Raw genomic sequence first — 55710 nt, forward strand, 5'->3', positions numbered from 1 at the left:
ACCGACAAGGACAACATCGAGCGTTACAGCACCGAGGTGGTGCTGCAGGGCTTCAACTCGACGCTGACCATGCTCGACGGCCGCAGCGGCGCCGGCGGCGGGGGCGGCAATTTCGGTCCCGATGAGTCCGGCGGCGATTTCGGCTCCGGCGGTCCCTCCAGCGGTCCCTCCGGCGCGGCACCGCGCCGCGTGGCGGCAGGCGCCGGCGCCCGCAACAGCGACATGGATGACGACATTCCGTTCTGATCGCGTCATCGTTCGAGACACAGGCAGCGTTCAGTCATGGCCGGGCTCCAGCAGTCCGGCCATGATGCGTTTCGCTCGGTCCCGAATAAACTTGACAGTGGAAAGATAAATGTAAATACTCATTACATCGGTCTTCGCACCACGTCTCGCAGGGTTTTGGATGTCGCTCGCTCCGTTGCTCGCTGCCGCTCCCGAAATCCAGGTTCACGCCGTCGCGGCGTTGGCGGCTTTCGCGCTCGGCGCGGTGCAGCTGGCGGCGCCCAAGGGCACGCTGCCGCACCGAACCCTGGGATGGGTCTGGGTGGTGCTGATGGGGGTGATCAGCGCTTCCTCGTTCCTGATCCACGGCATCCGGCTGTGGGGCCCGTGGAGCCCGATCCACCTGCTGTCGGTGTTCACGCCCATCATGCTGGTGGTGGGGGTGGTGGCGGCCCGCAGGCACCGCGTGCGCGCCCACAAGATCACGATGATGTCGATCTATGCCGGCGCCTTGATCCTGGCGGGGCTGTTCACGCTGCTGCCGGGCCGGCTCATGCACGACGTCCTGTTCGGGCCCTGAAGGCCGCAAAAAGAGCGGTCTGGGAGGTGATCTTTCGCCCAGTTCGGGCGGCTGGATTCGCTGGCTTGCCGGGCTGCATCAACCCGCCCTTAAGTCCATGAAAAAACGAAGGGAAAAACCGCTGGCGCTGACCAGTTAGGGGTGGTTAGAACGGCCTCGATACGCTATATGATTCTGAGCCAAAACTGACCGGATTTCCCCTTTGTCTGAACCTGAAGATGAGAAGCCCGGCGAACCGCCGGCGCCCTCCGATATTCGCCCCGTATCCATCCTCGACGAGATGAAGCGCAGCTACCTCGATTACGCCATGAGCGTGATCGTGGCGCGGGCGCTGCCGGATGCGCGCGACGGCTTGAAGCCGGTGCATCGCCGGATTCTGTTCGCGATGTCCGAGAACGGGTTCGAATACAACAAGCCGTACCGCAAGTCGGCGCGCACCGTCGGCGACGTGATCGGTAAATACCATCCGCATGGCGACCAGTCGGTCTACGACGCGATGGTCCGCATGGCGCAGGAATTCTCCATGCGCGTGCCGCTGATCGACGGCCAGGGCAATTTCGGCTCGGTCGACGGCGATACGGCCGCCGCGATGCGGTACACCGAATCGCGCATGACCAAGATCGCGCAACTGCTGCTCGACGATCTCGACAAGGACACCGTCGATTACCAGGACAACTACGACGGCGCGTTCCGCGAACCGCGGGTGCTGCCCGCCAAATTTCCCAATCTCCTGGTCAACGGCTCCGGCGGCATTGCCGTCGGCATGGCCACCAACATTCCGCCGCACAATCTCGGCGAGGTGATCGACGCCTGCGTTGCGCTGATCGACGACCCCGCGCTGTCGATCGACGATCTCAACGCTATCATTCCGGGACCGGATTTTCCGACCGGCGGCATCATCCTCGGCCGCCAGGGCATCCGTTCGGCTTATCATCTCGGCCGCGGCTCGGTCGTGATGCGCGGCAAGGTGAAGATCGAGAACTGGGGTAAGGACCGCGAAGCCATCATCATCTCGGAAATTCCCTACCAGGTGAACAAGGCTTCCATGGTCGCGCGTATCGACGAATTGAATCGCGACAAGAAGATCGAGGGCATTTCCGCGCTGCGCGACGAATCCGATCGCGACGGTTTTCGCGTCGTGGTCGAGCTGAAGCGCGACGCGGTGCCGGAAGTGGTGCTGAACCAGCTCTACCGGTTCACGCCGCTGCAGACCAATTTCGGCTGCAATATGGTGGCGCTCGACGCCGGCCGCCCGCAAGTGATGAACCTGAAGGACCTGCTGACCATCTTCGTCGCATTCCGCGAACAGGTGGTGACGCGGCGCACCAAGTTCCTGCTCAACAAGGCGCGCGACCGCGCTCACGTGCTGGTCGGTCTCGCGATTGCGGTAGCCAATATCGACGAGATTATCCACGTCATCCGCACCTCGCCCAATCCCGCAGCCGCGCGCGATACCCTGATGGAGCGCAACTGGGCGGCCAAGGATGTCGCGGCGATGATCACGCTGATCGACGATCCCCGACATCGGCTCGCCGAAGACGGCACCGCGCGGCTGTCGTTCGAGCAGGCACAGGCCATTCTCGATCTGCGTCTGGCGCGTTTGACCGCGCTCGGCCGCGAGGAGATCGGCGAGGAACTCGACAAGCTGGCGGTGGAAATCGCCGATTACCTGGAAATCCTGCGCTCGCGGGCCCGCGTCCAGTCCATCATCAAGGACGAACTCACCGCGGTGAAGGCGGAATTCGCCACGCCACGCAAGACCGAAATCATCGAGCATGAGGATGAGGTCGAGGACGAGGACCTGATCCAGCGCGAGGACATGGTGGTCACGGTCTCGCATGCCGGCTACGTCAAGCGCGTGCCGCTGTCGGCCTATCGGGCGCAGCGCCGCGGCGGCAAGGGCCGTTCCGGCATGCAGACCCGCGACGAGGACTTTGTCAGCCGTCTGTTCGTCGCGTCAACGCACACGCCGGTGCTGTTCTTCTCATCGCGCGGCCAGGTCTACAAGGAGAAGGTCTGGCGCCTGCCGGTGGCGGCGCCGAACGGCCGCGGCAAGGCGCTGATCAACATCCTGCCGCTGGAGCAGGGCGAGCGCATCACCACCATCATGCCGTTGCCCGAGGACGAATCCTCCTGGGCCAATCTCGACGTGATGTTCGCCACCACGGGCGGCAACGTCCGCCGCAACAAGCTGTCGGATTTCGTCGACGTCAGGCGTTCCGGCATCATCGCCATGAAGCTCGACGAGGACGAGGCGATCGTCGACGTTCAAATCTGCACCGAGCACGACGACGTGCTGCTGACCGCCGCCGGCGGCCAGTGCATCCGCTTCCCCGTCACCGACGTCAGGGTATTTTCGGGCCGCACCTCGATGGGCGTGCGCGGCATCGCATTGCCCGAGGGCGACAGACTGATCTCGCTGTCGATCCTGCGGCATGTCGAGGCGACATCGGACGAGCGGTCGGCCTATCTGAAGATGCGCCGCGCCGTCGCGGGCGAAGCCGCAGCCGAAGAGGGCGCGGAAACCGAGGGCGAAGAGACCTCCGGCGCCATTCAGCTCAGTTCCGAGCGCTACATCGAGATGTCGGCGCAGGAGCAGGTCGTGCTCACGGTGTCGGTCAACGGCTACGGCAAGCGCACCTCGTCGTTCGAATACCGTACCACCGGCCGCGGCGGCAAAGGCATCGTCGCGATGTCAGTCAACAACCGCAACGGCAAGCTGGTGGCCTCGTTCCCGGTCGAGGATAGCGACCAGATCATGCTGGTGACCGACAAGGGTCAGTTGATCCGCTGTCCGGTCGAAGGCATCCGGGTCGCCGGCCGCTCCACCCAGGGCGTCATCGTGTTCGACACCGCCGAGGACGAGCATGTGGTCTCGGTCGAGCATATCGGCGACGACGGCGAGAATGGCGAGAACGGCAACGGCGAGTAGCGAATGGAGTTTCGACTTGCCATTCGTTACTCGGATTTCGATCGCCGCTCCGGACGCCACAACCTGCCTGGTCGCCACGTGCCGCTATTTCTTCGTTGCGGCATCCGCCGGAGCCGCGCGGAACGGCGCGCGGCTTAATTCGTTGCCGGCAGCGATGGCCTTGCGTAAAAGTCGCATGAACGTCGCGGCCTCGTCTCTGGTCAGGCCGCACAGCATGATCCGCTGCGCCGCCTCGACCGCCGGTTCGATCCCCTCGAGGGTCCTGCGTCCCTCGTCGGTGATTTGCAGCGCGTGGGCGCGTCGGTCCTTGGCTGCCTGCCGCACCACCAAACCCTTCTGCACCAGCCGGTCGACGACGCCGGTGATGGTCGTCCGGTCGTAGGCGATCAATCCGGCAAGCGTCGCTTGATCGATGCCCGGCTGCATCCCGACGGTGGTGAGGGCCGCGTACTGTACGGGCGTGAGGTCATAGCCTGCATCTTCGACCGCGGCATGGAAGACTGCCACCGCGATCTGCTGGAATCGGCGCGCCAGGTGCCCAGGCTTGTCGTTGTTATCGGTCACCAAACCCTCCATGTCGGCCGTTGACACGTATACTGATAGTAAGCATACTGATCAAATTCAGCAACGGCTTTTTGAGCGCCGCGGATCAGCAGCTCCCGGCCCGGAAGGCGCGTCAGCCCAGGGGAGGGTTTCGTGCAATTCCATCTGAACGGATTCGAGCCCGGTGATCCCGAGATTTCAGACCCGTCGCAGCGGCATCCTGCGCCAGGAGCTTCCGGCTCCGTTCCGGCGGAGGTCGACGTCCTCATCGTCGGCTGCGGTCCGGCCGGGTTGACCCTGGCGGCGCAACTATCAGCCTTTCCCGACATCAAGACCTGCATTATCGAACAGAAGCCGGGCCCGTTGCTGCGCGGTCAGGCTGACGGCGTCGCCTGCCGCACGATGGAGATGTTCGAAGCCTTTGGTTTCAGCGAGCGGGTGCTCAAGGAAGCCTGCTGGATCAATGAGACGACGTTCTGGAAGCCCGACCCCGCGCAGACCGCCAATATCATTCGCAGCGGATGGGTACAGGACACCGAAGACGGGCTGTCGGAATTTCCGCATGTCGTTCTGAACCAGGCGCGGGTGCACGATTTCTATCTCGACGTCATGCGCAAATCGCCGTCGCGTCTCGAGCCGTATTACGCGCGGCAACTGCTCGATCTTCAGTTCGCTCCAGCCGGCGACAACGACGATCCCTATCCGGTGACCGTCAGGCTCGAGCGCCTCGATTCCGCGCAGCAGGGGCAGACCGAGACGATCAGGGCGCGCTATGTGGTGGGCTGCGACGGCGCGCGCAGCACCGTGCGCAGGAGTATCGGGCGCACGCTGCACGGCGACTCCGCCAACCACGCCTGGGGGGTCATGGACGTGCTGGCCGTCACCGACTTTCCGGATGTCCGCTTCAAGTCATTGATACAGTCCGCCAACGACGGCAGCATCATCATCATCCCGCGGGAAGGCGGCTATCTTTTCAGGCTGTACATCGAACTCGACAAGCTCGACGCCGGCGAAAGGGTTTCCGATCGCAATATCACGCCCGACGATCTGATCGCGGCGGCCCAGCGTGTTTTCAAGCCCTATTCGCTCGACGTGAAACAGGTTCCGTGGTGGTCGGTCTATGAGATCGGCCAGCGTCTGTGCGACAAGTTCGATGATGTGCCCGACGAGGATGTCGCAAAGCGTTTGCCGCGTGTGTTCATCGCCGGCGATGCCTGCCACACCCACAGCCCGAAAGCGGGCCAGGGCATGAACGTATCGATGCAGGACGGCTTCAATCTGGGATGGAAGCTGGCATCCGTACTGCGCAAGGGGAGCGCACCGCACCTCCTTCATACCTATTCGGCGGAACGCCAGGCCATCGCCAAGGAGTTGATCGACTTCGACCGCGAATGGGCCAGCCTGCTGGCATCGAGCCATGAGTTCGATCCGGCCGAGACGCAGCGTTATTTCATCAGGCACGGGCGCTACACGGCGGGGACCGCGGCCCGTTACAGTCCCGCGATCCTCACGGGCGAAGCAACCCATCAGCATCTGGCCGGGGGACTGACGATCGGTATGCGCTTTCATTCCGCGCCGGTGATTCGCCTCGCCGACGCCAGGCCTGTTCACCTCGGGCACACCGTCAAGGCGGACGGCCGCTGGCGCATCTTCGCCTTTGCCGGTGCGGAGGATCCCGCTGCGCCGAAACAGGGTATCCGGGCCCTGTGCGATTTTCTGGCCGGGGCGCAAGATTCGCCGTTGCGGAAATACACCCCTGATGGCGGCGACATCGACTCGGTGATCGACGTCCGCGCGGTGTTCCAGCAGGATCATCATTCGCTCGCCGTCGAGGCCATGCCGTCCCTGCTGCTGCCGCGGAAGGGGCGCTATGGACTTCGCGACTACGAAAAAATCTTCTGCGCCGACCTGAAAAGCGGCAATGACATCTTCACGATGCGCGGCATCGATCGTGCAGCGGGGTGCATGGTGGTGGTGCGGCCGGACCAGTACGTGGCGCAGGTTCTTCCGCTCGACGGCTACGGGGCGCTGGCAACGTTCTTCGACGGCTTCATGACGCGGCCGAACTGAGCGGGATTTCGTTACGCCAACTTAGAGCGAATCTAACTCTCGCGGCGCGTACGGTCGTGCCGCGGAGCTGATCGCCCTGTGCCTCGAATTCCTGGTTTGCTACGCTGCCTGCGCGGCCGATCCGCTCGCGCAGGGAATCAAGAGTGCCAAATCAAACCGTCTCACCCGTGATCACCGTGATGGGTGAAGAAGACCCGATCGAAATCGATTTTGCGACGGTGGCTGCCTATCACGGGCAGGGCGCGCTGGCGATGTTGGCCGTCACGTTTCGCGCGCTCGAGGTTGCGCTGAAGGCGCTGTCGCCGGATCAGGCGCCGAAGCGCAGCGACATCACCATCGTCAGCGGCCATCCGGGTCCCGGTGTCAGGGACTCCTTCGAGTTCGTCACCCGCGCCGTCACGCGTGGTGTCTACACGGTGGACCGCTCACTGCCGGATTCGAGACTGGCGCCTTCCGCCGACCTTTCTTACAGCTTCCGCGTCTCGCTTGGCGGCAAGACGGCCGAGATCGCCGTGCTGCCGACCGCTCTGCCGGAGCGGTTCTTCGCACTGACCTTCAACCCGTCGCGCACCGCGGCGGAGGAGATCGAGGCCCGGCGCTTGCGCAAGTCGATCGCTGTCGATGTGCTCGCGGCGTCGCCCGACAAGCTGTTCCAGCTGCGCGTTGTCTGATCGATGAAGCCGGCACTCGCATTGTCCTGCGGCTTTCCTGACGGGGCCATGGCTAACCTGACGTCGCATCCCGATGCCGTCGGCCGGATCACGGCTCGCGATACCTATGATCTGCCGGCGCTCGACCTCAACGCGTTCGGTTCGCTTCTGGTCAGCATGCACATCGACCAGAGGTTTCTGGCGAGCCGCGCCGAACAGATCGCAGGCTTCCTGCACGACGGCGGCACGGTCATCGCCAACGGCCATCTGGCGTATCCGTTTCTTCCCGGCATCACCGGCTTCCATCCGCTCGAGAACTACGGTCTTGGGGATCTCGCCGTGCTGCGGCTGATCGATCATCCGATCTGGGCCGGCGTATCGGAGAACGAGCTGACGTTCCGGCGCGGCGTCGCCGGTTTTTACGGGCGCGCCTGGCACGAGCCGCCGCAGGGCGCGACCATCGTTCATGCACTGGGCAATCCCGATCGGCCGCTCGATTTCATCTATCGCATCGGCAAGGGAAGGGTGTTGTTCCACGGCGGTAACGATCTGTGGCAGTACGGCGGCGCCGATTCCGCCGGCCGCATCCTGCCGCAACTTTTGAACTGGATGTTTTCCGGGGAGAGCGCTTCGTGAGTCTGGCAGTCCTCGACGGTGGCACTTACTTTCACCATGCGGCGATCTACGGCGCGCGCTATCGCGATCTGTTCGACCGCGCGATCTATGCGCCGGAGTTTGCGCCGGAACACCTCAAAGGCGTCAAGCTGCTGATCGTCCCGGATCGCATCAATCCCGATCTGTTGCGTGCCCGCCGCCAGATATTGATCGATTTTGCCGAACGTGGCGGCACGCTCGTGGTGCTGGGGGAAAATCAGGCGGACACCTGGTTACCGGGCGTGAAATGGACTTTCCGTCCGACCAATTTCTGGTGGTGGCTGGAGAAGGATGCAAGGCCCGAGCAGCGTCTGGTTGCCCCGAATCATGAACTGTTTCGGGCGGTCCCGTTCGCCGACACCATCTGGCATTTCCACGGCGTCCTGAAACCGCCGCCGCACGCGCAAACGCTGATCGATGTGCCGCCGGACCGGGAAGGGCGGGATGCCGGCGGAGCGCTGCTTTACGACGACCGCGTCACCACCGCGGGACGCCTGATCGTCTCCACGCTCGATCCGTTCTACCACCACGGCAGCAACTTCATGCCGGCGACGACGAAATTTCTCGACGGATTCCTGCCGTGGGCGCGCCGGCTGGCAACGGCTTAACCGTTGGCCGGCGAAGCCGAACCGCTGCGGCCGAGACCGTGCAGCGGCACGATCGCGGCGACCGTCTCATCGCCGGAGTGAATCTCGACCCGGCGCACCGGCACGCCGTACATGCGGGCGAGATTTTCTTCCGTGAGCACCGATCCTGCCGGGCCGTATAAATGCACGGCGTCGTGCAGCATCAGCAGCGTCTTGTCTGCGATCCCGAGCGCATGATCGGGATGATGGGTGGTCAACAGCACCGCGAGCTCGCGGCTACGCGCAAGGTGCTGGATCAACCGGAGCACGATCCCCTGATTGGCCAGATCGAGCGCCGAGGCGGGCTCGTCGAGCACCAGGATGCGGCAGTCGCTGGCGAGCGCACGCGCCAGCAGGACGAGCTGGCCCCCGCTCAACCGGTCGTAACGCTGGTCGGCGATGGCGGAGAGCCCGACCTCGTGCAGGCATTCGCGCGCGCGAACCTTGTCCTTGCGCCCTGGTGAATTGAAGCGTCCGAGATAACGGCTGCGCCCCAGCAGCACCATGTCGATCGCGCTGTAGGCATGGTCCGCATGCAACGCCTGCGGTACGTAGCCGATCTGGGCCGCGGCGCTCACGGCGCCTTCCCGGAGCGCCAGCGTGCCGCACACCGCGCGCAGCAGCGTCGTCTTGCCGGCGCCGTTGGGCCCCAGAATGGCGGTGACTTCCGACGGCACAAGCGCGAACGAAAGGTCGCGGAACAGCCAATGGTTCGGCCGAAACCAGTGACCGGCGTTGTCGATCCGGATCATGGCGTCTTGCTCGTGGCGTTGCGCCGCAGCAGATAGGCAAACACCGGCGTGCCGACGATGGCGGTAACGATGCCGACGGGAATTTCAGCCGCCGTCAGATCCCGCGCCAGCGTGTCGGCCACCACCAGGAAGACCGCGCCCATCAGCGTCGATACCGGCAGCAGGCGGCGATGGTCGGCGCCCACGATCATCCGCGCGAGATTGGGAACGACCAGCCCGACCCATCCGATGGTGCCGCTGACGCCGACCTGCGCGGATATCGCAAGGCAGGTGGCCGTCAGCAGGATCACCCGGTCGCGCGCCGGATGCACCCCGAGGGTGCGGGCGTCTTCGTCGCCGAGCGACAGCACGTTGATGCGCCAGCGCATGCCGATGAGAACGGCGCCCGCGATCGCCGTGCAGACCGACAGCAGCAACAGCTTCGACCAGCTTGCGGACGCAAAGCTGCCGAGCAGCCAGAACACGATATCCGGCAACTTCGTCTCGGGATCCGCGATATAGGTCGCCATTCCCACCAGGGCGCTGCAGAAGGCGCTGACGACGACGCCGGCCAGCACCAGGGTCAGGATCGGCGACATGCTGTCGCTGCGGTGGATTGCCAACACGGCCAGCAGCGACGCTGCGGCACCGAGAAACGCGCCGACCTGGACGAAAGCGCCGAAGCCGAAAAAAAGAATCGCCGTCACGCCGCCCAGCGCCGCACCCGAGGAGACGCCGATGGTTTGCGGGCCGACCAGGGGATTGCGGAACAGGCCCTGCAACACCGCGCCGCACAGCGACAGCCCGGCGCCGGCGATCGCCGCGGTCAACACCCGAGGCAACCGCACGACTTCGACCACGATGCGCTCGGTCGGCGTCCATGTCGGCGTCACATCCGTGAGGTGCGCCGCAAGTATCGCGATGACGTGGGCGAACGGAACCTGATAACGCCCCGAAACCATCGACCATAGCAGCGCTGCGATCAAGGCCAGACAAAGCCCCGCATAGAGTGTTATCGGCATCCATGCGCCCGGCGCGCGGCGCGCCGGTTCGAATGCCTGCGGCTGGACGATATCCTGCGTCATCGGGTGAGATAACGCTCGTAGCCGGCGGACTGACGGTTCTGCGCGGCGAACAGCACGCCATCGATTTCATCGTCGGTCAGGTCATGCCTGTAGAGAAAGCTGAACCAGTCGCGCATGGCGGCGCGCAGGTTGCTGGACTCGCGTTCGGGGTGGAGCAGGCCGGCGAGCCAGATCCAGCCCAGTGCCGACTCCTGGCTCGGCGGATCCCAGCGGTAGCCGCCGAGCGGAAATTTATAGACGCGGCGCGCCTTCACCGCATCGAGGCCCTGCCAGCGCGGATCGCCATAGATATCGGACGGCATCGCGGTATCGAAGGTCCCCAGCAGGATCACTTGCGGATTCCAGCTCAGGACCTGTTCGATGGTCACTGTGATCTGGGTCGCGTTCTCGTCAACGGCGTTCTGCCCGCCGGCCATCCGGATATAGAATTCGTTGTGCGCTTTACTTCCGCTGACCCGCAGGGTCTGCGCGGCGCGGTTGAAATAGAGCACGCGCGGACGCTGCGACTCCGCGACGCCGCTCATGGCGGCTTCGATCCTGCGCTTTTCTTCTTCCTGCCGCGCCAGCACGGCGGCGGCGCGCGGCTCATTGCCCGCAACCTGGCCCAGCATCGTGATGAAGCCGGCGATTTCGGCTTGTGATCCCACGCGCATGCCGAGAACGGGAAGGCCGGTGCGTTCGAGAACGTCGATCGCCGATGTCGCCCACTGAAAAACCGCGTCCGGCCGTAGCGCCAGAATGCTTTCGACGTTGGGATTGAAGTTGGAGGGGTCGGCTGCGCCGGTGACGACGTTGGTCGGTATTTTCGCAAAGCCCGGAAACATCTTGCCGAGCAGTTCCTCACGCATCGCGCTGGCGGAGTAGCCGTTCATGCCGGCAATCTTGCGCTCGCTGCCGTCGATCGCGATGAAGGTCGCAGGTCCCGGAATCGGAAGGAACACGATTCGCTGCGGCGGTTTGTCGAACGCAATGCTGTGCCCGCGCTGGTCGGTGATATCGACGGCACGAGCGGGCTGGCTCATCGCGACCACGAGGAGCGCTAGAGTAATGCCGGTGCGCCGGATCATCGGCCGACACCAGCGCCGGAACGCTTGCATCGGCAGAGCGAATTTCGAGCCGCAACGAAGACCGTCCTTGTCTTCATTTCGTGTGTTCATTCCGGTCCAGTGAGGTGAGCGTTTCGCAACATACGATCGACTTGCCCATATCGAGAAAGTCAAAGCAAGGTCCGCTCCGATGAGAAGCCGCCCGATTAGTTCGATTCTAAATTGCCGATGAAATCGTCGCCGTTGCACAAGTTCGATGCAGCATTTTTGACGCGATCATTAGATGCGTTCTAATCATCGGTCTGAAAAATTGCTTTTGCGTTTTTGAAATCCGATTGCGCGCACGTCGATGGCAGGCTGTAGAGATTCTAATCCTGAATCGTAGGTGTTGCGTAACGGCTGGTCTATGACCCCAAACAGTTGCGGATTTATCCGGTGATGCGAGTGCGCGCTCGCACTCGATCGGAAGTTGCTCTTGGGGGACTACAGTGGCGATTGTTTCGGTTGATATGGCACGGCGACTTCTCGGCGTCGCGGTAGCGAACGCTTTTGTTTTTGGATCGGCCGGTCTCGAGAGTTCGAGCTTGCGAGCGCAAACGGGCGCCAACGCGCTGCCAGCCGTCACGGTCGACGCACCTCAGGCGCAACCACAGCGCCGCGCCACAGCTCCCAGCCAACGGTCGCGCGCGCTCGACCACGGCGGCCGGCAACAGGCGGTCGCCTGCGGCGCCTGGTGCCGAGCAATCGGCGACAGCGGCGGGGCAGGACGTCCGGCAAAAGGGCGGCAGCGACTCGTTGAACCCGCTCGGCGGGCAGTTGACCGAGCCGAAGACGACACGGCAGATCACGCAAAGCGTTTCCGTCGTCGAGCGCGGGCAGATCGAACAGACCTCGCCGGCCGGCCTGCTCGACATTCTCTCCAGCGTCCCCGGTGTTTCGGTCGCGCGTTCCGGCGGCATCGGCGGCCAGATCTATCTGCGCGGATTCAGCTCCAACAGTTTCCGCTCGCCGCTGTTTGTCGACGGCGATCGCTTTCGCGGCCGTAACACGCTCCAGCTCAACTATTTCTCGCCCGAGGAGATCGAGCGGGTCGAGGTCATTCGCGGGCCGGCGTCGGTGGTGTTCGGCAGCGAGGCGCTGACGGGCCTCGTCAACGTCATCACCCGAAGCCCGACCGGAAATCCGAACGGACCGTTTCGCTTTACCGGAGGTGGATTTTCCGTGGGCGTCGGTAGCGCCGCGAAATCGGCCAGCACCTATGAATGGGCGCAGGGCGCCGGCGGCGGATTCGATTTTATCGGAGGCTTTGCCGGCCGATGGGGCGGCAATTATCAATCGTCGCTGGGCGAAGTTCCCAACAGCGATTACAACAGCCTCGGCGGCAGCCTGAAGATCGGCTACACGCCCGACATCGGTCAGCGCTTCGAGCTGACGCTGCGCAAATATTCCGAAACCGATGGTCGCGCCGGCGGCGTCGGCGGCGCGCCCGGCGCGCCCTACGTCATCCAGCGCAACGATCCCAACAACGTCATGAGCGCGCGGCTGGCTACGTCGGCGAACTCGACGGCCTGGTCAAGCATGTCGAGAGCTCGGTCTATGCCAACTATTTCGATACCACGCTGACAACGGTCACCAACACGATCAACGCCAACAATGTTGCGACCCGAACCGTGACGGCAAACAGCCACGTGATCGGTCCGCTGGTGGTCGGCGGTCGCGTGCTCGGCGCGATCCCTTGGTCGGGCGGATTCGGCGAGGCCAAGACGACGTTTGGCGCGGACACGTTCAGGGAAGAACGCCCGGGCAGCTGGAGCTTTTCGCAGACCGTCAACCGCAACGGCACCACCGGCGCCGTCACCAGCATCACCAACGCGCCGCTGGCAAAGTCCGGCCCTGACACCACGCAGACCAATGCCGGCGCCTTCGTTCTGCACGAATGGACGCCGGTCCAGCCGCTGACGCTTTCGGCGGGCGGGCGCTTCGACTGGTTCAACACCACGACGGACCTTTCTCCGATCGCGCCGGCCGTACTGCCGGCCTTCATCGGCAAGAACGATGTCGACCGCACCGCGCCGACCGGCAGCGTCGGCGCCGTTTACCGCATCCTTCCAACACTGGATCTTCTGGGCAGCGTCGCCACCTCGTTCCGGCAACCGACCAATTCGGAAATGTTCAGCTCGAGCACCACCAGCATTCCAAATCCCAACCTGGTGCCGGAAACCGGCCTGACCTTCGAAGGCGGCTTCCGGGTTCACGTCGCCGACGCGACGCTGAAGGTGACGGCGTTCAACAGCAGGTACGAGAATTTTCTGCAGACGGTGGCCGTCACATTCCCCGGCTGCAGTCCGTGCACCCAGTCGCAGAATATCGGCAAGGCCGAGGTCAATGGCATCGAGCTGGAAGAGCGCTGGCAGGTTACGCCGACCGTCAACCTGTTCGGCAACGCGACCTATCTTCACGGCACCAACACCACCACCGGCAGGCCGTTGCCGTTCCTGGCGCCGTTCAGAGGGCGGGTGGGGGTGCAGTATGCGTCGCTCGACGCCAGCTATTCGATCCTGGCCGTGGTCGACTGGGCGACCAGCAAGAACCGGATCGACACCACGGCGGAGTTCCAGACCTCCGGCTATGCCATTCCGAAACTTTACGCGACGCTGCAGCTGGGCCAGCTGGTCGATCGGCGGCTCGGGGACACCAAGCTCATTCTCGGGGTGGAGAACATCTTCGATACCGCCTATCGGGACGCCGCGACCTTCGTCAATCGCTCGAACGTCAACTACCGGGAGAGCTTGACCAACCCGCTGGTTGAAGTCGGGCGGAACTTTACCGCGAAGCTGCAGCACACGTTCTGACGCGGCTTTGCGCAGCGCCGGAATCAAAGAGGCCCCCGGGGGGCATCCCGGGGACCTCGAACCAGAGCAACCTGGCAGATGAATTCGCTGGGTCGGCGCCGTTATGGCGTGCGGTCGGCGGTGACCAGACGGGCTTCCCGGATCATGGTCTTCTTGCCGGCGATGCGCAGGCAGGCGGCTTCGAAGTTCGGCCAGGCCTGCTGCGAGCAGTTGGGGCCGATCTGTTTGATATCCAGACGGTCGCCCTTGGCGAGGGCTACCGGCACGCTGGCTTCGACCTGGGGGGCAAAGCCGGGCAGAACGGTGAGGGCGCCTGCAATCAGCGCGGCAATCGCGATGGCTGAAAAAGTCTTGATCATGACGGTCCCCTGTCATTGGGCCTTTTTGGCCCGCCGTTTCGTTGGTTAATGGATAGCCAGAGCCGGTTTCCGGACGTCTTCGCGCTGCCGTGAAATGGTTTCGTCCCGCGGGAGTTTTGTTTCGTCGCCGCCACGGCGATGAAACATTGCCTGCCCAGATGACGCCGAGACCCCCGAACTGGTTCAGGGATGGGCGGAATATAAAAACAGGGCTTTTGGGGCCGGAGGCTGGAACCAACAGGGATTGCGGGGTTGGCCGGGGCGGGGTAGAGGGTTTTATGCCCCGTATCGCGCTGTATCCCGGCTCATTCGACCCCGTCACCAATGGACATCTGGATGTGGTCCGGCACGCCGTCGGGCTGTGTGACCGGCTGATCGTCGCCATCGGGGTCCATCCCGGCAAAAAACCGCTGTTTTCGACCGAGGAACGGCTGGAAATGGTCGAACGGGTGTTTGCCCCGGTCGCCGCCGCGGCCCATTGCGCGTTCGACTGCACCACTTACGACAATCTGACCGTGACGGCGGCCCAGAAAGCCGGGGCCACGATCATGATTCGGGGGCTGCGGGACGGCACCGACCTCGATTACGAGATGCAGATTTCGGGCATGAACGAGACCATGGCGCCCGGCGTGCACACCGTGTTCCTGCCGGCGTCGGTGGCGGTCCGCCCGATCACCGCCACACTGGTGCGCCAGATCGCTGCCATGGGCGGCGATGTCTCGGCGTTCGTGCCGCCGGCGGTTGCCGCCGCCCTCAAGACCAAATTCGCCACCTGAGCCCTCATCTCTGATCCGGAGTTATCATGATCCGAATTCTTGGCCTGCTCGCCGCGCTGATCTGCGCGGCCCCCGCGATCGCGCAACCGCTGCCCGCGGGTCTCGACAAGGCGAATGCGATCGTCATCGACACCACCAAGGGCCGCGTCGTGTTCAAGCTGCGCACCGACATCGCGCCCCAGCATGCCGAGCGGATCAAGCTGCTGGCGCGCGAGGGCTACTACAACAACGTGCCGTTCCACCGCGTCATCGAGGGTTTCATGGCGCAGACCGGCGACGGCAAGAATTTCAACGGCACCGGAGGCTCGAAACATCCCAATCTGGCTGCCGAATTCTCCAACGTGCCGTTCAAGCGCGGCATCGTCGGCATGGCGCGCGCCGGCGATCCGAACTCGGCGAATTCGCAGTTCTTCATCATGTTTACCGACGGCTCGTCGCTGAACGGCAAGTACACAGTAGTGGGCGAGGTGGTCTCGGGCATGGAAGTGGTCGACAAGATCAAGCGCGGCGAACCGGTCGTCGACCCCGACAAGATGGTGAAGGTGCAAGTCGCATCCGACATCAGGTAAGCGATGATGGCGCCGCGTCGCAAACCGCTTCGCTGGTTTGCCGCGGCGCTGCTGTTGCCCTTGTGGACCGGATCGGCGCAGGCCCAGCCGGCGCGGCTCGACACCCTCAGGGACGTCTTCGCCAAACTGCATTCCTGCTGGACGCCGCCGCCGCGTTCGCGCGCCAATCCGATCGACATCACCCTGGTCGTCAGTTTCAACCGCGAGGGCGCCATAGCAGGACGTCCGAAGATCACCCATGAATCGGAACACGCCAGCGACAATGACCGTTTGATGCACCGCGTGGCCGTGATGGAGGCGTTGCAACGCTGCACGCCATTGCCATTTACCGAGGCACTGGGCGGCGCCATCGCCGGCCGGCCGCTCGCAATCCCCTTCAGAACCCGCAAGAAACTTCCACCCAAACCCAGAGAGCACCGAGCATGGCTGACACCGAAAATACTTTGATCCTCGAAACCACCCAGGGCCCCGTCAAGATCGAGATGCGTCCCGACCTCGCACCCGGCCACGTCGCCCGGATCCAGGAACTGGTGCGCGAAGGTTTCTACGACGGCATCGTGTTCCATCGCGTGATCGAGGGCTTCATGGCGCAGACCGGATGCCCGCAGGGAACCGGAACCGGCGGTTCCGGCAAGAAGCTGAAGGCGGAATTCAACAAGGAGCCGCATGTGCGCGGCACCACCTCGATGGCCCGCGCCGCCAGCCCGGATTCCGGCGACAGCCAGTTCTTCATTTGCTTCGACGACGCCTCGTTCCTCAACAACCAGTACACGGTGTGGGGCAAGGTGAGCGAGGGCATGGAGAACGTCGACAAGATCAAGCGCGGTGAGCCGGTGCAGAATCCGGACAAGATCGTCAAGGCCCGCATGGCGCTGGACGAAGCGTAGAAGCCAGACGCCGAAATTCTTCACCCTCCCCTGGAGGGGGAGGGTCGGCTCGCATCGCAAGATGCGAGACGGGGTGGGGTGACGGTCCCTCAACCCGGGCACCGTTCGCGGCGAGAGACTGTCACCCCACCCCGCCGCTCATTTCATTCGCGTCGACCCTCCCCCTTCAGGGGAGGGTAAGGGCCGTGCTGCCATGCGCACCGATCTGTTCGATTTCGAACTGCCCGCCGGGAACATCGCGCTGCGGCCGGCGAGTCCGCGCGACTCGGCGCGCATGCTGGTGGTGCGGCCCGGCGCTGATTTGCTCGACCGCGTCGTCGCGGAGCTGCCGCAATGGCTCGAGCCCGGCGACCAGCTCGTCGTCAACGACACCAAGGTGATCTCCGCCCAGCTCAAAGGCCGCCGCATCGGCCGCGACACCGAGCCGAAGATCGACGCGACATTGATAAAACGCCTCGACGGCTCGCGCTGGCAGGCGCTGGTGAAGCCCGCGAAAAAGCTATCGCCCGGCGACGTGGTCCGCTTCGGCAATGAGGGCAGGGTATGCCTGCTCGGCCATCTGGATGCAGAGGTCGAGCACAAGGGCGAGGACGGCGAGGTCACGCTGTCGTTTTCCTTCCACGGGCCGGCGCTCGACCAGGCGATATCGGATCTCGGCAGCCCGCCGCTGCCGCCCTACATCGCCTCCAAACGATCGCCTGACGAGCAAGACGCCGCCGACTACCAGACCATGTTCGCGGCCAATGAAGGCGCGGTCGCGGCGCCCACGGCGGGGCTGCATTTTACCGCCGCGCTGGAAGCGGCGCTGCGCGAGCGCGGTGTCGGGATGCACCGGATCACGCTGCATGTCGGGGCAGGGACCTTCCTGCCGGTCAAGGTCGACGATACGTCAGGCCACAGGATGCATGCCGAATGGGGCAGCATTTCCCGGGAGACCGCCGACGCGCTGAACGCGGCGCGGGCCAAGGGCGGCCGCATCGTCGCGGTCGGCACCACCTCGCTGCGGCTGTTGGAAAGCGCGGCGACGGAGGATGGGTCAATCCAGCCGTTCAGCGCCGACACAGCGATCTTCATCACGCCGGGCTATCGTTTCCGCGCGGTCGATATTCTGCTGACCAATTTTCATCTGCCGCGTTCGACGCTGTTCATGCTGGTGTCGGCGTTTTGCGGGCTCGAGACCATGAAGCGGGCCTATGCGCATGCGATCAAGAGCGGCTACCGGTTTTATTCGTATGGCGATGCCTGTCTGCTGTTTCGAAGCAACGCATAAAACGTAGGGTGGGCAAAGGCGTTTGCGCCGTGCCCACCATCTATCATCCTCGTGATGTCGCATGGTGGGCACGGCGCGAAGAGCGCGCCTTTGCCCACCCTACGATTCCGTTCACGCTTTCACGTCATCTCGCCTATTTCACCTCGATCTTGCCCTTCATCTGCGGATGCAGGCCGCAGATATATTCGTAAGTACCGGGTTCGGCGACGCTGAGTTGGGCGGTCTGTCCCTTGAGGATGACGGAGCTGCGCTGCACCTTGGCGCCGCGGATGGTCACCTGATGCGGCGAGCCGTCGGTGTTGTGCCAGGTGATCGGCGCGTTGGCCGCGACCGTCACGCTTTCCGGGCCGAACAGGAAATTCGCGATGCTGACGACGCCCGGGCCCGGCGGCGGCGCGGCGGCCATTTGTCCTGCTGCCGTGCCCTTGAGGCCGGCGAGCGAAATGACAAAATCCTGCGCCTCATGCGGCTTGTGACACCCGAAGCACGCGGCGAGATTGGCCTTGTCGTTGACCTTCTTGTCGGCGGTGAACGCCTGATACTCCCATTCGCCGTTGCGAAGATCGGCGGGATATTCCGTGCCCCAGCCGGCGCGCTTTTCCATCACGGTATAGGCGATGAGATCACCCTTGATGAAGCGGCCCTTGTCGTCCTTCGCAGGATTACCGGCGGCGTCGAGCTGCGCCTTGTATTGCACCAGCGTGAGCACCGTGCCGCTTGGAATCGGCTCGCCCTTGCGCGCGGCCTCGACCGCTGATGGCGTCGACCACAATTCGCGATATTGCTTCACGTCGTAGCGGTCGACGGTGTTGTAAAGAACGCCCTTGTCCCAGTTGTCCGGAAACACCACCTTGTCGCCGCCGGCGAATGCAGCCAGGCCGCCGAGCGTCAGCCCGGACGCCAGACCTAGCGCTGCAGCTGTCATCGCAAGTCTGGAATTTGTCATCGTGCCCTCCCAACGCTATGGATTCATGTGGCCTTTGCATGCGGGCGCTCAGCCAAAGCGCGGCACGGCCACAACGGAGCCGTGCCGACGCCTGTACGCTTGTACGTTGAACGCAGGAAATAGTTTCAGCTCGCCCCGAGGCCGGCCTTGGAGCATTGCTCGTCCTGGTCGCCGGTGACGCCGCTGACGCCCACGCCGCCGGTGACTTTGCCATCGACCATGGTCGGCAATCCGCCGGGCGAGGCGAAGACACCGGGCAGGGTGGCCGTCGCTGCCCCGCCCTTGTTGATCACATCCGCAAACACGCGCGTCGGACGCCGGTAGGTCGCGGCGGCCTTGGCCTTGCCGACCGCGATCTCCACGCTGGCCGTTTGCGTGTTGTCCATGCGTTCGAAGTACACCAGGAAGCCGTGATTATCGACCACGGCGACCGCGACGTTCCATCCGTTCTTCTGGCATTCGGCGACGACGCCGGCTGCGATCTTCTTGGCGCCTACGACATTGACCGCCGTGCCGTATTCGGGGCGCTTGTCCTGCGCGGATGCACCGATGGTGAGCGCCACGAGCGCGACGCCGGCCAGAATGGTCCTCATCTTCAGTTCCTCCCCTGGGTTTTATAGTGCAGGGGACTATACCGAAACGGATCATGAGTTCACGCCCTAAAAAGGGCGTTTCAACTCACGCCAAGCAACTCAAGCCATGACGCGCTGCGGCAGCAATTCCGCGATCTGGATCGCATTCAGCGCGGCGCCCTTCAGCAGTTGGTCCGCCGCTGCGAATATCGAGATCGAATGTCCGGTGGGATCGCTGAGATCGCGGCGGATGCGGCCGACCAGCACGTCATCCTGGCCCGATGCATCGATCGGCATCGGGAAGTAGTTCTTCACCCGGTCGTCCACGATCTTTATGCCCGGCGCGCCCGACAGGAGCTCGCGTACTTCGTGCTCGGTAATCGGGTTTTCGCATTCGAAGGTGATGGCCTCGCAATGCGCGCGCAGCACCGGCACCCGCACGCAGGTCACGCCGACCGCGATCCGCTGGTCCTCGAAAATCTTCCGGGTCTCCTGGATGACCTTGGTCTCCTCGTCGTTGTAGCCGGTCGCGGGATCGATCGCCGTGTTGTGGTTGAACAGGTTGAAGGCGTAGGGGTGCGGCAGTACCTTTTGCTGATAGGCTTCGCCGTTGAGGCTGGCGCGGGTCGATTCCACCAGCTCTTCCATGGCGGCAGCACCGGCGCCGCTGGCCGCCTGATAGGTCGAGATGATCACGCGCTTGATCCGGTTGGCCTTGTGGATCGGCCACAGCGGCACCAGCGCGGTAATCGCGGCGCAGTTCGGATTGGCGATGATGCCCTTGTGCTCCCGGATCCTGCCAGCGTTGATCTCGGGGATCACCAGGGGCACGTCGGGGTCCATCCGGAAGGCCGAGGAATTGTCGACCACCACGGCGCCGGCCTTCACGGCGATGGGCGCGAACCGCCTGGAAATGCCGCCGCCGGCTGAAAACAGCGCGATGTCGACGCCGGCAAAAGAGTGCTCGGTGAGCTCCTCGATCACGATCCGCTGGCCGCGGAAGTCGATGGTGTTGCCGGCCGAGCGGGCGCTGGCCAGCGCCTTCAGCTTGCCCACGCGAAAGCCGCGCCGGTCCATGGTGGCGATGAATTCGGCGCCGACGGCGCCGGTCACGCCGGCAATGGCAACAACGGGATCGTTCGTCACTTTGGTCTCCATTCGTTTGAGCCGGATCGTCCGCAGGCAATAAAAAAGCCCCGGACCTTTTCAGGCGGGGCTTCGGTTCAGATGATGCGGGTCGTCCAACTACGCGCGCAAATCTCCCGAAGCCCGGCAGGGCTTGGTGGTTTTCGCGGTGCGTTTGGTCACGGTGTTCATGGCGCGGGCTTATGCGGGAGAATTTTGCCGGCGTCAACGGGTTCGGGACCGAATATATTGTGATGCAAGGCCGTTGAACCGGATGGCCTTGTCGCGCGATAAGCCGACCCATGAGCCTTCCCAATCACTTCGACCTGATCGCCACCGACGGCGCCGCCCGCACCGGACGGCTAACGACGCCCCATGGCGTGGTGCGCACGCCGGCCTTTATGCCGGTCGGCACCGCGGGCGCGATGAAGGGCATGCACTGGCGCGAGGTGCGCGATGCCGGCGCTGATATCGTGCTCGGCAATACCTATCATTTGATGCTGCGGCCGGGCGCCGAGCGCATCGCCGCCCTTGGCGGCTTGCAACGCTTCACCGGTTGGAACGGCCCCATGCTGACCGACTCCGGCGGCTTCCAGGTGATGTCGCTGTCGGAGCTGCGCAAGGTCACGGAAAACGCGGTGACCTTTCGCTCCCATATTGACGGCACCAAAATCGAGCTGTCGCCCGAGCGATCGATCGAGGTGCAGCGCCTGCTGGGTTCGGATATCGCCATGCAGATGGACGAATGCATCCGCCTTCCGGCGGAGCGCGCCGACATCGAACGCGCCATGCAGCTGTCGCTGCGCTGGGGCGAACGCAGCAAGCGGGCCTTCGAGAGCGCGCCTGACGGCTACATGCTGTTCGGCATCGCGCAGGGCGGCGACGTGCCCGAACTTCGGCACGCCAGCGCGCGCGGCATGGTCGAGACCGGCTTTCACGGCTATGCGATCGGCGGGCTCGCAGTCGGCGAACCGCAGGCGGTGATGCTGGCCATGATCGAGGAAGTGGCGCCGATCCTGCCGACGGACCGCCCGCGATACCTGATGGGCGTCGGCACGCCCGAGGACATGCTGGAGGCGGTGGCGCGGGGCATCGACATGTTCGATTGCGTGATGCCGACCCGCAACGGGCGCCACGGCATGGCGTTCACGCGGTTCGGCCAGATCAATCTGAAAAACGCGCGCCACGCCGACGATCCGAGGCCGCTGGACGAGGCCAGCGATTGGCCATCGACGCGCGATTGTGCGCGCGCCTATCTGCATCATCTGGTCAAGTCGGGCGAGACGCTCGGCGCGATGCTGCTGTCGGAAATCAACATCGCCTATTACCAGCGTCTGATGCATGACATCAGGGACGCGGTCTCAACCGGGACGTTCGAGGAGTTTCGCGCGCACACCCGCGCCGATTGGGCGCGCGGCGACATCGCGCCGCGCTAAAAACCTCATCAGCGATCAGTTACAAACGAACCGCTTGCTGACCGCGTGCTTGGTTACGAACCCATAGCCGCAGGTATCGCAGGTCCAGAGGTAACTGATAACGTTTTCCGACAGGTAGGCGGAGCCTTCCGCAGCGACCATGGAGTCGGCGCAAACGGGGCAGGTCGGCAGATCACACCCGCGGGGACTGGGGTTGGACGCGACGGTCGACATGACTTCAGCGACTGCTGGCATCGTGACCTCCTTGCGCTCTGGACTTAGACTTTAGCATACACTGATTTGTTTGACGTTGTCGCAACACAAATGCGTTCGGTTGCGATTTTTTTGCAAGGACAACGGTTTGCCATCACGTTTTGCACGTCTCCGAGGGTCGTTTCCCGAAACTCCAAAGCCTTGAAATCGTTCAAACAAAGCAAAGCGGCGGGCTTTGCGACAAGTGCAATGTTTCAATGGCTTCCCGGTCGCACTGCAAACAACATAAAGCTGCTACTTTTGTGTTTTTTGACACGCATTCAAGTCGCGATGATGGAGTCTTCACGGTGCACTGCAAACAAACCGAAAGTGCTACCTTGTGATTTGTCCCCAGATCCAAATTGCGAGAAGTGACTTGGTGCTACCGCTTCTGCGTTGCAGTGCGACGAAAATCCGCCAAGTGCGTCGCAAAATTCAGAATGCATTTTAGCAATCTTTCTCACCCGGCGGCCAAGGGAAAAGCGGCCCTACAATTAGGAGAGCAAAGTAGTGGAACGCTCTCGGCTGCAATGTGCGAGTCGGCTCAAACCGGCGACCTGTGGAGCCCGAATCCCGACTTCCGCTTTCCCCCCGAAAACAGACTCAACTCGGACATTGCGCCGTGTCCGAAAAGTGCCAGAAGCGGACATCGGAGGCGCTTGAATAAATGAACGAACCGCCAACTAAGGCGGCCTCCAGTCGACAAGCAGTTGCAATTCGGAAGAAACTCAAGGCACGGAAGAAGGATCGCTCCCCGGGCGCTTCCCCAACTGGCTGGCAGCCATTGCTTCGTCGGTTTGTGGCGTTTCCATCGCGGTATTGAAGCCAGCGACGCTGGCGGGCGACTCGGCTGGAACAAGCGCCGAGAGGTCAATTTTTTGGGTCATGGGCTCATCGGGCGCTTCATGGGGAGTTGCGGAAGCAGGCGTTGCTGCAACGGCGCCAGGCATGGTATCGCGCGGCTTTTTAGAAAGATACCCTACAGCGCCGACCAATACGGCGACCAGTGCGACCAAAAAGATTATTAGACCGCTTCCGCCTGCTACACCGGACGATGTGGGCGTCTGCGTCGCTGCCGATGCCGTCGGTTGCAGGGCGATCGGCGGGCCGACCACCCGCACATCCGTCCGTGAGGGAGCCGCCGCCGTGGGCGTCTTAGCTTCGGGAGAAGCAACCGGGGCGGGCTCTACAGATTTTTGATCTGATTGCGCAGCAACCGACGGGCCTGGCTGGGTGGCGACTGCCGTCTTTGGCCCGGCGGGTGGCGGCGCAGCCAGCGCGGTTGCAGTCGGCGCGGAAACGATAGCTGGCGGGTCTGCCGATGGATTGGCCTCTACGACCGCGCCGGGCAACCGCGACGCGTCGATTGCCAGCCTGCGCAGGGCGCCGCGGCCGCGACCGTTCCAGCTAGCCGACCAGACATAGCCCGCGCCACCGCCCAGACTATAGATGGGCAAGCCCAATTGCGCCGATCGCTGCGGATTGCCGATGGTGTCGACCAGGATGCCAGGTTTGTCACCGGTACCTGCCGCAAGTTCTGCCGTGCGCGCCGCGTCCAACGGCTGCAATGACACCGCGCCCCAAGATGCGATCAGGCCGCTTGATACGCCGCGGACGTGTTGCATCGGAAGCAGCGTGGCCTTGCCAAGCGTTTCCGACAATCGGCTGACCTCGTCATGAGCATCTTTCTCGTCCATGGCGACGGGCTCGAGGTTCTGGTTGATGTAAACCGCGGAGCCGTCGGGGGCGTGCAGAAACGAAGTGGATTCGAAGATGCGTCTGCGCCGCGAGCGCTCGGCGAGCTGACGTTGGCATCCGGTGAAACCGGGAAATTGTTTGGTGGGCGCGCACGTATAATCGCGATAATCTGCACTCCCAACACCAACATTGTTACCGAGTTGCATTCCGGCGACACTATATGCGGCCTTTTCGCGCCCGGTCACCTGCGCCGGGGCAGGGACTTGGGCTGGGGCGCCACGTGCTTGAAAGGCTGCGATGGCCGTCAATTGCACGCGCCTGATACAGTCGATGTCGGCCCCGCAGGCGTGACGACGGTCCAATAGTGGCTCAGCCACGCTTTTCGCCGCGCGGCTACCATCGGTGCGGAGCATCCGCTCGTAACCCTGGACGACAGCCCGATCAAGATTGGCGAGTTCAGGAGTGGCGCAGATCGCCAATTCGTCCGGCTGACGAGCGACAAGGCAATTGAAGCTCGGTGTTGCCGCGACGTTCGGGTTCGCGGGATCGCCGCCGGTGCGGCAGTCGCTGACGATACCGGTGACACGGTTGTCTGTCGGGCTGATGCCGCGGTCGATCAGGGTATTGACGGACCTTCGGGCACGCCTAAGCCGGTTATCGACACAAAGGATTTCCCCAGGTGAAAGTTTTTCCCACTCGGCCTGAATCGCGGCGCGTCGAGGTTGCCCAAGCTGGCCAGCGTCCTGAAAAATGCGTTCAAAGCTCTGGGCCAATGCGCCACTTGAGGTGACCAGCACAAGCAATATCGGCAGAATTACTGTAGCAAGGCGCATCAGTGCTCCGCCGCTATTCCCGCAGCTTGTGTTCATCGCAGGTCACTGGAACGCGCAGCCGAGGCGCAAGTTCCCCAATTGGAACGCGGATTAGTAAGCCGCTTCTACATTTATGGCAGCCCCGCTGCGAACAAATCATTGCCGTGCAATGAATTTGCGACTCGCGGGTATCGTCGACGCCGCAGCTTCCGCTAGGTCAGAAGCTGCCTCGACAGCCGCGCTACGCCACTTCCGCTTCGCCTTGACCAACGGACCTTTAGCGACCGGCGCGGATGGTCCGTTTCGTGCCAACAGGCGACGTTCGCGAGCAGATGAATCGAGTATCCGAAAGGTCGCCCCAAAGCAAAAACTTAACCTCGAGGGCTGCCGCGCGGATGGAAACGGAGGAACCGGCTCGAGTTATTGCAAAAATACCACATGGTCCCGCAATGTTTCCGCTTCAACCAGAAAAACCCCGGATTTCGCTTGTTTCGGCCGACGGCTGGCACAAATGTCCTCGCATTCGAGGGGGCGTCTATGTGGCGGTTATTATTGCGGAGTGTCATCGTGCTTGCGGGAGTTAGCGGTCCCGCTTTGGCCAATGAGACGCCACGCAAGCCTCAGGCCGTTTCGAGTGCGAGCTGGGCAGGGTTTTACGTCGGCGTTCATGCCGGCTACGCGTGGGGCACCGCTGATATCAATACGACAGTCGGACCGCCAATCGCGTGCGGCGGAGGCCCGGCAAATTGTATCGCTATCGACGCTGTCGAATCCCAACCCCTGCATCCGAACGGTTTCGCCGGCGGTGTGCTTGCCGGACACAACTTTCAAAGTGGCAGGTTCGTCTACGGCCTCGAAGGCGATATAAGCGGCTTGACGGGCAGCGCCTCGCGCGCACAGACGCAGGTATTCCCAATAGGCGGCTGCTGCTTCACCATCAGCCAGAAGGTTGAGGCAGACTGGATGATGACATTGCGTCCTCGCATCGGCTACGCGTTCGATAACGCCTTGGTGTACGCGACCGGCGGCCTCGCACTGGCGCGACTAAGGTACATCGAGCAGGCGACGGACACCGCCGGCGACATCGAAAATACTGACGTTAGGCGGGTCAAGACAGGATATGCACTCGGCGCCGGCATCGAGTATGCGCTGTCAGGCCGCTGGTCTGTGCGCGGCGAGTATCTCTATGCGAATTTTGGCCGAATCAGCGCAGACACGATCGCGTCAATCAACTATGTCTCGCCGACGCCGCTGGTTTACAGCCATCGCGTCGATTTTTCCTACAGCACAGCGCGTGTGGCTCTAAGCTACCGGTTCGGCCCGTAACGCGACCGCGACGTCCGATACTTGAGTTGTCCGATGTCAGCTTTCCCTTGTGTGCGGGCATCGGCTGCTCGACTTGCCATGTCCGCTGTGGGTCAATCGCGACACTTTGGCCAGTTACCGGCTACTTCCGGTTCTCCCCGGAAAAAGATCGCCCCAGCCCACGTCTAGCGTGAGGCACAATGGTATAGTCACCGATACCTGCGGATCGTATCGAGTTCCGGTCCTTCAATTTCAATTTCTGGATCGCAGTAAATCGATTCGAATTCACTATTTTCGGGTTTGGCGGGGTCAAATCGAACGACCACTTCCGCCCAAAACACCTTGGTGATCCCGTCGGTATCGCTGTGAGTAGTGCGAGACTCAAATGCGCCCCCTGTACCAATCCTTCCTTCCTCGATTTCGAGATCGATCCAAAGATATGTCTCGAATTCTATCTCGCAGACGAAGGTCTGGTGCGCGTCCTCAGACAGAACATTCAAGTGATGCACAGTTACGTCCGCAGCATCCGCAACAACGGCTGCAACCTCAATGTGATCGCTTAATCGGTGCAGCCCGGTTACGTTTATATCGCGCCCCCTCAATCTGCTAACTAGAACAGTTTTTAGGTGTTCGCTATTCGCGAGAAAGCTCAGAAGCGAATCATGAAGCGTTTCGGTGACTGTCGCTTTCGATACAATTTCGCCGAGTGAATCTGCGTGGACAAGTTGGCCGTCATTCTTGCAGCAATCCTTCAAGTCGCCGTCACCCGACACCACGTAAATCTTTTGGCCGGTTGTTGAGGCAAAGTCTCGAAGTGACGTCACCACCACGGCATCCGGAAATTCCGCTTTTTTCTTATCGCTAAAAGGCGGTTTTTTCTCGAAATAGTCATCAAAAAGGCTGTCCAAATTCGCCTTTAGCGGTAATTCCATTGCGTTTAAATTTTTCAATAATTGTTTGAATTGCGACTGCAATGTCGTCAGTGCACCGTCGTCGAATGCCGGATCGCCAGCGATGCCAAGTTGGCCGAGAAATGTTTCGTGCTTTTTTGAAGCGGCTCGCGTGTGATCAAGCGTTTCTGCAATTTTATTGCAAACTTCCTTCTGGGTGATGCTTGTCGTCAGCACGCGAAGGTGCCCAGATTGGACCAGCTGCTTAATTTTAGAGAGTGATTTCGAGTCCCAATCGAGTCTTTCGCGGATGAAAATTTGGGCATCAATAAAGATGTACTCGCTCTCTAAATATGCGCGCTGTTCCGTCATTCGGGTCACGTCGCTTTCCAAATGCAAGTTTGAAATGCGTTCGTTTTACGTTATTTGGCGCCTTCCAGTTTTGCATTGCAGCGAAATCGCAACGCAGGGATTCCCGCTTGCGCGCCGCCACAACCTGTCCGTAATGATGGAAGAGCTTCAAACTAACAGCACATTGCCGCCACAGGAGTTTTGTCATGGACGCGCCGTCACCCACGAGTGCAGTGCAGCGTCCCGGCCGGGGCCGGGTTTTCGATTCGATCATCGACGCGGTCGGCGATACGCCGATCGTCCGTCTGCGCAAACTGCCGCAAGCGCACGGGGTGCACGCGACTATCCTGGCCAAGCTGGAATACTTCAACCCGGCCGCCAGCGTGAAGGACCGCATCGGGGCGGCGATGATCATCGCGATGGAAAAGGCCGGCCTGATCAATGCCGATACCGTGCTGATCGAGCCCACTTCGGGAAATACCGGGATCGCGCTCGCCTTTGTCGCCGCTTCCCGCGGCTACCGGCTCAAGCTGGTGATGCCGGAATCGATGTCGATCGAGCGGCGCAAGATGCTGGCGTTCCTCGGCGCCGAAATCGTGCTGACGCCGGCGGCCCAGGGCATGAAGGGCTCGATCGCGACCGCGGAGGAACTGGTGCGCACCACGCCCAATGCCGTGATGCCGCAGCAGTTCAAGAACCTCGCCAACCCCGAAATTCACCGCCGCACCACCGCGGAGGAAATCTGGAACGACACCGGCGGCAATATCGACTACTTCGTCGCCGGCGTCGGCACCGGCGGCACCATCACCGGTGTCGGGCAGGTGCTCAAGCCCCGCAAGCCGAGCTTGCGGATCGTCGCCGTGGAGCCGGAGGAAAGCCCGGTGCTGTCAGGCGGCCAGCATACCCCGCACAAGATCCAGGGCATCGGCGCCGGGTTCATTCCCGATATCCTCGATCGCTCCGTGATCGACGAGATCGTGAAGATCAGCGGCCCGACCGCGATCGAAACCTCGCGCGCGCTGGCCCGCACCGAAGGCATTCCCGGCGGCATTTCCTCGGGTGCTGCGATCGCAGCTGCCCTGCAGATCGGCAAGCGGCCGGAGGCCGCCGGCAAGACCATCGTGGCGATCGTGCCGTCGTTCTCGGAGCGCTATCTGTCGACCGTGCTGTTCGAGGGAATCTGAGACCATGGCGGATCAACCGAGACGGCCGCGAACCCTGAACGACGCGCGCACCGAAGCGGAAGCAGCGTTCAAGAAGACAACGACCAAGGTGGTGGAGGCGCCGCCGAAGCCGACCGCTATTCCCGGCGTGAAGGAGTTGGTTTCGTTGCGGATCGATCAGGACGTGCTCGAACACTTCCAGGAGGGTGGACCCGGCTGGCAGGACCGCATCAACGACGCCTTGCGCAAGGCCGCGGGCAAATAGGCCGGACCCATCGATAACTGAAAAAGCCCGGCGTGAGCCGGGCTTTTTGCTGGATTCGATATCGGCGGAACGGGCGATCAGCGTCGGAACGCACCGCCCAACATGCCGCCGACCACACCGCCGACGAAGGCTGCACCGGGATCCCCGCCGCGGTGACCGCCACCGCCGCCGCCACCACCGCTGCTGCGCTGCCGTTCGCGGCGAGCCGGCTTTTTCTCTTCCCCGTCGTCGCTCGAGGCGGTTGGCGTGGTCGCGACGATTTCCGTCAACAATGCCTTGTGCTGGAACTTGTTGAGGTAGCCGCTCTTGGGATAGCCGCGCGCGGCCTGCCAGCGGGTGATCACCGCGCGCGTCGGCGCGTTGAACACGCCGGTCACCTTGGTATCGAAACCGAGGCCGTTCAGCCTTCGCTGCACGTCGCGGCGCTGTCCCTTGTCGAGCCCGATCTGGTCTTCGGTGGTCTGGTTGGCTTCCGCGTCAAACGTCTTGGGATCGATCCCGGTGGTCAGGTTGCGGGTCGCGTTCGCCGAAGCGCCGTCCTGCAGCGACGCGATCCGGGCCTGCGCCAGCGAGCGGAACTGGCCGTTCGGATAGGAGGCCAGATAGGCGTTGAGTTCTTCGGGCTTGTTGGATTCCTTGACCGATCGCCAGAATTCGACTTCGACCTCCGAACCCTGGGACGCCGTCGCAACGGCCGGGCCGGCCTGCGAAGGAGCCGCGGCAGTTGCTGCGGGCGCAGCGGCCTGATTGAGATAGACCGTCCCGATCAGGTTGGTGTGGCCCCAGGGCAATTGGCCCTTGTTGGTTTCCTCGTTGACCTGGGCGCGGACCTTGGTCATCGCCTGCTGGATCTCCATGCCGGGGGTCGCGATGTTGGCCATGAGCGCGCGCGTGAACGGGCTGTTGGTGCCCTCCTTGCCGTCGAGTGCGGTTTGTCCGGGACCGGTGGCGAAGGCGATCAGGGTGCCTTCGCCGGACTTCATTTCCGCAAGGCCGGTCTGCACCGACACGCTGCGGGTGGCGCCGGCATTCGCCTTGATCTTGGCGGCGAATGGATTGTCGCGGCAGGCATCGAGGAACACCAGCTTGACCTTGGCATCGCCCATGGTCTGGTCGAGCGTGAGGTCGATGTTGATGGCGGCGCCGAGCTTGACGTCCATTTCCGATTTGATGTCGGCGTCGATCGGCAACAGATAGTTGACGCCGCCGATGGCGATGCCATGGCCGGCGTAGAAGAACACCGCGACGTCGGCGCCTTGCGCCTTCTTGCCGAACTCGAGCAGCCGCTCGGTCATTTTATCGCGGGTGAGGTTGGTGCCTTCGACAACTTCAAATCCCACATTGCGAAGCACGCCGGCCATCGACTTGGCGTCGATCGAGGGGTTGGGGAGCGGCTGAACATTCTTGTAGGCGCCGTTGCCGACGACAAAGGCAACACGCCGGTCGGCCTTGGCCGAATGGGCTGATAACGCCATGCAAATCAGGGAAAGGAATATGGTGAGGTAGCGCATTTGAAATCCCCCGGTGGAATCGCGCGACTATGGGAGCAACGCATCGCAACAGACTACACGAAAAAGCCACGCATCGTGTCGAAAATCAGGCGTCGCCTGAATTGAGCTGCCCCCGTCGCCGATTGACCACACTAGCCGGCAGGCTGGCAGCATTGAGTGATCTACATCACAGTCGGACGCGCCGTCTCAGGAGAATTGGTTCGGGAGAATCGCCTGGCACCGTTCGGCGGTCAGACTTGAGTCCGCGCCGGAGCATTACCGGCCGTCTTGAGGTTCAACAGATTGCCGGTGAGGATCAGCGTCGCGCCGAGCACGGTGAACATGTCCAGCCGCTCCGAATAGATCAGCCAGCCGGCGGCGGCGCTCAAGGGAACCCGGAGGAAATCCATCGGGATCACCACCGTCGCATCGGCATACAGCATCGCGCGCGCCATGCAGTAATGGGAGAAGGTGCCGCAGATCGCGATCACGACGGTCCAGCCCCATGCCCAGGCCGACGGCCAGACCCAGACATGGATCGACGGGAAAAATCCGGCCACCGACTGCACCACCAGCATCCAGAAGATGATCGCCAGCGTATGTTCGGTGCGGGTCAGCGACTTCACCATGGCGATGGAGATGCCGAAGCCGACCGCCGCGGCCAGCGCGATCAACTGGCCCGGATTGACCTCACCGGTGGAGGGCCGAACGATGACGACGACACCGACGATCCCGAGCACGATCGCCGCGATCTTCCACACCGTCATGCGTTCGCCGAGAAAGGCCGCCGCCAGGATGGCGGTCCAGATCGGCATGGTGAATTCGATCGATACCACCTGGCCCAGCGGAATCAGGGTCAGCGCGAAGAACCAGCCGAGCTGCGCGCCATAATGAATGAGATTGCGCGAGATGTGCTGCAGCGGCCGCGCGGTCTTCATGGCAGCGAAGCCGCCGCTCATGCGGATCAGCGGGTACAGCATGCAGAGGCCGAGAACCGAGCGCACTTCCATGATCTGGAAGACGTTCATTTCACGCGTCGTCTCGCGGCCGGCCACCGTCAGGATCAGCATCAGAGCGAGCCAGCCCGCCATCCACAGCGCAGCCCTTGGTATAGAGGGGGTTCGGTCCATCGTGAGCTGAATGCCAGGAACTGATTGCTGAGTCTGCCGCGCTGGAGCGGCGCGCAAATACGGAAAGGGCAGGCCGGTATCGGCGACCCCGGTCCGATTTGCAACGCGCAAATATGCCGGGGCAGCGCTGCGCCGCGCCAAAATTCGGGGTGGGAGCGCGCGCAATCGGTGCTAAGGAACAGCGGAAATCACGTTCGAGGGAACTCCTTCATGCTCACCTTGCAACCGGCCGAATGGTCAAAGCCGCGCGGCTTTTCGCATGGCGTCGCGGTCGACGGCCCCGGCCGCTGGGTCGTGCTCGCCGGCCAGACCGGCGGCGACGAGAAGGGCGACTATGCGCCCGATATGGCCGCGCAAACCGGCACCGCGCTGCGCCGGATCATCAAGCTGCTCAATGAGGCCGGCGCCGGCCCTGAGCATATCGTTCGCCTGACCTGGTACCTGACCAGCCGAGAGGAATACCAGGCCGCGGGTGCCGGCATCGGCGCCGCCTGGAAGGAGACGCTCGGGCGCAACTTCCCGCCCTCGACGCTGCTCTACATTTCGGGACTGGTCGATCCCCGCGCCAAGGTCGAAATCGAGGTCACCGCCTTCGTACCGAATGCCTAGATCCCGATTCTGATTTATCAGGACCGCGCTCTAATCTCTTGTTTTTACGCGTTTTCTTTACGCGAGCCGGCGTCCACTTCGCTCAAAAGCGCCATAGGGAATTTCACGATGACAACACGATCCACATCGGCAGATTTTGTAACCGCCTTCGCCACCGGCTGGCCCGAGGACCAGCCCGATATCATGGTGCTGTCGCTTACCACTCACAGGGGCGTTCAGGATTTTGCGCTGAACAAGGAACAGGCCCTGCTGGTCGCCAAGACCATGACGGAAACCGCCAACCGGTTGGCCAAACCCAAAACCAGCTAGCCGATCGCGGCGATGGCGCTCAGGAGCGGGTCAGCGAAATCGATGTGACCCGGAATGCACCTTCGGACTTGATGACGACGGATTGCTTGTTGCCGCGCGTCGTCAACGAGATCTGCGCCGTGAATCCGGCGCCGCTCGCGATCAGGTGAAAATGGCCGCCGCCGCCGCGACCTTCAAGGTTGCCGCTGGCGTTACGAATGCTTTCGCTCCAGGTCCCGGAAAGCGCCGTGCCCTGGGCGACGACGTTGCTGGCGAGATTGAACTTGAAGCTGTCGCTGGCGCAGGTCAGGGTTTGGTTGATGGCGTCGCCGTCGGCGCGGACGGCGTAGCTGGCGCGGCATCGAACCCGCTCGGTGGAACCGTCGTCCAGCGTGATGGTGCCGCCGCCGGACCAGTTGCCGGCCATGCCGGCGAACGCCCCAGATTCCGCGTGAACAGCGGAGCCGGCGATCGATACCAACAAAAACGCCAAAAAAAACGCGACGGCTGCGAATATCAGCCGTCGCGCGTTCAGGATGATTGCTGCTGTGGGACCCGGATTATTGCCGCGACGCTTCCCATCGACCACTGCACGGTACGCCTGCAGACGAACCATTCCACTTCCCCGAACCGGTCTTGCCGCTGAGCTGGCCGTTCGCATATGCACCATTGATCGAGACTCGCACAAGTCCCTCTCTTCCGACCTTGCCGGAAACGGCGGCGCCACCGGCCGAGACCTTGCCGTCCGTCACGGTCAGCGTCGAGCTGACGGTCGGTTCACAGCTGCCGCTCTTGGTCACCACCGTGACATTCCAAAGTCCGTCATAGGCACTGCTCTCGGCGGAAGCCGGAGCGGCAGCGAGGGCGGCAGCGGCGGTCAAGGCGGAAGCAAGGAGCGCGTTACGAATGCGATTGTGGCGCATGAATCATATCCCCGAATATGTATGTGTGATGATGCGGTATTGAGGCACAATGTGTCCAAAGTTTGCTGCGCCGCGATAAAGCGAAAAGTTCCCTATGAATCAAACATTTAATGCCCGAATTGGTTCCAGGCAGGGAACGAAAAATCTGACACAAATCGAGCGTCGGGTCGTTGGTAAAATACTACTTTGGTAAATTGGGCGCGCTGGTGGCAAATTGCTCGTCCTGCGGCTTGGCCGGCAGCGATTGATGGGCCTTGGCGTACTCAATTACCTCTCCGAGCAGCTTCTGGCCGAGCGGGGCCAGCGCGCGCTCCCACAACTCCCGCGCGGTTTCGCCCTTCTTGACGAAGCACCATTCCTGGGCGGCGATCGCGCCGGCATCCATGCGGTCGGCGAGATGGTAGACGGAGCCGCCGGCGATCGGGTCGCCTTCCCGGATGGTCCATTCGACCGCCGCGATGCCGCGATGCCGCGGCAGCAGCGAGGGGTGGTAGCCGATCCCCCCGAGCTTGGCCGCCGCCAGCGCGTCCCTGCCGATGCGCGCGTGGCTGTGCGCGGTGACGATCAGGTCGGTATCGGCCGCGATCTCCCCGGCGACCACCAGTTTCGGATCGGCCTGCACGGTGACCGGGATTCCGGCGTCGCGGGCCGCGGCGGCGAGCCGGTCCTCGGCGTCAGCGACGACGACGCCAGCGATTTCGACGCCGTGCTGGCGCAGCATGTTCAGTGTCGTCACGCCGAAATGGCGGGAGCCGACCAGGGTAATCCGCATGGTGTTTGATCCGTCCAGAGCAAGGCGTCCCGTCGATAACACGTCGCCACTGTCTGTCACGCCGGGGGCGCCCGCGCGACCGGGTTATCAACAGGTCGGGTCGAGGTTTGCGACAGCGGTTTGCGAGGGCGTCGGGCCGCAAAAAGGCCATTGAAGGCGGCTTGCATGGGTCAATGCCACGGGACTACGCTGACCGCATTGCGGGTCGGGTGAACTCTGGAGGTTTTCATGCAAAGATTTTTCCTGATGCAGAGGCTTTCGTTGATTTCGGCGACGATTGCGCTGGTGTCCTTGCCGGCCGGCTTGGTGCTGGCCCAGACCACGCCGAATACCGGCGCGGCGCCGGCCGCGACAGCGCCAGCGACCACGCCTCCGGCAGCGACCACCCCGCCAGCTGCTGCGGCGCCGCCAGCCGCAGCGACCGCTACGGCGCCAGCCGCGAAAACGGAAACGACGACAACCGAACCCGCGAAGCCGGCGAAAAAGAAGGCCGCGAAAAAGATGACCCGGCAGCAGGAGATCGACAAATCGATCGACAGCGGCACGGTGCCCGCGCGCTATCGCAGCTCGGTGCCGAAGGAGTACCACCATCTTATTCCGTTCGATAAGCGGTAGCCCGCGCGTTCAGGGCACGAGCCACTTGTCATTCGGATGTTGCGGATCTGGTTGATGGGTGGCTGCACCCTGGAATGAGGTTGTCCAAATGCCGAAAAAGGGAATTACCGGCCACGACGAGTGGGTGCTGACGGAAGCGCTCGCCACCGCGCTGGTCGCGCTGGAGCAGCTGCCTGAAGCCAGCCAACCGCGGCCACATATGGAAGACATCAAGAAGCTCCTGATTGCCGGCTGCCAGCAGGGCACCGTTATGGTGCATCTGGCGCAAGCCAAATGCCGGTTGTTTCCCGACCGCGATCCCCTGACGATCTACCGGGAATATGGTCTGGAAGACGGGCAGGGCTGAACTATTCGCCGCTCGTCATGAGGGGCGGTTCGTGTCGGCTCGAGTGCGGATTTCACTTCGCGGTGGAGCGGCCCGGCAAGAAACGCTTCAACCGCTTCCAGGCGGGCGCAACGACAAGTCCAATGACCGGGATGCAGGCTGCGCCGATCACCAGGCCAATCACCCCCGATATGGCAGCATGCGCGATCCATTCCAGCACGCCGGCGGCTGACGGGACTGCGTGAGCCGCGGCTTGCGTCGCGGCGTGGACGGCGTGCCCGATCGAAGGCGGGCCGTAGAGCTCCAGGCCATGCAGCACAATGCCGCCGCCGACCCAGATCATCGCGGCGGTACCGACGGCGCTGAGCACCGTCAAAAAGACGGGCATGCCGCGAACCATGCCGCGTCCGAGCGCTCGCCCCATGCCGCCAAACGGCGAGGCGCCATCATTTTTCGCCAGCGCCAATCCGACGTCGTCGGCCTTCACGATCAGAGCGACCACGCCATACACCGCGACGGTAATCCCGATCCCGACCAGCGCCAGCACCAGTGACTGCGTCAGCAGGCTGCCTGCGGGAACTGCCGCCAGCGTGATCGCCATGATCTCCGCCGAGAGGATAAAGTCGGTCTTGATGGCGCTTGCGACCTTTTCGTCTTCCAGGGTTTGCGCATTCAACGCCACCGTACCGAGCTGGGCTTCGTGCTGGTGGGCATGATGGGGCAGGAAGGCTTCGAGCAGTTTTTCCACCCCTTCGTAGCAGAGGTAGGCGCCGCCAAACATCAGCAGCGGCGTGATCGCCGAAGGCAGGAAATAGCTCAGGGCCAGAGCAGCGGGAAGCAGGATCAGGAGCTTGTTGCGCAGCGATCCCGCCGCGATCTTGCCCACGATCGGCAGTTCGCGCCTGGCGGTGAACCCGATCACGTAGCCCGGCGTGACTGCGGTATCGTCGATGACGACACCCGCCGCCTTTGCCCCCGCCTTGACGGCCTGGCTCGCCACATCGTCAAGGGAAGCCGCCGCGACCTTTGCGATCGCAGCGATATCGTCGAGCAGGGCGATCAGTCCGATGCTCATCAACAGTTCCCGTTCGTCATTCGCAGCTTCCTCGCCAATCAACCTGAGCTATAACCCGGTAATGCGCCCAGCACACTCATCGAGAGCCCAACCCCGCGAGAGATCATGAGTTTCTTCGAGCGACTAAAGAGCGCAGCATCCGCCGAGTGGCGCGCCTACACCGAACACCCCTTCACCAGCGCGCTGGCGGACGGCTCGCTTCCCGAGGTGGCGTTTCGTCACTACCTCGTTCAGGACTATCTGTTCCTGATCGAGTTTGCCCGCGCCTATGCGCTCGCCGTCTACAAGTCGCCCAGGCTTGCCGACATGCGTGACGCCGCAGCCGGCCTGTCGGCCATCATCGACGTCGAGATGAACCTGCACGTAAAACTCTGCGCGGGGTGGGGGCTGTCTCCCGATGATCTCGAACATGCCCCGCCGGCGGTCGAGATGCTGGCCTATACGCGCTACGTGCTCGACGCGGGCATGCGCGGCGATCTGCTGGCGCTCAAGGTGGCGCTGGCTCCCTGCGTGATCGGCTACGCTGACATCGCGACCCGGCTCGCCGCGCAACCCGGCGCGCTCGCGGCCACCAATCCCTACAGCGTCTGGATATCGGAATATGCCGGTGCACCCTACCAGGAGGTCGCGGCGAAGGCGCTGGCGCAGCTGGATGGCCTCGCCCATCTCTATGCCACGCCGGCCCGGGAGCAGGATCTGATCGCGATCTTCAAGGAGGCCACCCGGCTCGAAGCCGAGTTCTGGGAGATGGGCTGGCGCGTGGATGCTCGTCGTGGCAGTTCGGCAGGCTAGGACAAGCCAGTCGCCACTGCTGCTGCTGGGGCGGACGGAACGGATACTATCCTGGAATGTTTTCTCTCGTGGTACTGGCAGCGCCATGCTGCGCAGCAACCAGGCATGGGAGTCGTCGCAATGGCCAAAGATGACAAGCCGCTGGAGCCGGAAGACTTCCCCCTTCGCGCGGAGGACAAGAAAATCGTCAAGAAGGACGGCGAGCCGATTGCCGAGGCCCGCAGCGAGAAAATCGCGGACGAAGTAGCGGAACGATTGAACGCGGAAGAAGACATTCGCGAAGAAGACCGATGGTCGGCCTGATCCGACGTTGCAGGCCTAATTCACGACAACGGGAGGCTGAACCGGCCTGGGGCCCGGCGGCGTTGGTTCGACCACTAATTTCGGTTGAGTCGGGATTACTTTAGCGCCTGCAGCTTGCGCAGCCGCCTTGGTCGCGGCTTGGTTTGACGGCTCCAGCGCCTGCCGGTTCCATGGACCGAACTCAAAAATTAGGAAGGCCGCCGTGCTGATAGCGGCGACCGTGGCTGCGATGACCAGCGGCTGACCGACTTCTCTCTCTCATATTTTCATAACTGGTCCGTAGTGGCTCCACCAACAAGCCGTCCGATGAAAGCAAGTTCCGGCGGCCTCGCGCGGCGGAAGGACGCATAACCCCGGTCCACTTGACCCCACCGGAAGGGCTAAACGTCGACTTGGCGAGATGCCGGATTAACGGCATGATGGCCAAATTCGGCGCAGAGGCACCGTGTGATTTCTGCTGCTGATGATTGCAATTCCTGATGGGATTTCCGTGAAGACCGAGTTGATTGACCGCATCTACGAATGCTCGTTTGTGCCGGAACTGTGGCCCGGCGTGCTGGACGAGCTGGCCCACCTCACGGATTCGCGTGGCGGCCTGTTGTTCTCGGCCCGCGACCGGGTCCTGAAATGGACCGCGTCCGCGAACTTGAACGATATTTTCCGGTCCTACGTCGAGGACGGGTGGTTTTCACGTTGTCCGCGCCGGATCTGCCTGTTTGGAAAGACGCTGCCGGCCTTCTTCGTCGAGCATGATTTCTGGACGCAGGAACAGCTCGACAGCAATCCGATCTACCGGGACTTCTTTCGCCCGCGCGGGCTCGGCTGGTCCGCCGGTACCGGTCTGCAATTGCCTACCGGCGATCATATCGTCTTCAGCATTGAGCGCGATCACAGCCGCGGACCGATCGAAAAAGAGCGAGTCGAATTGCTGAACGAGCTGCGCTCTCATCTGGCGCGCAGCGCCTTCGTTGCGGCCCGGCTGGGGTTGCAGCGCGCCAGGGGCGCCAAGGAGGCGCTGACAGCGATGGGATTGCCCGCGCTGCTGCTCGGCCAGGACGGCACGGTGATCGAAGCCAATCCCCTGATCGAGGATTTGCCCGACCATTTGCAATGGCGTGCGCAAAACCGCATCGCGCTGGCGGATGGCCACGCCAACGAGCTGTTGCGGGCAGCGCTTGCCGCGCTCGATACCAATGCCGAATTGTCCGTCCGCTCGTTTCCGCTGCGTGACGCCGACGACAAAGCGGCCCTGGTGGTTCATCTCATTCCGATCCGGCGCTCCGCCCACGACATCTTTGCCGGCAGCTACGCGCTGCTGGTGGTGACGCCGGTGTCGGCCCCGGCAGCGCCGCCGGTAGAACTGATGCGCTCGCTGTTCGACCTGACCGTGTCGGAAGCCCGGGTGGCGCGGGGGCTTGCCGTCGGCGAGACTCTGGAGGAGATTGCCGTCAGCGGCGGGGTGGCCATCTCCACCGTCCGCTCGCAGCTGCGTCAGGTGCTGGAAAAAACCGGATGCGCCCGCCAGGCCGAAGTGGTGTCGCTGCTGGCCAATGTCACGCTTGATCGCAGCACGGCGAGGAATTAGCCTCGGATTCGGCGCGCCGCTTCATCTATTTAGAGGATGACGCCCGGATTGGCCGACCGCACTATTGGCATGGCGTGATTTGCGCCTGAATCACATGAAATGGAGATATTTCGTGAAATCATACACCAAACCGACGCTCGTCAAGCTGGGTAGCCTCGCGCTGATCAAGTCCAATTCGACGGGACCGAGCACCGACGGCAAGAAGTATTCCGGCTTCTTCAAGTAAGACGGAAGCGTCGGCGAAATCCAGGCGGCGAGCTCCTCGCGGGCGCGCCGCTTTTTCATGGCTAAAAGAGCTTCATGGTTACGAGGATCTGGCGGATATCAGCCCGGCGATCTCTCGTCCGATAGTCCGGTGGCCGACAAAAGCCTGCCGCCAGCCGAGATAGCCCATCAGGGCCATCGCCGAGCGGGTTGAGCTGGTCGCGATGCCGAACGAGAGCTGCTCCAGCGCGTAGTTCGCGGCCCGGCGGTCGATCCAGTCGTCGGGGGCCGTCCTGAGCAGGGCCGCGAAATACTCCCGCGCCTTGTTCACATAGGTCAGCTGAAATGAATTGAACACGAAGGTATCGTTCTGACGCCCGCGCAGGGATTCCGGCACGATGCCCTTCTGGGCTTCCCGCAGCAGCTCCTTGTAGCGGCCCTCGAAGTCATGGACGAGAAGGGCGCTCACCTCATCATAGACGAAGTCCAGCAACGGAAGATCGCAGAACGGCGAGGCGTCGGTCAGTCGCTTCGCGGCGAAATGGCTCTGCGTCACCGTCCGCGGCGCAGAAAAGTAACCCCAGTCATCGCAGATGATGCCGTCGCCGACCAATTCCCTTTCCCGGGTTTCACGCTCCGTCGAATAGGCGTGGAGAGTTCTGCCGCACCGCAGCCAGGGAACCGAATCGGTCAGCATGCGGCGCATGTTGACGTCGCTGACATCGAACGGATTCCACCCCCTGTCGCCAAACATCCGGTTCAGCCGCTGGTGGATGCCTTCGGGAACGAGCGACAACAGGCTCTGCCAGCCGAGATTGGTGCGGCCGCGCGAAAGCAGCGCGCTGGCCGGGGGCAGGGCATTGGCGAAGTGCCGGTATTCCCGGCGCTGCAGCAGATAGGGAAGAAATGACGGCGCGCGCAGGAACAGCTGATCCGCGCCGAATCCGGTAAAGACCTGCGAGCCGGGTTCCGCCACATCGGCGACCGCTCGCGAAAACCAGTCGCCGAACCAGAAGAAATCGCTCGGCTCGTCGGAATAACCGGGGTTCTCGTCGACGCTGGTCGGAAGCTCTTCAGGGGGCATGACGACGAGATCGATCCCGTAGCGGTCCGCGACCTCGCGCGCATAGCCTTCGCTGATCGCGTGAGAGGGCAGGTTGGGCTGCGAGAACATCACGCCGCGAATACCAGAAGCCTGTTCGCCCAGCAGGCAGGCAATGAAGGACGAGTCGAGGCCGCCGGAGATCTCGACGCAAATTTTCGCATCCGGATTGGCTGCAAGGCGGCCCTTGATCGAGTCGCGCAGGATCGCCAGTATTTGCGGCGCAACGTCTTCGCGGCGCTGCGCGCCATCCAGCCGATAGCCGTAACGCCTTCGCACGAGTTGTTGCCGTGTAACGGGGCGACCAAGGCGAATCAATTCACCGGGAAGGACCCTGCTGACATCAGCGAGAGGCGTTTCCGTGCTCAGGAACTGATAGCCGGGCACGAGCAGAACGTGCCTGGCGAAGTAATGTTCGTTCCAGCGGGAACTGGAAGCATCGAAGAAAAAGCCGAGGCGGTTGGCGACCGCGCCATCCCGCTCCCGATAGTAGATCTGATACTGCGACGTGAAGCTCTTGAACGCGTAGGTGTCCTGATCCGTCACGATGATGGCGACGAAGTCGCCGACCGCCTTGGCGATCGCTGACGGACCCTCGCGATCAATCAGCGCGCCCAAATGATCCAGCGCCCGACGCCTGACCTGGTTGTCGACCCGGAAGACGGCGCCCTCGATCAGAATTGTTCCCAAGGCACAATCAATCGTGCTGCAGTCTCGATCGGCGCTCCAGCGGGCTTTGGCAGCCGCGTTTGCGTTCATTGCAGGCTCCGATAGTTATCGGTTACTCTCCTGGGGCAGAGCAGTCTTACGGAAATCGTCGCATTCATGAGCGCATCAATTTTGTGTTTGTCCCATTTCTCCACGAAGCTTTTCGGGATTGACCGAGCCATCACTTTTTTCCGATGGCTGGGACGCGCCCGCGGGCCCGGCCGCTCGCCAAATGCAACAGCAGAGGATCTTGCCGGCCGCGCGATACGTGGCATGCAGCTATTGCCGCTCAGGATCGAGTGTCTCGATCAGGCGGTTGCTACGTGGTACGTCCTGAACCGTCATGGCCATCCGGCTTCCCTCAGGATCGGCATGCGGCTGTCGCCGCTGTCGGGCCACGCCTGGGTGATATGCAATGAGCAAACGTTCATAAAAACCCCCGGCATGGAAGATTTCACGGTCGTGGCTTCCTACCCGCCCTGGGTGGAAACCAGCTGCGTAAATTTCAACTGAACGAGTTCGGCAACGAGTTCTTCGAAGTCGTCCCGAATTTCCTGGCGCTCGGCGCCGTACTCGCCCGCCAGCCGATTGACGACTTCATCCAGGTCGGCCTCGAGCCCGAGCCGCAGCATCCGCGCAGCCGTTTCATTGAGGCCGTAGGAATCGCCTGTCTTCACCGAGAACAGGACGTCCTTTCCTTCGACATTGGTGAGCGTCGTGCCGGGAGCCAATCGAATATGCATTTTCCAACCGCTTTAAGATGAAGGAGCCTCAGGGAGAACCGTGGAAGTCAGGGGATTTGGAAATCAGGGGATTTGGGCGGCGCGAAAGAAGAGTGTTCGCCGCCGGGGAGGCGTCCGCCTGTCTGATGTTGCCAGAGAGAGGCGTAAAGCCCCCCGCTGATGATGAGCTGTTCGTGCGATCCTTCCTCGAGAATGCGTCCCGCATCCAGTACGACAATCCTGTCCATTCGGGCCAGCGTCGAAAGCCGATGCGCAATGGTAATCACTGTTTTCCCCACCATCAGCGTGTCCAGCTGCTCCTGGATCGCGTGCTCCGCCTCGGAGTCGAGCGCCGCGGTGGCTTCGTCCAGCACCAGGATGGGGGCGTTCTTGAGCAGCGTGCGCGCCAGAATGATGCGCTGGCGTTGCCCGCCCGACAATTTCGCACCGCGCTCGCCGGCGCTTGAATCGAGCCCGGTGCGGCCGTCCTCGTCCTGTAGCTCCGACACGAATTGCGCGACCCGGGACTGGTTCAGCGCACGCTCGAGTTCGCCCGGCGTGGCATCGGGCTTGCCGCACATGATGTTGTCGCGAATGGAGCGGTGCAGCAGCGCCGTGTCCTGGGTGACGACCCCGATGCAGGATCGCAGGCTGTCCATCGAGACGTCCTGAATGCTTTGTCCGTCGATCACGATGGAGCCGTCCTGGATATCGTAGAGCCGCAACAGAAGGCTGACGAGCGTCGACTTGCCCGCGCCGGATCGCCCGACAAGACCGACCCGCTCGCCCGGCGCCAGGGTCAGGGTAAATTGCTCGAACAGCGGGCGCTCGCTGGAGTACCCGAAACCGATTTGCCTGAACTCGATCGCGCCGGCCTTGATCTCCAGCGTCTTCGCGTTGGGCATATCGACCATCGTATTGGGCGCCGCGATCGACTCCATCCCTTGCTTAACGTCGCCGAGATTCTGGAATATGCCAGAGACCTCCCAGGCGACCCAGCCGCCGGTGCTTGCCAACTGCCATACCAGGGGCAGCGCCATCGCCACGGCCTCGGCTGGAATGGACTCGTTCAGCCACAGACTGACGCCGATAACGCCGGTGCCTGTCAGCAGTGCCGTATTGAGAAGCGTCAGGCTGGTCATGAAGCCGGTGATGGCCTGCATGTGGCGCAGCTGGGTATCGTTGTGCGACAGCAGCGCGCGGCGAACGTGATCGTTGTCGGTCGCGGCATAGGAGAAGAGTTTGATGGTGAGAATGTTGCTGTAGCAGTCGACGATCCCGGCCATCAAATCCGAATAGGCCTGCGAACTGCCTTCGGCCCTTGTCCGCAGACGAGGCACATAATAACGCAGCAACAGGCCGTAGCCGCAAAACCAGCCCGCAATGGGAAGCGCCAGTCGCCAGTCCGCACCTGCAAGCAGGAAGGCGCTGGCGCCACCATACATCGCGAGATACCACACCGCGCGAATGGCGGCCTCGGCGGTTTCGCGCAAGGAGCCGGCGGTATGCATCACCCGGTGGGCGAGGCGGCCGGGAAAATCATTCTGGAAGAATTGCCAACTCTGGTTCACCACCAGCCAATGGCTGATCCAGCGCATGCGCGATGTGACGCCGGGAACGAGGTAGCTGTTTCGCAGATGCAGATCGAGATAGATCAGGGCAGGGCGGACGAGTCCGATCGCGACCAGAAGCGCGACAAGTGTCGGCCAACGCTCCAGCCAGGCCTGCCACCGGTCGGGCTGACCGACGAAAGCCACCACCTTGCCGACGAACACGGACACCATCGCGTCGGCGCAGGCGACGCCGAAGCCGCAGATGAACAGCCAGACGAAAATCTTCTTATGCTCGGCGAGAAAGTATCGGTAGAACGCGAATAACGAGGAACGGGGGACGTCGGGCGGCGGGGCGGCGGCAATATCAATTTGGTTCATAACACGTCGCTGGTTCGGCGAGACAATCGGCCCGCTTGTGTTCCCGGCGTCGTGGCCCGCGCCGAGATTCGATATGGCGTTCTTCTACATGGCGAAGAGGGACCTTGTCCGAGGAATCGGCGCTGCGCGCGGCGATATATTTCGGTCGTTTTCATCAATTTAGGGGATGCGGCCCCGACGGACCGACCGCACGGTTGGCGTGACAACAGCTGTCACCAGCCTCCGGCGAGCCGGAGCTGGCGTTCCCAACAGGAGGAGAATTCCATGATTCGCTTTTCAGCTCTGGTTGCCGCTGCGTTTGCGCTCGCGGTTTTCGTCGGCGGATCGCTGGCACAGGCCCAGACCGCCTCGGACCCGAAGAGCCAGCCCGGCAGCGGCCAGTGCCGACTGTCAAACGGGCAACGCTGCTAGGCTGACGTGACTTGCGCCAATCCGCTCACCTATCGAATAAACGATCCCCATAGCGCGGCATTGGCCAGCGTTCCCAGTTCATTCATGTGGCAACCGTCATGCGGATTGCGGCCGTCGTTGCCGATCAAATCGGTGTCCGGCCCTGGCCGAATGTTCAGTTGATCGTTGACGGCGGACAGCTGGGCGGCGCGAACGGCCGCGACGTTGGTGGGCGCGTACACATCGCACTTGGTGGTGCGCGACAGATAGAAGGGCGCATCAAACCCGGCCGCGCGAAATCGTTTGACGAATTGATGCAGCAGCGAAACATATTGCTGCTGCGTCGTGGTCAGGATCGCGTCCTTTTCGCCCTGCTGAACCAGAAAGTGGGTTGGCCGGAGTTTTGCGGCCTGAAGGGCTGACATGGCGCGGTCGATCCGCTCGGCGTGCTCGTTGTTCAGCGCCGACAGCGATGCGCCTTCCACGGCAAAGGATGCGACGATGACGCGATCATACCGTCCCGCCTGGATCAGGAGGTCGCCAAGGCGCGTTCCGAAGTTGCCGCCGGCGCCATCGGCCCCCAGCAGCGGATCGGCAGCCGCGAAGCATTTGCCCGAAGCGGGGTCGAAATTGTCAACGGCTTCACGGGCGGAGTATCGGGTGTTGCCGTAATTGGCCGCGTTGCTTTGGCCCAGCAGCACGATCACGGCCGTTCGATCGGAATCCGGCAGGCAAGGTCGTTCAATCCGCGGGAGCGGCGGGAGCGCGGTCAGATTGATCTGGCTGCTGCGGGGACTGACGAGATGGCTGCCGATCGCACCAATCAGCACGCCACCGATCAGGAACGCGAGATTGCGTCGCATTGGAATCATGACACCGCTGGAACGAGGACCGGCTTGTCGGTCGCGTGGCGTGCTTTCTTCAATCTGTTCTGCCGCCATCGATCGATCGGTGCCTCGACCCATCTGTAAAGCATGATCGAGGCGATCAGGGACATCGCCAATGCGAGGCACGCGCCCGCAATGGTCTCCGGCAGCAATATCCATCCAAACAGGAAGTGACAGATATAGAGCGGGTACGACAGTTCGCCGAGATGCCGGTCCCAGGCGATATCACGGGTCGATTCGAACAGGCGCGGCACGCCGATGATGACGGCGCAGAGCAGCGACAACGATGCCAGCCGCGAAACGCCATCCCATTTGCTCAGGGCCAGCGCAGCGAACAATGACACCGCCGCGGTCGAGAGCAGGCGATACACCTGCTTGCGCTCCTCGTCGGTCCGCGAAACATAGGCGTAGTAACCGAGCGAACCCGTCAGGAACAGCGCGATCTCGGAGGGAAAGAACCGGTACGTCCATGGTTCTCCACTGAAGCCGAAGCCCCAGAGCAGCGCGATCCGCAGGATCAGGCTCCCGGCGATGGCTGCCGCAATGACGAGGGGTCCGCGTCGCACAACGAATGGCGCGAGCAGGTAGAAATAGAATTCCAGCCCCAGCGTCCACGCCTGGGGAATCGGCGCGAACGTATACAGCAGGCCCGACATCCCGCCTGGATGCAGCGTGGAGGCCAATGCGCCATTGCTGATGAACAGGAAGAAGTAGATCTCCTGACCGACGATGAAGATCTGCGACCCTATCCAGAACGCCAGACCGGGCAGGTCCAGCGCAGCAATCGGCCCCCAATTGGGGGCCACCGCGAGCGACAGAACCAGCACGACGGCATAGGTTGGCCAGAGTCTCAGCACGCGATTGGAGATGAACAGAAAATACGAGCCGGGCCCATATTTTTCATTCAAGACCAGCGCCATGTAGAAGCCGGAGATGACGAAGAAGCTCTGTACCGCGATGTCGCTGGTCGGAAATCCGAGCGGGATCCCGAAATGGACGAGCACGACGGAAAGCGCGAGAAACAATCGAAGGCTGCCCATGGATAAATGTTGGCGGGACAATCTTGAGGAAGTCTTAATGATTCTCGAAAACCTGGCGCGGCCAGAGCTTTCGCGGCGTCCTGTTTCCCGCCCTGGGCTAGGAGTTGCGTCTGCCGAACAGGACATGCCCCGATCGCCACAGGCGCTCGCAGGCGTCGCGAGCGAAATTCGTCCTTTGCGCCGGCTCGAGCCGCGCGAACACGGCGTGGGACAGAATTTCCGATATGCTCCTGTTTCCGTCGGCCTGCTCCAGCAGCAAGGCTTCCGCTCTCGATATCGGGATCCTCATTTCCCCCTGAGGCGAGGGGCGCGTCAGCATCAATGCGTTGGCATCACCGGCGAGCCGGGTGCCGGCGCGAATGAACGGGACATACGACAGATAATCATCGGTGTCGAAACGCGTGAGGAAGCGTGCGCTTTGCGGCTTCCTGACGAAAAAATCGTGCCGGTCGTTCAGCACGGCAAGATTGTCGATGACGGCCCACTGCTCCGCGGCCGGCAGCGCCAAAACCCTGTCCAGCATCTCTCCGCTCAGAAACCGATCGGCGCAGTAGAGCGCGTTGTCGTTCCAGCCGAAGAAAACGAGCCCGGCCGTTTCGACAAACGTCATGACCTCCGGTACCGAATAGGCCCGGTCCTGGGGGTGAAGCAGCATGTCCACGACCCCCGCATCGTCGGCAAGGTCATTGGGAAGTTTGCCGGTCGTCGAGATCAGAGGATGATTCGGCGGGACAAACTTCAAGAGCTCGCGGGCCATCCTGAGGCCCCCGGCATCCGGACCGGCGCCAAGCCGCCGCAGGGTATCCTGGAGTAAATAGACGCCAGCGCGCCCCGCCGTCCCGTAAAGCATGATGGCCATGCTTCCCTCGAGATCGAGTACGTCCGCGAGTGCCCGGAGTCCGGCATCCGGATCCGGAAGGTGATGCAGGACGCCGGTGGAAATGATCAGGTCAAAGGAGCGATTCAACCTGGCGACGTCGAGCAGGCTCACCTGCCGAAGTTCGAGGTTGCTGAGGCCGTGTCGATCGCGATGGCGGTTGGAGTGCGCGAGGCTGGCCTCGGAAAGATCGATGCCGACGACCGAACAGTCTGGGTTATTGAGGGCGATCAGAGGCGCCTGCGAAGAGCCGCAACCGGCGCACAGGATGCGCAGGTCCTGCCGCGGCCGCCCCTCCGGCCACAACTGAACGCCCGCAAATCGGGGGTCGCATGTCAGCGGTCCCCATTGCTTCAGGAATTTCTCGGCGTCCTCGATTGGCGGCGGATAGCTGTACGCCTCGTACTGCTTCCTGACCGCCTCTGTAACTGTATCTTCCATGAAAAGACTCTAGATCTGCCCGATCCAGCCCGCAATGGTCGCGGAGAACTTCGACGCGAATCTGAAATGCGTTCGTGTTCATGAGGGCGGGTACTCCGACGATAAGGACGGCCGCGGCGGCGACCATACGCCGGTGGCGGCGAGCCAGCCTGAATTTCAGCTTGACGGGCGGTTCGCCTTTTCGAGGAGTGTGGCCCACGTGAACCACCACGTACGGTGTAACGCTTGATGCCAATTCGACTGTGGGCCCGCGCTTGATTCGCGTGGTCGCTTCAGAGAGCGCCAGCGCCTGGAGTCGGCGGTTGCATCAATGTTCATTTCAATTTCAGCGATCAGTTCAAGCCCTGATTTCCGTACTTCTACGGTCCGTTGCGAGCCGCCCACCCATCAGCGTTAGCGAAGTGTAAAAGTTGATCGATTAAATTTGCCTAATAGATGGGCATTGCCGATTCGACGTAGATCCGACGAATCCCAAAATGATCAGGAAATAATCATGAGCGGCTTTTCCGTTCGTCTCACCCACAAGATCATGGCGATAGGCATCGTCGGGTTGCTCGGGCTTCTCGCATTCGGGGCGATCTATCAGATTGGAAACGGGTTGCAGGATGGCTCGCGGATTGTCGCTGACGAAGGCCGCGCCATCTCCAGCCTGAACAAGCAGATTTCGATCAAGATGCTGGAAGCGCGCAGGGCCGAGAAGGATTTCCAGCTCCGTCGCCAAGAGTCCTACTTGAAGCGTCATTCGGAATTGTCTGCCGGAATACAACGCGACATCGACAAATTGAAATCCATGGTGCAATCTGGCGACTTCAACGTCATCCTGCAAAAGGTCGAGATCGCGCAGCGCGGCTTCGCAAACTACGTAAAGAACTTTGCAGGTTTGGCGCAAGCCGAGGTCAAGCTTGGCTTGAACGAGAAGCTCGGCCTGACCGGTTCGCTGCGCGGCGCCGTTCACGACATCGAAGCCAAGCTCAAGGAAATCGATAATCCGCGGCTGACCAGTTCGATGCTGATGTTGCGGCGGCATGAGAAAGATTTCATGTTGCGGCGCGACGAGAAATATGTCGGTCAACTGAAGAAAACCGCCGGGGAGTTCTCAAAGTTGCTGGCAAGCGCCGACATTCAGCCGGCGCTGAAGTCCGACATCGCCGGGAAGCTGGAAAAATATCAGGCGGATTTCTCTGCCTGGGCCACCGTCGCGCTGGAAGTCGCGAACTATGGCGCCGCGGTGTCGAAGACGTTTCACGACATCGAGCCTGTGATCGCCGAGGTCGAGAAAGATGTCGAGCAGCTGTACACTGCGGCTGAAGCCCATGAGGCGGCGACGCGCAGCTCGGTCGCCATGTGGATGGTGATCGCGTTCGCCCTGGCGGTCGTCCTGGTGATTGGACTTTCGCTATTGATTGGACGGTCGATCTCGAAGGCACTCGCTTCGATGGTCTCGGCGATGACCCGGCTTGCGAAAGGCGACCTCAGGATCGCGATTCCGGGCCTCGGCCGCCGGGACGAGATCGGCGAAATGGCCGGCGCGGTCGAAGTGTTCAAGAACAGCATGACCGAGGCGGAGCGGCTGCGCGCCGAACAGCGTGAGACCGAGCAACGGCAGCTGGAACAGCGCAAGGCCGACATGCGCGAGCTTGCCGACGCTTTCGAAGGCGCGGTGGGCGAGATCGTCGAGACGGTGTCTTCGGCTGCGACCGAACTCGAAGCTTCCGCCGATACGCTGACGAGGGCCGCCGAGCGATCGCAGAACCTTGCCACCGTGGTCGCCGCGGCTTCCGAAGAAGCATCCACCAATGTGCAATCGGTTTCCGCAGCCAGCGAGGAACTGACCGCGTCGGTGAACGAGATCAGCCGGCAGGTCCAGGAATCATCCCGGGTCGCCAGTGAAGCGGTCGATCAGGCGCAGGAAACCAATAACCGCGTCAGCGCACTGTCGCTGGCCGCCAGTCGTATCGGCGACGTGGTCGAATTGATCAACACCATCGCCGGACAGACCAATCTGCTGGCGTTGAACGCGACCATCGAAGCGGCGCGCGCCGGCGAGGCCGGTCGCGGCTTTGCCGTGGTGGCGTCGGAAGTGAAGGCGCTCGCCGAACAGACGGCGAAAGCGACCGGCGAAATCAGCCAGCAGATACAGGGCATTCAGGCCGCCACCCAGGATTCGGTGGGGGCCATCAAGGAGATCGGCAACACCATCGGCCGCATGTCGGAGATCTCCTCGACCATTGCCTCGTCGGTTGAGGAGCAGGGCGCTGCGACGCAGGAAATATCGCGCAACATCCAGCACGCAGCAGAGGGCACGCAGCAGGTTTCCTCGAACATTGCCGAAGTGCAGCACGGCGCGACCGAGACCGGTTCGGCCTCCGCACAGGTTCATTCCGCGGCGAAATCGCTGTCAAGCGAAAGCAACCGACTCAAGCTCGAGGTCGGAAAATTTCTCAATTCAGTCAGGGCCGCCTGACCTCTACCCCATCACCTTGACGAGGTCTCCAATCGATTGAGCGCTCTGGGCTTCCGGGTCGTGCAGCGAAAAGGCCGGGCCATCGTAGAGAAACGAGCATTGGTGGATGACGATGTTTCCATCGCCCACGGTCGCCAGGGAATAGTCCGGCGCCTCGTGCGTGCCTGGAATATGGCCCTCGGTTTCGAAATCGAAGGCGACCTGATGGGTCAGCGCGCGCTGGATATGGAAGGGTATGCCACGCCAGGTTCCGGCGATCGGGCGGTGCAGGTGGCCCATGAACATGTAATCGGGTTTTCGCGTGCGGGCGATGATATCCCATTCGGCCTCGCCGTTGGCGAGCTTGATGGTGTCCATGTAGCGCAGGCCGCTGTCGAACGGCGGATGATGCTGGAACAGCAATAGCGGCCGGTCGGCCGGCGCGGAGCCAAGCGCTTGTTCCAGAAAATGCAACCGCGCTTCGCACAGGACGCCGGCATGGTCAGGCGTCTCTTCGTTCAGCGTGTCCAGCGTGACGACGGTCGCGGCATCGAAGACGTGCACGCCCTGAACGAAGCCGTCGGCATCACGGTCGGCCCCGGCAAATTCGCTCCGGAACGCATCGCGTTTGTCGTGGTTCCCCATCATGAGAATGGTGGGGGCGTCGAGTCCGGCCAGCACGCCGGCGAGACTGGCATAGGCCGCCCGTTCGCCCCAATGGGCGAGATCGCCTGACACGATGACGAAGGAGATGTCCTTGTGCGTCGCGTTGATCTTCTCGACGGCGACCGCGAGGCGCTCTGCCGGATCGAGCCCGTACAGCTTCCGGCCGCGTGGCACGAAATGGGTGTCGGTCAGAATTACGAATTTCATCGCTGCATGGTCTCCCGGTCCCACATGGCAAAATCCGGCGAGCCCTCGGTCCGGATCGCGCCCTGATAGCCAAACTCCACCATGTGCACGGTGACGTAGTCCGGGCCGACGAACGCCACGCCATAGGATTCCGGCAGATCGGACGCGCTCAGCATCAGCTTCTCCGAAAACAGCGGGTAGCTGGCATGGTTGGTACCGCGCAGCGAGGTCGCGGGGACGCCGGCGACCGAACCGCCGAGCGGCAGATGACAATGGCCGAAGAAGATATGGCGGATCTTGTCGCGATGCCGCCCGACGATCTGGCGGAATGCCGCGTCGTCCAGCAGCCGGATCTGGTCCATCGGGCCGAGATGGGTCGGCATCGGATTATGATGCATGAACAGCAGGTGCGGACCGTCATGTTCGAACAGCTGTTGCTCCAGCCAGTCCTGCCGCCGCGCGCAATAGCGGCCGGCATGGGTCCGCGGTTCGGTGGTGTCGAGAAACAGGCAGCGACCGGCTGCGGTGTCGTGAAAACCCTGCGCGAAACCGTCGGACTCGGCGTATTCGGGGAATACGCCGAGGAACGCCGCGCGATTGTCGTGATTGCCGATGCAAAGACGAACCGGAAGCGGAAAGTTGTCCAGCCGGCTCCGCAGCCATTCATAGTCCGCCCGGTCGCCCCAATCGGAGAGATCGCCTGTTATTACCATCAGTTCGGCGTCGCTGTGGTCGGCCAGGACGTGCCCGAGCGCGCGCTCGAAATTATGGCGGGGATCGCGGCCGCCGATGGTGCCGCCGGGAGCGGTCAGATGGATGTCGCTCATATGGATGAGTTTCATGGTGAACCTCGCTGGTATGAGAAGCGGGGCGCCGTGGCGCCCCGCTGGGTTGGGTAAGACGAGCTTGATGTCTTGAAATCAGCGCGCCGAGCCGACCGATTTCGGCAGCAGCTTCTGCACGTCGGAGGCCATGTCGGCGAGAACAGCATCCGGCTCCTTGGTGCGCGTTCCCGAAATGATCGTGTTGAGATGATCCTTGATGACGTCGGTAATCTTCAGGCCATTGTCACCGGGAAACGCGTACCACTTGGTCAACAGCGGCAGCTGCTTGACCGCGGTGTAGTTGTTCGGGTTCTTGACGTAGAAATCCTTCAGGTAGACTTCGTTGGTGACCTTGTTGGGCGGCATATAGCCGGTGGTTTCCGCCATGATCGCCGCACCCTTCGGACCGGTCCAGAATTTGACGACTTCCCAGGAGGCGTCGCGCTTGGCCTTGTCCTTGGCGAGGATCATCACGACGTTACCGCCCGCGGGTAGCCGGCCCTTGCTGGCGACGACATCGGGGAAGGTGTGGGTCTTCAGCTTGAACTTGTCGCCTACCATCTGCGTCACCTTGTTCAGATCCGAGGTCGAGGTGACGTGGATGCCGGTCTTGCCGGCGGCGAATGCCGCACGCATCGCCGGCTGATCGAGGTTGGGCATGCCGCCGTCGCTGACGAGGCGGCCGAGCGTCCGGATGGCGAACTGGCCTTCCGGTCCGTCGAACGCCACCTTGGTCTCGTCGGCGTTCAGCATCGTGCCGCCGCGCGAAAACACAGGTGCCTGCCAGAGCCAATTGCCGGTGATGTCCCAGGCGTAAGTGATGCCGTTGACGTCGGGCGCGCTGGCCTTGATCTTTTTGGCAAGGTCGATGATGCCGTCCCACGTCACCGGCAGATTTTCCGGATCTGCGCCGGCCTTCTTGGCGAGGTCGAGGTTGACATAGACGATCGGCAACGAGATCGCGAACGGCAGCGCGTAAACCTTGCCGCTGGAAGTGCCGATATCGAACATCGCCTGGTGGAAGCCCTGCTTGTCGAAATCCTTTTCCGCGGCGATGTAGCCATCGAGCGGCGCCGGGATGTTCTTGTCGACGAGGACGCGGATGCGGTTGAGGCCCTGGAAGCTGACGTCGGGCATCTGGCTGGTGACGGCTTCACGCAGTACGCGCTGGGTGCCGTCCTCATAGGATTCATAGGGCGCACGCATCGACACCTTGATGTCGGGACGAACCTTGGCGAACTCTTCGGCGATCTTCTTGTGGGTTTCGGTGAACAGCTCCGGGTAGGGATATTGCAGCACCACTTCGGTCTGGCTCTGGGCTTGAGCTTGGGCCTGGGCGCCGGCGACGCCGGCAAGCACGGCCAGTGTAGCGACAGTCAGTCTTTTCAACATCGATAGCTCCTTCGTTACGATTGCACCTGTGGTCTATTTGATACCGGTCAGCGTGATGCCTTCGATGAACCGGCGTTGCGCGAGCAGGAACGCGACGACGAGCGGCGCGATGATGACGATGGCGGCAGCCATCAGCGGGCCGTAATTGGTGCCGGCTTCCTCGTTGCGGAAGCTGGCGACGCCGAGCGGCGGGGTACGCAGGTGCTCGCTGTTGAGCACGATCAGCGGCCAGAAATAGTCGTTCCAGTGCGCCACCACCGAGAAGATGCCGAAGGCGGTCAGGGCCGGGATCGCGGTCGGCAGCATCACGCGCCAGACGATGCCGAACTCGGAAATCCCGTCCATGCGGGCGGCCTCGATCAGGTCGTCCGGCACGGTCTTGAAGAACTGCCGCATCAGGAAAATGCCGAACGCCGAGATCGTGAACGGCACGATCAGCGCGGCATAGCTGTCGAGGATTCCGAACTGGTGAAACAGCAGGAACACCGGGATCGCGGTGGCCTGCGGCGGAATCAGGATACAGAACAGCACCAGCGCAAACAGCACCTCGCGGCCGGCGAACCGCAGCTTGGCGAGCGCGTAGGCGGCGGGCAGCGCGATCAGCACCTGCAGGACGAAGATCGACACCGTGACCACGACGCCGTTGAGCAGGAACCGCCAGAGGTTGGCCTTGCCGAAGGCGGTCGCAAAATTGTCCCACAGCGCAAAGCTGTGCGGGATGAAGTGAATGCTTTTTGTGAAGATCTCGGTCTGTGGTTTCGACGCCGTCGAGATCATCCAGACAAACGGCAGCAGAATGAACGCGGCCCCGGCCAGCAGCAGCGAATGCCGGGCAACGGACCAGACGATGGCACGAGGGCGCGGCGTCATACGTAATGCACTCCGCGGTTCGCCAGCGCCGATTTGACCAGCGTTAGCAGCAGCACGAATACCAGGAACACCACGGTCAGGGCCGCGCCATAGCCGGAGCGGAAAAATTCGAACCCCTCGACATACATGGTGTGGATGAGGACCTCGGAGGATTTCGAGGGGCCACCCTTGGTCAGGACGTGGACGGTATCGAACACCTGAAACGAGCGGATCCCGGTGATGACGACCACGAACACGGTGGTCGGTCCCAGCATCGGCCAGGTCACCAGCCGGAACCGGGCCCAGGCGCCGTGCGCGCCGTCGATCTCGGCGGCGTCGTAGAGCTGCCGGGGGATCGAGACGAGGCCGGCGAGAAACAGCACCATGTTGAAGCCGAGCGCCTGCCAGACTCCGATCACACAGAGCGCATACAGCGCGGTACGGCGGTCCTGCAGCCAGCTAAAACCCTCGAACCCGATGCCGTGCAGCAGCCCGTTGATCAGCCCGAACTGCGGATGCAGCATGAATTCCCAGACGATCGACATCGCAATCAGCGTCGCCATCACAGGCAGGAAATAGATGGTGCGGTACCATGCCCGGAAGCTGCCGCCACTTTCGATCAGAAGCGCCACGGCGAGTCCCAGCGCTACCGCCGCGGGCACCACGATCGCGACATAGGTCAGCGTGTTGCGCAGCGAGAGCCAAAATACCCGGTCGCCAAACATGTCCTGATAGTTCGCAAGGCCAATCCAGGAGAATTGCGGGCTTCCGAGCTGGTAGTCGGTAAACGACAGCGCGATGACGCCGAGCAGCGGCCCGAGCAGCAGCAAACACATCAGGGTGAAAGCAGGCGCCACCATGGCCAGCGCAGGACGTGTACGATTGGGGCTCCGAACCTGCGATGGCGTGGCTGGGGCTACGTGGCGTTCGGCAGGTATCGCAACAGCGGCGAGGGCGTCAGCCAAGGGCTTTCTCCCGCACGCGCTCGCTGCGAGCCGGCGCCGTGACGTCAATGCGTTTGCCGGCGGCGTCGAATATCCTGACGGCGTTGGCGGAAAAGCCGAGGTGGATGGCGCTGCCGATCTCCGGCAGTTGCTGGTCGGGGCTGACACGCGCGAGCAAGGGCAGGTCGATACGATCGACCTTGACGTGAATGAATGCCTCCGCGCCGAGATGCTCGAGATGCGTCACGATGCCGGCAATGGCGCCCGGGCCGTGACCGAGCTCCATGCGCTCCGGTCGCACGCAGACCGTACAGCGGCCCGCCGCCGCTGTGGTATTGAGGCGAAGCTGCCGTCCCAGCACCTCCAGGCCGCGGTCCTCGCGGATGACCCCGGGCATGGCGTTGATCTTGGGACTGCCGACGAATTCCGCGACCCGGATGTCCCGCGGATTCTCGTAGACTTCGGCAGGGGTGCCGATCTGGACGATGTTGCCCTCGATCATGACGGCGATGCGGCTCGACATCGTCATCGCCTCGGCCTGGTCGTGGGTGACGTAGACAAAAGTGGCCTTCAGCTGGCGATGCAACTGGGCCAGCTCGGCGCGCATATGCACCCGCAGCTTGGCATCGAGATTCGACAGGGGTTCGTCGAACAGAAAGCCGACGGGTTGGCGCACGATGGCGCGGCCGACCGCGACGCGCTGGCGCTGGCCGCCGGAGAGTTGTCCCGGCTTGCGCTTGAGCAACGCGGAGAGTTCGAGCTGGGCGGCAACGCGCTCGACGTCTTCCCGGATGCCGTGTTCGGTGCGGGCGCGTCCCGGGAGCAACCGGCCAACCAGGGGCATGCGTGCAAGTGCGGAATGCCGTCGCATCCGCAGCGGCACCGCAATATTGTCGAACACGGTCAGGTGCGGATACAGCGCATAGGACTGAAACACCATCGCGAGGTTGCGGGCGCTGGGCCTGATGCCGTCGACCTGGACGCCGTCGATGCGAACCTCGCCGGAACTCTGGGGTTCCAGGCCCGCAATGATGCGCAGCAATGTCGATTTGCCGCAGCCCGAGGGGCCGATCAGCGCGATGAACTCGCCGTCTTCGATCGCCAGGTCAATTCCCTTTAGAATTGCCGTCTGGTCGAAGGTCTTGCGGATCCCGTTCAGTTCGATCTTCGCCATTTCGCCGGTGTCCCCACTGCAATGCAGCAATGAACGTTGATTAGGGGCGGCGCTTGACAGTCACATAACAGTCAAAGGATTTCCCTATCCACAACACAGGATTTTCCTTCTGGGGCACTCCCGCGCGATCCGGGATTTGTTCGGAGTTAGAGGTTGATTTGAAATGGCTTTGACGTCTTCGCGCGTGCGCGCGGTAAACGCGGTTTTCGAAGCCGGCAATTTTTCCGCTGCGGCAAGACGTCTCGGCGTCTCGCAGCCCTCGGTCGCCCAGCTGGTTCGTGAGCTGGAGTCCGAGTTCAATGTCAGGCTGTTCGATCGACACGGCCACAATCTGGTGGCTACTTCGCTATGCCGCCAGCTCTACGCCGCGACCA

At 62.5% G+C, this 55710-nt stretch carries 56 protein-coding genes and 2 pseudogenes (1 of these 58 only partly in view); 29 read left to right on the forward strand and 29 right to left on the reverse strand.

The genetic code is table 11. The features are described from left to right. The 3 genes and pseudogenes from Q7T45_RS09295 to gyrA form a co-directional block, all read left to right on the forward strand. Positions 1-246, forward strand: a pseudogene (locus Q7T45_RS09295) (single-stranded DNA-binding protein); the annotation flags it as partial. A gap of 160 nt (positions 247-406) precedes the next feature. Beyond that, positions 407-805, forward strand: coding sequence for a DUF2306 domain-containing protein (locus Q7T45_RS09300; protein ID WP_304869995.1), 399 nt, complete (start codon positions 407-409; stop codon positions 803-805). Between the two features lie 202 nt (positions 806-1007). Further along, positions 1008-3737, forward strand: a complete 2730-nt coding sequence (gyrA, locus tag Q7T45_RS09305) for a DNA gyrase subunit A (RefSeq protein ID WP_304869997.1) — start codon at positions 1008-1010, stop codon at positions 3735-3737. A gap of 84 nt (positions 3738-3821) precedes the next feature. Here gyrA and Q7T45_RS09310 read toward each other — a convergent pair whose 3' ends face one another. After that, positions 3822-4301 carry a MarR family winged helix-turn-helix transcriptional regulator gene (locus Q7T45_RS09310; protein ID WP_304869999.1) on the reverse strand — a complete coding sequence of 160 codons (480 nt, stop codon included), beginning with the start codon at positions 4299-4301 and terminating at the stop codon, positions 3822-3824. Positions 4302-4433: 132 nt separating this feature from the next. Between Q7T45_RS09310 and Q7T45_RS09315 the strand changes: the two genes are divergently transcribed. From Q7T45_RS09315 to Q7T45_RS09330, 4 genes are all read left to right on the forward strand, one after another. Then, positions 4434-6350: an FAD-binding monooxygenase gene (locus Q7T45_RS09315; RefSeq protein WP_304870001.1), complete on the forward strand. Its 1917-nt coding sequence runs from the start codon at positions 4434-4436 to the stop codon at positions 6348-6350. A gap of 143 nt (positions 6351-6493) precedes the next feature. Beyond that, on the forward strand, positions 6494-7021 hold the full coding sequence (locus tag Q7T45_RS09320) for a hypothetical protein (protein WP_304870003.1): 528 nt from the start codon (positions 6494-6496) through the stop codon (positions 7019-7021). 48 nt (positions 7022-7069) lie between these two features. Continuing rightward, positions 7070-7636, forward strand: coding sequence for a hypothetical protein (locus Q7T45_RS09325; RefSeq protein ID WP_304870005.1), 567 nt, complete (start codon positions 7070-7072; stop codon positions 7634-7636). Continuing rightward, on the forward strand, positions 7633-8262 hold the full coding sequence (locus Q7T45_RS09330) for a hypothetical protein (RefSeq protein WP_304870007.1): 630 nt from the start codon (positions 7633-7635) through the stop codon (positions 8260-8262). Before Q7T45_RS09325 ends, Q7T45_RS09330 begins: the two co-directional genes overlap by 4 nt. Here the strand turns inward: Q7T45_RS09330 and Q7T45_RS09335 are convergent. The 3 genes from Q7T45_RS09335 to Q7T45_RS09345 are packed head-to-tail and all read right to left on the reverse strand — an operon-like array spanning position 8259 to position 11163. Next, positions 8259-9032: an ABC transporter ATP-binding protein gene (locus Q7T45_RS09335; RefSeq protein ID WP_304870009.1), complete on the reverse strand. Its 774-nt coding sequence runs from the start codon at positions 9030-9032 to the stop codon at positions 8259-8261. The two genes, Q7T45_RS09330 and Q7T45_RS09335, sit on opposite strands and share 4 nt — an antisense overlap. Further along, a complete protein-coding gene (locus Q7T45_RS09340; RefSeq protein ID WP_304870011.1) occupies positions 9029-10096 on the reverse strand; it encodes an iron ABC transporter permease in 1068 nt (355 codons plus the stop codon). The genes Q7T45_RS09335 and Q7T45_RS09340 overlap by 4 nt, the downstream gene beginning before the upstream one ends. Further along, the gene (locus Q7T45_RS09345) at positions 10093-11163 is read right to left on the reverse strand and encodes an ABC transporter substrate-binding protein (protein WP_304870013.1); all 1071 of its coding nucleotides are present in this window, start codon (positions 11161-11163) and stop codon (positions 10093-10095) included. Before Q7T45_RS09345 ends, Q7T45_RS09340 begins: the two co-directional genes overlap by 4 nt. A gap of 795 nt (positions 11164-11958) precedes the next feature. Between Q7T45_RS09345 and Q7T45_RS09350 the strand changes: the two are divergent. Beyond that, positions 11959-12228 (forward strand): annotated as a pseudogene (locus Q7T45_RS09350) (TonB-dependent receptor plug domain-containing protein); the annotation flags it as partial. 230 nt (positions 12229-12458) lie between these two features. Further along, a complete protein-coding gene (locus Q7T45_RS09355; protein ID WP_304870015.1) occupies positions 12459-13994 on the forward strand; it encodes a TonB-dependent receptor in 1536 nt (511 codons plus the stop codon). Positions 13995-14095: 101 nt separating this feature from the next. Here the strand turns inward: Q7T45_RS09355 and Q7T45_RS09360 are convergent, their stop codons facing one another. Beyond that, on the reverse strand, positions 14096-14353 hold the full coding sequence (locus Q7T45_RS09360; RefSeq protein ID WP_304870017.1) for a hypothetical protein: 258 nt from the start codon (positions 14351-14353) through the stop codon (positions 14096-14098). Between the two features lie 278 nt (positions 14354-14631). On the opposite strand from Q7T45_RS09360, the gene coaD reads away from it, so the two are divergent. From coaD to queA, 5 genes are all read left to right on the forward strand, one after another. Next, entirely contained in the window at positions 14632-15129 is a 498-nt protein-coding gene (coaD, locus tag Q7T45_RS09365) for a pantetheine-phosphate adenylyltransferase (RefSeq protein WP_304870019.1), read from the forward strand. 26 nt (positions 15130-15155) lie between these two features. After that, positions 15156-15698 carry a peptidylprolyl isomerase gene (locus Q7T45_RS09370; RefSeq protein WP_304870021.1) on the forward strand — a complete coding sequence of 181 codons (543 nt, stop codon included), beginning with the start codon at positions 15156-15158 and terminating at the stop codon, positions 15696-15698. Between the two features lie 6 nt (positions 15699-15704). After that, positions 15705-16145 (forward strand): hypothetical protein, encoded by a 441-nt coding sequence (locus Q7T45_RS09375; protein WP_304870023.1) that lies wholly within the window; start codon positions 15705-15707, stop codon positions 16143-16145. Further along, positions 16121-16585: a peptidylprolyl isomerase gene (locus Q7T45_RS09380; RefSeq protein WP_304870025.1), complete on the forward strand. Its 465-nt coding sequence runs from the start codon at positions 16121-16123 to the stop codon at positions 16583-16585. Before Q7T45_RS09375 ends, Q7T45_RS09380 begins: the two co-directional genes overlap by 25 nt. A gap of 193 nt (positions 16586-16778) precedes the next feature. Continuing rightward, on the forward strand, positions 16779-17855 hold the full coding sequence (queA, locus tag Q7T45_RS09385; protein WP_304870027.1) for a tRNA preQ1(34) S-adenosylmethionine ribosyltransferase-isomerase QueA: 1077 nt from the start codon (positions 16779-16781) through the stop codon (positions 17853-17855). A 133-nt stretch (positions 17856-17988) separates the two neighbouring features. On the opposite strand, the gene Q7T45_RS09390 is transcribed toward queA, so the two are convergent. The 3 genes from Q7T45_RS09390 to Q7T45_RS09400 form a co-directional block, all read right to left on the reverse strand. Next, positions 17989-18801, reverse strand: coding sequence for a cytochrome P460 family protein (locus Q7T45_RS09390; RefSeq protein WP_304870029.1), 813 nt, complete (start codon positions 18799-18801; stop codon positions 17989-17991). Between the two features lie 125 nt (positions 18802-18926). Next, positions 18927-19394, reverse strand: a complete 468-nt coding sequence (locus Q7T45_RS09395) for a heme-binding protein (RefSeq protein ID WP_304870031.1) — start codon at positions 19392-19394, stop codon at positions 18927-18929. Positions 19395-19493: 99 nt separating this feature from the next. After that, positions 19494-20531: an aspartate-semialdehyde dehydrogenase gene (locus Q7T45_RS09400; protein WP_304870033.1), complete on the reverse strand. Its 1038-nt coding sequence runs from the start codon at positions 20529-20531 to the stop codon at positions 19494-19496. A gap of 269 nt (positions 20532-20800) precedes the next feature. Here Q7T45_RS09400 and tgt point away from each other — a divergent pair, with 269 nt between their 5' ends. Continuing rightward, positions 20801-21934 (forward strand): tRNA guanosine(34) transglycosylase Tgt, encoded by a 1134-nt coding sequence (gene tgt, locus Q7T45_RS09405; protein ID WP_304870035.1) that lies wholly within the window; start codon positions 20801-20803, stop codon positions 21932-21934. Between the two features lie 15 nt (positions 21935-21949). On the opposite strand, the gene Q7T45_RS09410 is transcribed toward tgt, so the two are convergent. Then, positions 21950-22168, reverse strand: coding sequence for a hypothetical protein (locus Q7T45_RS09410; RefSeq protein WP_304870037.1), 219 nt, complete (start codon positions 22166-22168; stop codon positions 21950-21952). A 725-nt stretch (positions 22169-22893) separates the two neighbouring features. After that, positions 22894-24696 (reverse strand): hypothetical protein, encoded by a 1803-nt coding sequence (locus tag Q7T45_RS09415; RefSeq protein WP_304870039.1) that lies wholly within the window; start codon positions 24694-24696, stop codon positions 22894-22896. A gap of 402 nt (positions 24697-25098) precedes the next feature. On the opposite strand from Q7T45_RS09415, the gene Q7T45_RS09420 reads away from it, so the two are divergent. After that, complete coding sequence (locus Q7T45_RS09420) at positions 25099-26001, forward strand: outer membrane protein (RefSeq protein WP_304870041.1); 903 nt, start codon at positions 25099-25101, stop codon at positions 25999-26001. 188 nt (positions 26002-26189) lie between these two features. Here the strand turns inward: Q7T45_RS09420 and Q7T45_RS09425 are convergent, their stop codons facing one another. Continuing rightward, positions 26190-27242 carry a PIN domain-containing protein gene (locus tag Q7T45_RS09425; RefSeq protein ID WP_304870163.1) on the reverse strand — a complete coding sequence of 351 codons (1053 nt, stop codon included), beginning with the start codon at positions 27240-27242 and terminating at the stop codon, positions 26190-26192. Positions 27243-27427: 185 nt separating this feature from the next. Here Q7T45_RS09425 and cysK point away from each other — a divergent pair, with 185 nt between their 5' ends. Together cysK and Q7T45_RS09435 are read left to right on the forward strand one after the other, a co-directional pair. Then, positions 27428-28405, forward strand: coding sequence for a cysteine synthase A (gene cysK, locus Q7T45_RS09430; protein WP_304870044.1), 978 nt, complete (start codon positions 27428-27430; stop codon positions 28403-28405). Positions 28406-28409: 4 nt separating this feature from the next. Further along, positions 28410-28649, forward strand: coding sequence for a BrnA antitoxin family protein (locus Q7T45_RS09435; RefSeq protein WP_304870046.1), 240 nt, complete (start codon positions 28410-28412; stop codon positions 28647-28649). 77 nt (positions 28650-28726) lie between these two features. Here Q7T45_RS09435 and Q7T45_RS09440 read toward each other — a convergent pair whose 3' ends face one another. Together Q7T45_RS09440 and Q7T45_RS09445 are read right to left on the reverse strand one after the other, a co-directional pair. Next, the gene (locus Q7T45_RS09440) at positions 28727-30160 is read right to left on the reverse strand and encodes a caspase family protein (RefSeq protein WP_304870048.1); all 1434 of its coding nucleotides are present in this window, start codon (positions 30158-30160) and stop codon (positions 28727-28729) included. A 230-nt stretch (positions 30161-30390) separates the two neighbouring features. After that, on the reverse strand, positions 30391-31269 hold the full coding sequence (locus tag Q7T45_RS09445) for a DMT family transporter (protein WP_304870049.1): 879 nt from the start codon (positions 31267-31269) through the stop codon (positions 30391-30393). Between the two features lie 210 nt (positions 31270-31479). Between Q7T45_RS09445 and Q7T45_RS09450 the strand changes: the two genes are divergently transcribed. Together Q7T45_RS09450 and Q7T45_RS09455 are read left to right on the forward strand one after the other, a co-directional pair. After that, entirely contained in the window at positions 31480-31878 is a 399-nt protein-coding gene (locus tag Q7T45_RS09450; protein WP_304870050.1) for a RidA family protein, read from the forward strand. 108 nt (positions 31879-31986) lie between these two features. Beyond that, the gene (locus Q7T45_RS09455; protein ID WP_304741401.1) at positions 31987-32187 is read left to right on the forward strand and encodes a hypothetical protein; all 201 of its coding nucleotides are present in this window, start codon (positions 31987-31989) and stop codon (positions 32185-32187) included. 19 nt (positions 32188-32206) lie between these two features. Here the strand turns inward: Q7T45_RS09455 and Q7T45_RS09460 are convergent, their stop codons facing one another. From Q7T45_RS09460 to Q7T45_RS09470, 3 genes are all read right to left on the reverse strand, one after another. Beyond that, positions 32207-32593 (reverse strand): hypothetical protein, encoded by a 387-nt coding sequence (locus tag Q7T45_RS09460; protein ID WP_304870052.1) that lies wholly within the window; start codon positions 32591-32593, stop codon positions 32207-32209. A 133-nt stretch (positions 32594-32726) separates the two neighbouring features. Next, positions 32727-33089 (reverse strand): hypothetical protein, encoded by a 363-nt coding sequence (locus Q7T45_RS09465; protein WP_304870054.1) that lies wholly within the window; start codon positions 33087-33089, stop codon positions 32727-32729. A 181-nt stretch (positions 33090-33270) separates the two neighbouring features. Continuing rightward, positions 33271-33861, reverse strand: a complete 591-nt coding sequence (locus Q7T45_RS09470) for a formyltransferase family protein (protein WP_304870056.1) — start codon at positions 33859-33861, stop codon at positions 33271-33273. Between the two features lie 228 nt (positions 33862-34089). On the opposite strand from Q7T45_RS09470, the gene Q7T45_RS09475 reads away from it, so the two are divergent. Beyond that, a complete protein-coding gene (locus Q7T45_RS09475) occupies positions 34090-34476 on the forward strand; it encodes a hypothetical protein (protein ID WP_370691249.1) in 387 nt (128 codons plus the stop codon). Positions 34477-34564: 88 nt separating this feature from the next. Then, positions 34565-34822: a hypothetical protein gene (locus Q7T45_RS09480; protein WP_304870058.1), complete on the forward strand. Its 258-nt coding sequence runs from the start codon at positions 34565-34567 to the stop codon at positions 34820-34822. Positions 34823-34874: 52 nt separating this feature from the next. Here Q7T45_RS09480 and Q7T45_RS09485 read toward each other — a convergent pair whose 3' ends face one another. After that, complete coding sequence (locus Q7T45_RS09485; protein ID WP_304870060.1) at positions 34875-35876, reverse strand: DUF808 domain-containing protein; 1002 nt, start codon at positions 35874-35876, stop codon at positions 34875-34877. Between the two features lie 105 nt (positions 35877-35981). Here Q7T45_RS09485 and Q7T45_RS09490 point away from each other — a divergent pair, with 105 nt between their 5' ends. From Q7T45_RS09490 to Q7T45_RS09505, 3 genes are all read left to right on the forward strand, one after another. Then, positions 35982-36668, forward strand: a complete 687-nt coding sequence (locus Q7T45_RS09490) for a TenA family protein (RefSeq protein WP_304870062.1) — start codon at positions 35982-35984, stop codon at positions 36666-36668. 120 nt (positions 36669-36788) lie between these two features. After that, positions 36789-36971: a hypothetical protein gene (locus tag Q7T45_RS09495; RefSeq protein WP_304870063.1), complete on the forward strand. Its 183-nt coding sequence runs from the start codon at positions 36789-36791 to the stop codon at positions 36969-36971. 490 nt (positions 36972-37461) lie between these two features. Next, positions 37462-38556: a helix-turn-helix transcriptional regulator gene (locus Q7T45_RS09505; protein WP_304870066.1), complete on the forward strand. Its 1095-nt coding sequence runs from the start codon at positions 37462-37464 to the stop codon at positions 38554-38556. A 304-nt stretch (positions 38557-38860) separates the two neighbouring features. On the opposite strand, the gene Q7T45_RS09510 is transcribed toward Q7T45_RS09505, so the two are convergent. After that, positions 38861-40552, reverse strand: coding sequence for an asparagine synthase C-terminal domain-containing protein (locus tag Q7T45_RS09510; protein ID WP_304870068.1), 1692 nt, complete (start codon positions 40550-40552; stop codon positions 38861-38863). A gap of 135 nt (positions 40553-40687) precedes the next feature. Here Q7T45_RS09510 and Q7T45_RS09515 point away from each other — a divergent pair, with 135 nt between their 5' ends. Beyond that, positions 40688-41083 (forward strand): lasso peptide biosynthesis B2 protein, encoded by a 396-nt coding sequence (locus tag Q7T45_RS09515; RefSeq protein ID WP_304870070.1) that lies wholly within the window; start codon positions 40688-40690, stop codon positions 41081-41083. On the opposite strand, the gene Q7T45_RS09520 is transcribed toward Q7T45_RS09515, so the two are convergent. Beyond that, positions 41041-41313 (reverse strand): PqqD family protein, encoded by a 273-nt coding sequence (locus Q7T45_RS09520; protein ID WP_304870072.1) that lies wholly within the window; start codon positions 41311-41313, stop codon positions 41041-41043. The two genes, Q7T45_RS09515 and Q7T45_RS09520, sit on opposite strands and share 43 nt — an antisense overlap. Positions 41314-41360: 47 nt before the next feature. Continuing rightward, positions 41361-43223: an ABC transporter ATP-binding protein gene (locus tag Q7T45_RS09525; protein ID WP_304870074.1), complete on the reverse strand. Its 1863-nt coding sequence runs from the start codon at positions 43221-43223 to the stop codon at positions 41361-41363. A gap of 264 nt (positions 43224-43487) precedes the next feature. Between Q7T45_RS09525 and Q7T45_RS09530 the strand changes: the two genes are divergently transcribed. Further along, on the forward strand, positions 43488-43634 hold the full coding sequence (locus Q7T45_RS09530; RefSeq protein ID WP_304870076.1) for a hypothetical protein: 147 nt from the start codon (positions 43488-43490) through the stop codon (positions 43632-43634). A gap of 29 nt (positions 43635-43663) precedes the next feature. On the opposite strand, the gene Q7T45_RS09535 is transcribed toward Q7T45_RS09530, so the two are convergent. From Q7T45_RS09535 to Q7T45_RS09545, 3 genes are all read right to left on the reverse strand, one after another. Further along, on the reverse strand, positions 43664-44554 hold the full coding sequence (locus tag Q7T45_RS09535) for a sialate O-acetylesterase (RefSeq protein ID WP_304870078.1): 891 nt from the start codon (positions 44552-44554) through the stop codon (positions 43664-43666). Next, positions 44482-45540, reverse strand: a complete 1059-nt coding sequence (locus Q7T45_RS09540; protein ID WP_304870080.1) for an acyltransferase — start codon at positions 45538-45540, stop codon at positions 44482-44484. The genes Q7T45_RS09535 and Q7T45_RS09540 overlap by 73 nt, the downstream gene beginning before the upstream one ends. A gap of 97 nt (positions 45541-45637) precedes the next feature. Continuing rightward, on the reverse strand, positions 45638-46858 hold the full coding sequence (locus Q7T45_RS09545) for a class I SAM-dependent methyltransferase (protein ID WP_304870082.1): 1221 nt from the start codon (positions 46856-46858) through the stop codon (positions 45638-45640). Between the two features lie 493 nt (positions 46859-47351). On the opposite strand from Q7T45_RS09545, the gene Q7T45_RS09550 reads away from it, so the two are divergent. After that, complete coding sequence (locus Q7T45_RS09550; RefSeq protein WP_304870084.1) at positions 47352-49322, forward strand: methyl-accepting chemotaxis protein; 1971 nt, start codon at positions 47352-47354, stop codon at positions 49320-49322. Between the two features lie 3 nt (positions 49323-49325). On the opposite strand, the gene Q7T45_RS09555 is transcribed toward Q7T45_RS09550, so the two are convergent. The 6 genes from Q7T45_RS09555 to Q7T45_RS09580 all read right to left on the reverse strand — a co-directional run bounded on the left by Q7T45_RS09555 (position 49326) and on the right by Q7T45_RS09580 (position 55336). After that, the gene (locus Q7T45_RS09555; protein ID WP_304870086.1) at positions 49326-50174 is read right to left on the reverse strand and encodes a phosphodiesterase; all 849 of its coding nucleotides are present in this window, start codon (positions 50172-50174) and stop codon (positions 49326-49328) included. Continuing rightward, a complete protein-coding gene (locus Q7T45_RS09560; RefSeq protein WP_304870088.1) occupies positions 50171-50995 on the reverse strand; it encodes a phosphodiesterase in 825 nt (274 codons plus the stop codon). Before Q7T45_RS09560 ends, Q7T45_RS09555 begins: the two co-directional genes overlap by 4 nt. Before the next feature lie 78 nt (positions 50996-51073). Further along, positions 51074-52369, reverse strand: a complete 1296-nt coding sequence (locus Q7T45_RS09565; protein ID WP_304870090.1) for an ABC transporter substrate-binding protein — start codon at positions 52367-52369, stop codon at positions 51074-51076. 33 nt (positions 52370-52402) lie between these two features. Next, the gene (locus Q7T45_RS09570) at positions 52403-53239 is read right to left on the reverse strand and encodes a carbohydrate ABC transporter permease (RefSeq protein ID WP_304870092.1); all 837 of its coding nucleotides are present in this window, start codon (positions 53237-53239) and stop codon (positions 52403-52405) included. Beyond that, the gene (locus Q7T45_RS09575) at positions 53236-54078 is read right to left on the reverse strand and encodes a carbohydrate ABC transporter permease (RefSeq protein ID WP_304870094.1); all 843 of its coding nucleotides are present in this window, start codon (positions 54076-54078) and stop codon (positions 53236-53238) included. Before Q7T45_RS09575 ends, Q7T45_RS09570 begins: the two co-directional genes overlap by 4 nt. A 97-nt stretch (positions 54079-54175) precedes the next feature. Next, a complete protein-coding gene (locus Q7T45_RS09580) occupies positions 54176-55336 on the reverse strand; it encodes an ABC transporter ATP-binding protein (protein ID WP_304870096.1) in 1161 nt (386 codons plus the stop codon). A 163-nt stretch (positions 55337-55499) separates the two neighbouring features. Between Q7T45_RS09580 and Q7T45_RS09585 the strand changes: the two genes are divergently transcribed. Further along, on the forward strand, positions 55500-55710 hold the 5' end (the start) of the coding sequence (locus tag Q7T45_RS09585) for a LysR family transcriptional regulator (RefSeq protein WP_304870098.1). It continues 668 nt past the right edge of the window; the window shows 211 of its 879 coding nt (coding positions 1-211); the start codon lies at positions 55500-55502; its stop codon lies beyond the right edge, outside the window.

Source organism: Bradyrhizobium sp. (assembly GCF_030646015.1).
Classification (GTDB): Bacteria; Pseudomonadota; Alphaproteobacteria; order Rhizobiales; family Xanthobacteraceae; genus Bradyrhizobium.

Excerpts from the sequence above, each read along its gene's own strand:
- Q7T45_RS09300 (WP_304869995.1), top strand. The coding sequence starts at position 407 with ATGTCGCTCGCTCCGTTGCTCGCTGCCGCTCCCGAAATCCAGGTTCAC.
- Q7T45_RS09325 (WP_304870005.1), top strand. The coding sequence starts at position 7,070 with ATGGCTAACCTGACGTCGCATCCCGATGCCGTCGGCCGGATCACGGCT.
- Q7T45_RS09335 (WP_304870009.1), bottom strand. The coding sequence starts at position 9,032 with ATGATCCGGATCGACAACGCCGGTCACTGGTTTCGGCCGAACCATTGG.
- Q7T45_RS09340 (WP_304870011.1), bottom strand. The coding sequence starts at position 10,096 with ATGACGCAGGATATCGTCCAGCCGCAGGCATTCGAACCGGCGCGCCGC.
- Q7T45_RS09345 (WP_304870013.1), bottom strand. The coding sequence starts at position 11,163 with ATGATCCGGCGCACCGGCATTACTCTAGCGCTCCTCGTGGTCGCGATG.
- Q7T45_RS09355 (WP_304870015.1), top strand. The coding sequence starts at position 12,459 with ATGGGGCGGCAATTATCAATCGTCGCTGGGCGAAGTTCCCAACAGCGA.
- Q7T45_RS09360 (WP_304870017.1), bottom strand. The coding sequence starts at position 14,353 with ATGATCAAGACTTTTTCAGCCATCGCGATTGCCGCGCTGATTGCAGGC.
- coaD (WP_304870019.1), top strand. The coding sequence starts at position 14,632 with ATGCCCCGTATCGCGCTGTATCCCGGCTCATTCGACCCCGTCACCAAT.
- Q7T45_RS09370 (WP_304870021.1), top strand. The coding sequence starts at position 15,156 with ATGATCCGAATTCTTGGCCTGCTCGCCGCGCTGATCTGCGCGGCCCCC.
- Q7T45_RS09375 (WP_304870023.1), top strand. The coding sequence starts at position 15,705 with ATGGCGCCGCGTCGCAAACCGCTTCGCTGGTTTGCCGCGGCGCTGCTG.
- Q7T45_RS09380 (WP_304870025.1), top strand. The coding sequence starts at position 16,121 with ATGGCTGACACCGAAAATACTTTGATCCTCGAAACCACCCAGGGCCCC.
- queA (WP_304870027.1), top strand. The coding sequence starts at position 16,779 with ATGCGCACCGATCTGTTCGATTTCGAACTGCCCGCCGGGAACATCGCG.
- Q7T45_RS09390 (WP_304870029.1), bottom strand. The coding sequence starts at position 18,801 with ATGACAAATTCCAGACTTGCGATGACAGCTGCAGCGCTAGGTCTGGCG.
- Q7T45_RS09395 (WP_304870031.1), bottom strand. The coding sequence starts at position 19,394 with ATGAGGACCATTCTGGCCGGCGTCGCGCTCGTGGCGCTCACCATCGGT.
- Q7T45_RS09400 (WP_304870033.1), bottom strand. The coding sequence starts at position 20,531 with ATGGAGACCAAAGTGACGAACGATCCCGTTGTTGCCATTGCCGGCGTG.
- tgt (WP_304870035.1), top strand. The coding sequence starts at position 20,801 with ATGAGCCTTCCCAATCACTTCGACCTGATCGCCACCGACGGCGCCGCC.
- Q7T45_RS09410 (WP_304870037.1), bottom strand. The coding sequence starts at position 22,168 with ATGCCAGCAGTCGCTGAAGTCATGTCGACCGTCGCGTCCAACCCCAGT.
- Q7T45_RS09415 (WP_304870039.1), bottom strand. The coding sequence starts at position 24,696 with ATGCGCCTTGCTACAGTAATTCTGCCGATATTGCTTGTGCTGGTCACC.
- Q7T45_RS09425 (WP_304870163.1), bottom strand. The coding sequence starts at position 27,242 with ATGACGGAACAGCGCGCATATTTAGAGAGCGAGTACATCTTTATTGAT.
- cysK (WP_304870044.1), top strand. The coding sequence starts at position 27,428 with ATGGACGCGCCGTCACCCACGAGTGCAGTGCAGCGTCCCGGCCGGGGC.
- Q7T45_RS09435 (WP_304870046.1), top strand. The coding sequence starts at position 28,410 with ATGGCGGATCAACCGAGACGGCCGCGAACCCTGAACGACGCGCGCACC.
- Q7T45_RS09440 (WP_304870048.1), bottom strand. The coding sequence starts at position 30,160 with ATGCGCTACCTCACCATATTCCTTTCCCTGATTTGCATGGCGTTATCA.
- Q7T45_RS09445 (WP_304870049.1), bottom strand. The coding sequence starts at position 31,269 with ATGGACCGAACCCCCTCTATACCAAGGGCTGCGCTGTGGATGGCGGGC.
- Q7T45_RS09450 (WP_304870050.1), top strand. The coding sequence starts at position 31,480 with ATGCTCACCTTGCAACCGGCCGAATGGTCAAAGCCGCGCGGCTTTTCG.
- Q7T45_RS09455 (WP_304741401.1), top strand. The coding sequence starts at position 31,987 with ATGACAACACGATCCACATCGGCAGATTTTGTAACCGCCTTCGCCACC.
- Q7T45_RS09460 (WP_304870052.1), bottom strand. The coding sequence starts at position 32,593 with ATGGCCGGCAACTGGTCCGGCGGCGGCACCATCACGCTGGACGACGGT.
- Q7T45_RS09465 (WP_304870054.1), bottom strand. The coding sequence starts at position 33,089 with ATGCGCCACAATCGCATTCGTAACGCGCTCCTTGCTTCCGCCTTGACC.
- Q7T45_RS09470 (WP_304870056.1), bottom strand. The coding sequence starts at position 33,861 with ATGCGGATTACCCTGGTCGGCTCCCGCCATTTCGGCGTGACGACACTG.
- Q7T45_RS09475 (WP_370691249.1), top strand. The coding sequence starts at position 34,090 with ATGCAAAGATTTTTCCTGATGCAGAGGCTTTCGTTGATTTCGGCGACG.
- Q7T45_RS09480 (WP_304870058.1), top strand. The coding sequence starts at position 34,565 with ATGCCGAAAAAGGGAATTACCGGCCACGACGAGTGGGTGCTGACGGAA.
- Q7T45_RS09485 (WP_304870060.1), bottom strand. The coding sequence starts at position 35,876 with ATGAGCATCGGACTGATCGCCCTGCTCGACGATATCGCTGCGATCGCA.
- Q7T45_RS09490 (WP_304870062.1), top strand. The coding sequence starts at position 35,982 with ATGAGTTTCTTCGAGCGACTAAAGAGCGCAGCATCCGCCGAGTGGCGC.
- Q7T45_RS09495 (WP_304870063.1), top strand. The coding sequence starts at position 36,789 with ATGGCCAAAGATGACAAGCCGCTGGAGCCGGAAGACTTCCCCCTTCGC.
- Q7T45_RS09515 (WP_304870070.1), top strand. The coding sequence starts at position 40,688 with ATGAGCGCATCAATTTTGTGTTTGTCCCATTTCTCCACGAAGCTTTTC.
- Q7T45_RS09520 (WP_304870072.1), bottom strand. The coding sequence starts at position 41,313 with ATGCATATTCGATTGGCTCCCGGCACGACGCTCACCAATGTCGAAGGA.
- Q7T45_RS09525 (WP_304870074.1), bottom strand. The coding sequence starts at position 43,223 with ATGAACCAAATTGATATTGCCGCCGCCCCGCCGCCCGACGTCCCCCGT.
- Q7T45_RS09530 (WP_304870076.1), top strand. The coding sequence starts at position 43,488 with ATGATTCGCTTTTCAGCTCTGGTTGCCGCTGCGTTTGCGCTCGCGGTT.
- Q7T45_RS09535 (WP_304870078.1), bottom strand. The coding sequence starts at position 44,554 with ATGGCGGCAGAACAGATTGAAGAAAGCACGCCACGCGACCGACAAGCC.
- Q7T45_RS09540 (WP_304870080.1), bottom strand. The coding sequence starts at position 45,540 with ATGGGCAGCCTTCGATTGTTTCTCGCGCTTTCCGTCGTGCTCGTCCAT.
- Q7T45_RS09545 (WP_304870082.1), bottom strand. The coding sequence starts at position 46,858 with ATGGAAGATACAGTTACAGAGGCGGTCAGGAAGCAGTACGAGGCGTAC.
- Q7T45_RS09550 (WP_304870084.1), top strand. The coding sequence starts at position 47,352 with ATGAGCGGCTTTTCCGTTCGTCTCACCCACAAGATCATGGCGATAGGC.
- Q7T45_RS09555 (WP_304870086.1), bottom strand. The coding sequence starts at position 50,174 with ATGAAATTCGTAATTCTGACCGACACCCATTTCGTGCCACGCGGCCGG.
- Q7T45_RS09560 (WP_304870088.1), bottom strand. The coding sequence starts at position 50,995 with ATGAAACTCATCCATATGAGCGACATCCATCTGACCGCTCCCGGCGGC.
- Q7T45_RS09565 (WP_304870090.1), bottom strand. The coding sequence starts at position 52,369 with ATGTTGAAAAGACTGACTGTCGCTACACTGGCCGTGCTTGCCGGCGTC.
- Q7T45_RS09570 (WP_304870092.1), bottom strand. The coding sequence starts at position 53,239 with ATGACGCCGCGCCCTCGTGCCATCGTCTGGTCCGTTGCCCGGCATTCG.
- Q7T45_RS09575 (WP_304870094.1), bottom strand. The coding sequence starts at position 54,078 with ATGGTGGCGCCTGCTTTCACCCTGATGTGTTTGCTGCTGCTCGGGCCG.
- Q7T45_RS09580 (WP_304870096.1), bottom strand. The coding sequence starts at position 55,336 with ATGGCGAAGATCGAACTGAACGGGATCCGCAAGACCTTCGACCAGACG.